This window comes from Curtobacterium herbarum (assembly GCF_016907335.1).
GTDB lineage: Bacteria > Actinomycetota > Actinomycetes > Actinomycetales > Microbacteriaceae > Curtobacterium > Curtobacterium herbarum.
In genome coordinates this window covers 3462369-3515806 of record NZ_JAFBBT010000001.1, presented here as the reverse complement: position 1 = coordinate 3515806, position 53438 = coordinate 3462369, and the positions used below count along the sequence as shown (strand labels likewise).

Here is a 53438-nt window from a genome sequence, read left to right as displayed (position 1 = left end):
TGTCCTTCCCCTGGACCGTGGACACCGTCGCCTGGCCCGTCGAGGGCACCGTCGCCACCGACGACCTCCCCGCCCTGCAGAAGGCCGGGTACACCTCGACGATCGTGTCCAGCGGCAACACCTCCGCCGGCCGGGACACCACGGTCGCCGCCGCCGAGCAGGTCGCCGGCACCAAGGCGCTCGTCTCCGACCAGGGGATGTCCGAGCTGCTGCGCCAGGCCGCCGAGGCGAAGTCCGCTCGCGCCACCGACCGCGCGGTGACGACCCTCCGCGCCACCCTCGCGACCGTCGCCGTCCAGGGCAGCGCCACCGGCCCGGTCCTGCTGACCCTCGACCGCGCCTGGCCGACCGACTCCGCACGTCTCGAGCAGACCCTGGACGCGCTCGACGACACCGCCTGGATCTCGCCGACCGACTTCTCCACCGTGGTCGACGCGAAGCCGGGCTCGCTCACCCTGCAGAGCAGCGACGACGGCGGCGACCGGCTCACGGTCCTCCGCCGCCTGGTGCGGTCCGAGCAGGCGCTCGTCGACTTCGCCAGCGCCGTCGCCGACCCGGCCGAGGTCACCGCCCCGGCCCGGCTCCGGATCCTCGCCGCCGCCTCGAACGCATGGCGCGCGGACCCCGACGGGCTGACGAAGGTCGTCGACGACATCACCACCGCCGACCAGAGGACGATCGCCAGCGTCGGCATCGTCAACTCGAGCGACATCACCCTGCTCGGCGACCGGTCCTCGCTGCCGATCTCGGTCCGCAACCGCTCCGACTGGCCGGTCACGGTGTTCCTGACCGTCACACCGTCGAACTCGTTCCTGCGCATCGAACGGAACGCGGTCGAGGTGACGATCCAACCCCGCTCCTCGACCCGCACCACCTTCCCGGTGCAGTCGGTCGCGAACGGCAAGGTCGCGTTGTCGATGGCGTTGACGAGCGCGAGCGGTGCCCGCATCGCCACGCCGGCCACGGTCGAGATCAACGTGCAGGCACAGTGGGAGACCGTCATCACGGCCCTCGCCGCGATCGCCGTCGTGGCCGTCTTCGGTCTCGGCATCCTCCGCAACGTCCGCCGCCGCCTCCGTCGCCGCAACGGCGAGCCGGAGCCGGAGGAGGACGACCCCAACCGTCCCCTCGAGGTCCAGCCCCCCGGGCCCGGTGAGCCCCCGATGGACGCCGACGCCGCACCGTCGGCCGACGCCTCCCGGTCTGCCGACCTCTCCCGGTCTGCCGACCTCTCCCGGTCTGGAGGCCCGACCACCGTCCCCGGGACCGCCACCGCGATCGCCGCGGCCAGCTCCGGCACCGACACCGTCGGCGGGGACGGCGACCGTCTCGAGGACGCGATCGCGCGTGCCGGGGTCGAGTCGAGCCTCCCGTCCGACCACCGCCCCGAGGAGCCGACCATCAGCACCACCCAGCCCGGCGCCGACGTCGACGCCGAGCAGGGCGAGGGACGTGGCCTCGGCCGGGCCAGCGCGATGCTCGCGGCGGGGACGATGATCTCGCGCCTGCTCGGGTTCGCGAAGACGTTCGTGCTCGCCTACGCGATCGGCAACTCGGGGTCCCGCGCGGCGAACGCCTTCTCGGTCTCCAACCAGCTGCCGAACAACATCTACGCCCTGATCGCCGGTGGCCTGCTGTCCGCCGTGCTGATCCCACAGATCGTGCGCGCGATGAAGCAGCACAACGACGGCGGCACGGCGTACGTGAACAAGATCGTGACGCTCGCGGGCTCCGTGTTCATCGTGATCACGATCGCGGCGACACTCCTCGCACCGTTCCTGGTGAACGCCTACAGCCAGGGCGCCGGGGACAGTGGCAAGGGCTTCACACCGGCGCAGACGGACCTGGCCATCGCGTTCGCGTTCTGGTGCCTCCCCCAGATCCTCTTCTACGCGATGTACTCACTGCTCGGTGAGGTCCTCAACGCGAAGCAGGTGTTCGGGCCGTTCACCTGGGCACCGCTGATCAACAACGTGATCGCGATCGCCGGGCTCGTCGTGTTCATCGCCATGTTCCACGGACGAGACGTCAACTCCAGCGTCGATGCGTGGACTCCGCTCAAGGTCGCCATCCTCGCCGGCAGTGCGTCGTTCGGCGTCTTCGCCCAGGCCGCGTTCCTCCCGCTGTTCTGGCGCCGAGCAGGACTGTCCTTCCGACTCGACTTCCGCTGGCGCGGCGTCGGACTGAAGTCCACCGGGACGGCGGCCGGCTGGCTGTTCGGCATGATCCTGATCACGCAGCTCGCAGGCCTCGTCCAGTCGCGGGTCGCGTCCCTGGCAGAGGGTGCCGGTAACGCCACACTCGCGACGAGCTGGCTGCTCTTCATGCTGCCGCACTCGATCATCACCGTGTCGATCGCGACCGCGTACTTCACCCGCATGAGCCACGACGCCGAGCGGGGAGACCTCGACGCAGTCCGGCGGAACCTGTCACTGTCCCTCCGGATCGTCGGGCTCTTCACCGTGTTCGCGACGGTGGCGCTGATCGTGACGTCGACCTCGTTCGCGCGCATCTGGGAGAACACGTTCGGGCTGACCCAGGCCATGGCGTGGGTGCTCGTGGGGTTCATGCCCGGGCTGGTCCTCTTCAGCATGCTCTTCATCATCCAGCGCGTCTTCTGGGCCCTGCACGACCACCGCACTCCGTTCCTCATGCAGATCGTGCAGTCCGGCCTCTTCGTCATCGGGGCCCTCGCGGTCGCCACGTTCCCCGCGCAACACATCGGTGTCGGCATCGCGGTGTGCACCACACTCGCCGGTACCGCGCAGACGATCGTGGCCCTCGTCCTCGTCCGCAAGCGTCTCGGCGGGATCGACGGCCCGAACGTCACCCGGTCGCACGTGCAGTTCCTGATCGGCGCGTTGGTCGCCGGGGTCGCGGGGGTCCTCGTCGCGAACTTCTTCGGTGCGTTCTCCGAGGGCGGCTTCGCGATGGCCGACGTGACGAGCGCCCTCATCACGCTCGTACTGACGGGAGCGGTCATGGCGGCCGTGTACTTCGGTGTGCTCGTCGTCGCGAAGAACGGCGAGATCGCGAACGCCGTGACGCTGGTCCGCAGCCGCCTCGGACGCTGACCGCACAGCCAGGCCGCGGGAATGGCGCGCCGGTACCATTGGTTGACCCGGTCAGCAAGCAACGGAAGGGCAATCACGCATGCGCGAGCTCATCATCATCGGTTCCGGTCCTGCCGGGTTCACGGCCGGCATCTACGCCGCGCGCGCTGAGCTGAAGCCGCTCATCGTCGCCTCGAGTGTCGAGACCGGCGGTGAACTCACCAAGACCACCGAGGTCGAGAACTTCCCGGGCTTCCCCGAGGGTGTCCAGGGCCCCGACCTCATGATCAAGATGCAGGAACAGGCCGAGAAGTTCGGCGCCGAGGTCCTGTACGACGACGCCGTCTCGGTCGACCTCACCGGTCAGGTCAAGAAGGTCACGGTCGGTTCCGGCGAGACGTACGAGGCCCTCACGGTCATCTACGCCACCGGCTCCGCCTACCGCCACCTCGGCCTCGCCGACGAAGAGCGTCTCTCCGGCCACGGGGTCTCCTGGTGCGCCACGTGCGACGGGTTCTTCTTCCGTCAGAAGAACATCGCCGTCGTCGGCGGTGGCGACTCCGCGATGGAGGAGGCCACGTTCCTCACCCGCTTCGCCGACAAGGTGACGGTCATCCACCGCAAGGACTCCCTGCGTGCGTCGAAGATCATGCAGGACCGGGCGATGAACGACCCGAAGATCGAGTTCGCCTGGAACAAGGAGGTCACCGGCATCACGGGTGATTCCGCGGTCGAGGGCGTCACGCTCAAGGACACCGTCACCGGGGAAGAGTCCTCGCTCGCCCTCGACGGCCTGTTCATCGCGATCGGCAACGACCCGCGCACCCACCTGGTCCACGACCAGCTCGAGATCGCCCCCGACGGCACGCTCGCGGTCGAGGGCCGTTCGTCCCGCGCCGTCGGCGTCCCGGGCGTCTTCATCGCCGGCGACGTGCTCGACCCGACCTACCGCCAGGCGATCACCGCCGCCGGTTCCGGTGCGGTCGCAGCGCTCGACGCCGAGAAGTACCTCGCCGACCTCGACGACGACCTGACCGACGCGGCCGAGGGTGTCACCCCGACCGAGGCGATCATCGACGTCACCGCCCGGGTCTGACCCGCGGCCCTGTACGCCAGGGAATGCGCGCCGACGTGTCCCCGTTCACCACACCGAACCGACTTCCCGTCGAAGGAGCAAACATGTCCAGCGCAAAGGCAGTGACCGACGCCACGTTCGAGGCTGAAGTCCTCAAGTCCGACAAGACGATCCTGGTGGACTTCTGGGCTGAGTGGTGCGGCCCGTGTCGCGCGGTCTCGCCGATCCTCGACCAGATCGCGGCGGAGCACGCCGACAAGATCGAGATCGTCAAGCTCAACGTCGACGACAACCCCCAGTCGGCGATGAACTACCAGATCACGTCGATCCCGGCGATGAAGGTGTTCAAGGGCGGCGAGGTCGTCAAGACCGTCATCGGCGCCAAGCCGAAGCCGGCCCTCGAGGCCGACCTCGCGGACTTCCTCGCGTAGGGATCCGCCGCACAGACCCGGACGCCCCGTCCTCCATTCCATCGGAGGGCGGGGCGTTCGCCTGTCTGGAGGCCCGGCCCACGTCCGCCGACGCGGCGGACGCTGGGTGGGCCTCCAGGCCGGCACCAGGCCACGGATCGCCGATCGGCCTGTGACCCACAGCGACGGATGCCCGGCTGCATGTCGTACTGTGGCGAGAACGACCGAGTGGAGGAAACTCGATGACGAACGGCAACAGTCTCGACCCCTGGTACGACTCCTACGCCCAGCGCACCGCCGGGCTGAGCGCCTCCGAGGTCCGAGCTCTGTTCGCCGTCGCGTCGCGGCCCGAGGTGGTCTCGCTCGCCGGCGGCATGCCCTTCGTCTCAGCGCTGCCCCGTGAGCTCGTCACGGGCTCACTCGACCGTGTGATGGCCGAGGACGCCGCGATGGCGCTGCAGTACGGCGGAGGGCAGGGTCTGCGCTCCCTCCGCGAGCACATCGTGAACGTGATGTCCCTCGAGGGCATCCGTGCCAGCGCGGAGGACGTCGTGGTGACCACGGGGTCCCAGCACGCCCTGGACCTCGTCACGCGGCTGTTCATCGACCCGGGCGACGTCGTCCTGGCCGAGTCCCCGTCGTACGTCGGAGCCATCGGTGTGTTCCGGTCGTACCAGGCCGAGACGGTCCACGTGGCGACCGACGAGCTCGGTCTGGTCCCGGAGGCCCTGCGCGAGACGATCGCCCGTCTGCGGGCCGCTGGCAAGCGGATGAAGTTCCTCTACACGATCCCGAACTTCCACAACCCGGCCGGCGTCACGATGAGCCGGGAGCGCCGCATCGAGGTGCTCGACATCTGCCGCTCCAACAACATCCTGGTGCTCGAGGACAACCCGTACGGGCTGCTCTGGTTCGACGAGCCCGCGCCGCAGGCCATCCGCTCGATCGACGACGAGGGCGTGGTCTACCTCGGCTCGTTCTCGAAGACCCTCGCGCCGGGGTTCCGCGTCGGCTGGGCCCTCGCCCCGCACGCGATCCGCGAGAAGCTCGTGCTCGCCAACGAGTCCGCCGTCCTGGCACCGAACTCGTTCGGCCAGTACGTCGTGAACGCCTACCTCGACGCCGCGGACTGGAAGGGCCAGGTCGACACATTCCGCGGGATCTACGCCGAGCGCCGCGATGCCATGCTCTCGGCGCTGGGGGAGTTCCTGCCCGACCTGAGCTGGACCGTGCCGAACGGCGGGTTCTTCATCTGGTTGACGCTGCCCGACTCCCTCGACTCGAAGGGCATGCTCCCTCGGGCCGTGAAGGAACTCGTCGCCTACACACCGGGGACCGCGTTCTTCGCCGACGGCCGCGGAGCGGGCAACATCCGCCTGTCGTTCTGCTACCCGACGCCGGAGCAGATCCGGGTCGGCGTGAAGCGGTTGGCATCGGTGGTCAACGACGAGCTCGAACTGGTCGAGACCTTCGGCTCCGCCAGTCGGTCGAGCGCATCGGTGAGTACCTCGTCGGTCAGCTCACCGCAGCCGAACATGCCCTGACCAGGCCTTTCCTTCCGTTGTACCCCATCCGCAGAGGATCGCTCCCATGGCTGAGTTCGCCCGCCGTCACGTCGTCGTCGTCGCCGGGGGGATCTCCCACGAACGGGACATCTCGCTGCGGTCGGGTCGGCGCGTGGCCGACTCACTGACCGGGTACGGCTGGCAAGTCGACCTGCGGGACGCCGATGCGTCCCTCCTGCCCGCGCTGGCCGCGGACCGACCGGACGTCGTCTGGCCGGCACTGCACGGTGCGTCCGGCGAGGACGGCGCGCTCCGCGGCATCCTGGAGGCCCTCGACATTCCCTACGTCGGCTCGCGTTCGACCTCCGCTCGCCTTGCGTGGGACAAGCCGACCGCTTCCGCGCTCGTGTCGCGTGCCGGCGTCCGCACGCCACGGTCGATCACCCTGTCGCACGACGTCTTCCGTGAACTCGGCGCCGTCGGTGTCCTGCAGGCCATCGCCTCGGAGCACCCGGTTCCGCTCGCGGTGAAGCCGGCCCGCGGTGGGAGCGCGCAGGGCGTCACCCTCGTCGAGAACGTCGACGACCTGCCGCGCGCCATGGTCGCCGCGTACACGTACTGCGAGGACGCCGTCGTCGAGCAGCTCATCCGCGGGACCGAGATCGCCGTGGGGATCATCGACACCGGAGACGGGCCACTCGCACTGTCGCCCGTCGAGATCGTTCCGCGGAACGGGTTCTACGGGTACGAGGCTCGGTACAACGCGGGGGAGACGACCTTCTTCACGCCGGCTCGTCTCAGCGAGGAGCAGTCGCAGGCCGCCTCCGCTGCTGCAGTCCTGGCACACCGGGCGCTCGGGCTCCGGCACGTGTCCCGTGTCGATCTCATCGTCGACGGAGCCGGTACGCCGTGGTTCCTCGAGGTGAACGTGTTGCCTGGTCTGACGGAGACGTCGCTCGTGCCCCAGGCGCTCTCGGCGTCGGGGTTCGACTTGGGGTGGACGTACGCCGAGCTGGCAGAGCAGGCCATCCGAGACCACTCCGCCTGATCTCTTCAGGCGCGCGGCGGCGCTGGTCGATGTTCCACGTGGAACATGGCTCGTCTGTCGGTACATCTCGCAGGGAAGCCCTGACATCCGGCTCCCGAGGGCATGTGCGACATCCCGTGAGAGCCTTCCGTCGTGACCGGTACCGACTCAGTCTTCGCCCCATTCCTCCGCGGTACCTTCTACCGCGCCGTCGACCCGCTCTACCGCCAGGACGCACTTTCGGGATCACGCTCTGCCGGCCGGTACTCGAGAGCAGACGAGCCGACGTTGTACCTGAGCTCGTCCGTCGATGGAGTCCACGCCGCGATGATCGCGCACAAGGCGGCCCGCTCCGCAGCGCTGGAGATCATCGAGGTCGACGTCAACGCGTTCGGGATCGTCGACCTGCGCGATGCTGCTGCGGTGCATGCTGCCGGCATCGACCTCGCTGATGCAGTCGCCCCGTGGCAGGAGATCGCAGCCCGCGGTGGGACACCGAGCTCGTGGATGGTGCGCGACCGCCTGATCGAACTGGGGGCGAACGGGTTGATCGACCCATCGCGCACGAGCCCGGGGCTCTGGCACCTGGTCCTGTTCCGCTGGAACGAACCCGGTGCACCTTCCGTGCGCCTGCGGGAGGCTCCTCTCCCCGACGACGCTCAGCACTGAACACGAGGACGCCGCTCGGATTCTCGGTCAACCATGCGGCAAGTTCGGGTAATTTCCGTCGCGAGCCGGCATCGATGACGGAACACGACTCGACGCCGGGACGGTACGCCCACTTGCTCGATCGCACCTTCGTCGGCTTCCTCTCAGTGCTGCAGAGGATCGCCGTGCGCGCGTCGACGGACTTCCTCAACGCCATGCGCACACACGGCCTGGCTACCCCCTTCCCTCACGACAGTGCCTGGGGCGGACCACATGCGCCGTCTGGTCACTCGGCTCCCGGAGAACAGTGCCCGGGGCCGACCCCGCGTGCGTCTTCAGTACAGCCCGTCGCCTCTGGACCGGATCGACGCGAGCGGACTCATCAGGGGTCGAGACAGAGCAACGCCATGAGGTTTCACGTGGAACACAGAGGAGTTCGCATCGGAGTTGCCACCGCCCGCCGGCGTCGATGGCCTGTGACCCTGCCCGAGGTCCGAGGAGCGGGGAGTGGCCGCGGGCCAGAACGTGCGCTCCGACGCAGCAGCTTCGTCGTGATCTTGGGTCGCTCAGGGCTGGCGACGCCGGAGGCACTCGAGTTCCGCGTCCGTCTGCGCCGAACAGGGGCCTCATCTTCGAGAGCTGCCAACGATGTTCCACGTGGAACATCGCCGCTGGTGCCGGCATCCGATACCAGGAACCCGTGGCTCTGCGCGGGAGGTCCTCATCTGGTGGTTCCCTGCCCTGACCGACAACCCTCCGGCCGCAACGATCGCGCGCAGCAACCGCGGTTGTTCCGCTCAGCCGTTCGAACACAAGCGGTTGCGGACACCTGGCCGGAAGGTTCCACGTGGAACATCCCGCCGACGGCCACGAACGGTCCGGCTCTACCGATCGAGAACCAGGCCGACGACGGATGCCGCTCTCCGGGCCCGGGGTGCCGCCGAGCAGCCAGTCCGGCCACCAGTGCGCAGCAATCCGACCCGTATCGCCGAGATGCCACAACTATCGAACCGGGAACCCACACAGACGCCCTGCTCGCCGCTGCCGCGCGAATCGCGGCGGACCCTCACCGGTACCCATCCGTATGCTCCAGCGCGCTCAGAAGGGCGCACAGCCCCGCACGTGACGACCTGGCTAGTCGGCCACGTCCTGGATGCCCAATTCGCCGAGGATCCGCGACAGGTCGTCCGGGTTCGCGAAGTCGATGGTCACGGAACCCTTCCGCGCGCCGACGGCGATCTTCACCCGGGTGTTCAAGCGGTCCCCGAGGCGTTCGGCCATGTCGTTGAAGTGCACCTGACGCTTCGACGGCGGTGCCGGAGTCTTCGCCGGCGTCTTCGTGGAGAGCTGCTGCGCGATCGCCTCGGCGGCACGGACCGACAGGTCCTCGTTGACGATCTTCTCCGCCAAGTACTCCATCGCCTCGGCATCGGGTGCGGCGAGGATCGCACGGGCGTGGCCTGCCGACAGAACCCCGGCTGCCACCCGACGCTGTACGGGGGAGGGCAGGCGGAGCAGTCGTATGGTGTTCGTGATCTGCGGGCGGGAGCGACCGATGCGCTGCCCGAGCTGCTCCTGGGTGATCCCGAAGTCGGCCAGGAGTTGCTGGTAGGCGGACGCTTCCTCGAGCGGGTTCAGCTGGGCGCGGTGCAGGTTCTCCAGTAGCGCGTCCCGGAGCATCGCGTCGTCCGGCGTCTCCTTGACGATCGCCGGAATGGTCGCGAGACCGAGTTCCTTCGTGGCGCGGAGACGACGCTCACCCATGATGAGCTCGTACTGCGGCGCAGTGCCGGCAGCCCCGGCGATCGGCCGCACGACGATCGGCTGGAGCAGCCCGATCTCACGGATCGAGTGCACGAGTTCCTGCAGCTCTTCCTCGCGGAACTCCTTCCGCGGCTGCTGGGCGTTCGGGACGATGTCGAGCGGGTTGAGGTTGGCCAGTCGGGCGCCCGGCACAGCGAGCAGTTCCTCGGCCGTCCCCGCGCCGGCGCCACCGTTCGTCGTGTCCGCTGCCGAGGTTCCTCCGGACGGGAAGAACACGTCGACCGGCCGCGCCTGCTGCTCGTCCGTGGTGGGGATGAGCGCGCCGATGCCTCGCCCGAGTCCGGTCCGCTTGGGTGCCATCAGGCCTGTGCTCCTCGTTCTGCGATCTCGGCCGCGGCCTCCAGGTAGGAGAGCGACCCGGTGGAGTTGACGTCGTACGACACCACGCTCTGCCCGTAGCTCGGCGCCTCGCTGACCCGCACCGAACGGGGGATCATCGCCTGCAGCACCTGGTCGCCGAAGTGTGTCCGCACCTCGTTGGCCACCTGGTTCGCCAGGTTCGTGCGCCCGTCGTACATCGTCAGCAGGATCGTCGACACCGCCAGGTGGGGGTTGAGGTGCCGTTCGATGAGTTCGATGTTCCGCAGCAGCTGGCTCAGACCTTCGAGCGCGTAGTACTCGCACTGGATCGGGATGAGCACCTCCTTCGCCGCCACGAAGGCGTTGATGGTCAGCAGACCGAGCGACGGCGGGCAGTCGATGAACACGTAGTGGAACGGCTCCTCGACGGAAGCGAGGTACTCGTCCAGAGCCGTCCGGAGGCGCTGCTCCCGCGCGACGAGGGAGACGAGCTCGATCTCCGCGCCCGCCAGGTGGATCGTCGCGGGGACACACCACAGGGTCTCGGACTCAGGGGAGCGCTGCACCGTGTCAGCCATCGGCGCTTCGTCGACGATGACGTCGTAGATGCTCGCGACCTCGGCCTGGTGGTCGATGCCGAGCGCGGTGGAGGCGTTGCCCTGCGGATCGAGGTCGATCACCAGGACCCGTGCTCCGCCGTGTGCGAGCGCAGCCGCGAGGTTCACCGTGGTGGTCGTCTTGCCGACGCCACCCTTCTGGTTCGACACCGTGAAGACACGGGTCTTCGCCGGCAGCGGGAACTGCTGCGTCGCGATCGCACGCCGACGGCGGTTGAGATCAGCGATCTCCCGCGCGAGGGGTGTCGACGCGTCGTAGTCGGTGGATGAACTCAACGAGTGCCTCTTCCCCGGTCTGTGTTTCACGTGGAACATCGGGGTGATCGGTCATGCCGTCACCCCTCGACGCGCTCTGTGCGCACCCGGCGAACCGTGCTGCAGCGGAGCCCGATCAGACCGGACCGGTGGCGTCAGTCAACTGTAGCCCGGAAGACGCGCGTGGTCTCCTCGACCACACCCTCTCCGAGCTCGAGGACCTCGACGTCTTCGAGACGCTGGCGCAGGATCACCTTGCGGGCCGCAGCGACCTCGTCATCGACGCGGGCGCCCTTCATCAGGATGAGCTGACCACCGGACCGCACCAACGGGACGGTCAGCGGGATGAGCTTCGAGAGCGCACTCACCGCACGGGCGGTCACCTGGTCGAGCACCAGCTCGTCGGCGACGTCCTCGGCCCGCGCACGGAGCACCGTGATGTTCTGGAGCTCGAGCCGATCGGCCTCGGCGCGGAGCCAATCGGTCCGGCGCTCCATCGGCTCGATCAGCGTCATGGAGACGTCCGGTCGTGCGATCGCGAGGACGAGCCCCGGCAGGCCGGCACCCGATCCGACATCACCGACGGTGGCACCTTCGTGGAGCAGCGGTGCGAGCAGTGCCGAGTTGAGGATGTGTCGGGTCCAGAGTCGGGGGAGTTCGAGCGGACCGATCAGGCCCAACTCCTCGCCGCGACGAGCGAGCTCGTTCGCGAACGACCGGGCCCCCGCGATCCGGTCGCCGAACAGTCGCGCGGCAACGGCCGGCTCGGCCTCCAGGACAGGAGGCTCCGAACCGGCCGTGACGTCGGCGTCGGTCATCGCGTGATGACCGTGTGACGGTCGCGACCCTCGCCCTCGGACTCCGAGTGGAAGCCCTTCTCGGCGACCAGGTCGTGGACCAGTTTGCGCTCGTACGACGACATCGGGGGCAGTGCCGCCGTGGTCGAACCAGCCTCGATGCGCTCGACGGCGGTGTCGACCAGGCGCTGCAGCTCCGTGGCACGGGCGTCGCGCGAGCCACCGATGTCCAGGATGAGGCGGCTGAACTCGCCCGTCTCGGCCTGCACGGCGATCCGCGTGAGCTCCTGCAGGGCGGTGACGGTGTCCGGCTTCGCGAGGACCCGGAGCGCGGAGTCGTCGTCCGTGACGGTCAGGTACACACGACCGGCACGCTCCTCGATCTCGATGTCGCCGTCGAGGTCGCAGATGTCGAGCAACTCTTCGATGTAGTCGGCCGCGATGTCCGCTTCGTCGCGGACCTCGTCGTCACCGTCGAGGTCGTCCGCGTCGTCCGTCGCCGCCGGGTTGTCCGTCGCGTCCGTGGGGGCGAGGTGCTGCTCGTCGTCCGTGGTGTCGACGACCGCAGCGGTGTCCTGCTCGCTCACTTGGTCTTCCCGTTCTTCTTGGCGCGCGTCTTGCCGACCGGCTGCTGGCGCTGGTTGTTCACGCGGGCTTCGACCTCCGCCATCGACGCACCCGTTCCGGCCTCGGTGAGGACTCCGGCGGACGCGGGGGTGCCGCGGCGCTGGGCCTTCTTCGCGAGACGGGCCTCACGAGCGAGCGCGGCCTCGGAGCCCGGCGTCGGCATGCTGCGGATGACGAAGTACTGCTGGGCCATGGTCCAGAGGTTGGAGGCCAGCCAGTAGAACATGACACCGAGGGGGAACGAGAGACCCGAGATCACGAAGACCAGCGGGAGCACGTACAGCATCATCTTCTGCTGGCGGTACATCGGGGACGCCTTGGTCTCCGGCGACATGTTCTTGGCGACGAGCTGCAGCTGGGTGATGAACTGCGACGCCGTCATCACGACGATCATGAAGCCCGCGATGACCCGGACTTCCCAGCCCGAGGCGTTCGTGAAGGTCTCGTGCAGCGGTGCTCCGAAGAGCGACGCGTTGCCGAAGGACCGGGCGAGATCGCTCGACAGCAGGCCGATGCCCGTCTTGTTGATCTGCGCTTCGTGCAGCACCGAGTACAGCGAGAAGAAGATCGGCATCTGGATCAGCAGCGGCAGGCAGGAGCTGAGCGGGTTGGTCCCGGTCTCCTTGTACAGCGCCATGGTCTCGCGGGACATGGCCTCACGCGAGAACTGGTCCTTCTTGCCCTTGTACTTGTCCTGGATCTTCTTCAGCTGCGGGGCGACCTCCAGCATCCGTCGCTGCGACTTGATCTGTCGCACGAAGATGGGGATCAGCGCGCCGCGGACCACGAAGGTCAGGAAGATGATCGACAGCACCCACGTGATGCCCGCGGACGGGTCCATCCCGAGGTTCTCGAAGACCCAGTGGAAGCCGACCAGGATCGCGGACACCACCCATTTGAGTGGCCAGAGGATCGTACCGATGAGGTCCATGGGGACGGTCACGCCTTTCGAGTGCGCTGGGGGAGCAGCACCGGACGGACCGAGCCGGCCGAGGTCTGCTGTTGCTGCGGGGTCGGCGCGAGGACGAACCCGAACCGACTGACGGTGAAGGGGCGGCGACGTTCCCTGACGTCGTCGATCCCGCCGGCTGCCCACGGGTTGCACCGGGCGATGCGCCAAGCGCCCATCGCCGATCCGCGGACCACGCCGTACTGCTGGATCGCCTCGAGCGCGTAGCGCGAACACGAGGGGTGGTACCGACAGACGTTGCCGTAGAGCGGCGAGATCACCGCACGGTAGGCCCGGAGCACCACGACGCACGCGTTGCGTGGGAGCAACGCGACGACCCAGAGGAACCGGTTCATGCTGCCTTCTCGACACCGCGCGCGAAGGAGCGCGTGATGTCTTCGAGCAGGGTAGGCCATGCGGCCTGCGCGGCGGCTGGCAGTGCACGCACCACCACGTCGTACCCGAGCGGCGCGCTCGGGAGGACCCCGTGCGCGATCGCCTTCAGACGGCGACGCACGAGGTTGCGCGTCACCGCGTTCCCGACGGTCTTCGCCACGATGAACCCGAACCTGGTGGGACCAGGATCGTCATCGAGGCGACGGACTACCGACACGACGGCGTGTGCCGTGGCGCTCCTGCGGCCACGGCGCACGACCATCCGGTAGTCGTCGCCTCGGACGATGCGGTTGGCTCGGGCCAACACGACGAGGACCCCCGCGGATCAGGCGGAGAGCTCGGTGCGCCCCTTGCCGCGGCGTGCGGCGAGGATGGCGCGGCCGGCGCGGGTGCGCATGCGGGCCCGGAAGCCGTGCTTCTTGGCGCGGCGGCGGTTGTTCGGCTGGAAGGTGCGCTTGCTCATGATGATCTCCACACGGCTGCTCGCGGCGAGCCGTCACGTATGCGTTGGTTGACACGGAAGGCGCGACCGAACGGCCGCAGTCAACTGGACAACGGTACGTGACGAGGGCTGCGAGGTCAAACACCCCTGGGCCCGCGCGGCCTGGGTGACCACCGCCTCCCGATTCTCCACACTGGGGACAACTTCCGTTGGGTGCGACGCGCCCCGGTCCTTTACAGTTGTGTCACCGCACCGCCGGAAGCCCGGTAGTACGGGGGAGTACCCCCTCGACCACGGTCCGCGCGGCCGTGGAGCAGACTGTGGACAACCCTGTGGGAAGCTCGACGGCGAGCAGCGCACGGAACACCGCGCCGATCGCCTCCGGCCATCCCGGAGGCGCGGGTCGGCCCCGGCGTGGCTCGCACGACGTCCGCCGCCCGGCCTGGTGCCGGACGAGCCGTCCCGGAACCAGCAGGACCAGCACCGAACCCGGACCGACTGCGCCCGCAGCCCGACCCACCCGAGCAGTGAGACCAGGAGACGAGCACGCCATGACGATGCCGGCCGACCCCGTCGAGGACCTCTGGTCGTCAGTGCTCAGGATCCTCGCCGACGACGACCGGATCACGCCGCAGCTGCACGGGTTCCTCAACCTCGTCGAGCCCAAGGGCGTCCTCGCCGGCACGCTCTACCTCGAGGTCCCGAACGACCTGACCCGCGGCATGCTCGAACAGCGCATCCGGGTGCCCATCACCGAGGCCGTCTCGCGGATCGGTGACGACTCGGTCGCCAACTTCGCGATCACCGTGAACCCCGACATGGCCTCGGAGCCGCGGGTGGACGCCGTCGCGGTGCCGTCCTACGCCGAACCGGTGCAGGAGCACGTGCCACAGACCGCCGCGCCCCGCCAGTACATCGAGGCGCCGTTCGTGCCGAGCCCGGTCGACTCTCCCGGTACCGGCGGTCGTCCGGAGTCGCGACTGAACCCGAAGTACAACTTCGACAACTTCGTCATCGGTGCCTCGAACCGGTTCGCCCACGCCGCAGCGGTCGCGGTCGCCGAGGCGCCGGCCAAGGCCTACAACCCGCTCTTCATCTACGGCGACTCCGGCCTCGGCAAGACCCACCTGCTGCACGCGATCGGGCACTACGCCGAGAGCCTCTACCCGGGGATCCGCGTCCGCTACGTGTCGAGCGAGGAGTTCACGAACGACTTCATCAACTCGATCGCGAACAACCGCTCGAACCAGTTCCAGCAGCGGTACCGCGACATCGACATCCTGCTGATCGACGACATCCAGTTCCTGCAGGGGAAGGACTCCACGCAAGAGGCGTTCTTCCACACGTTCAACACCCTGCACGACCACAACAAGCAGGTCGTCATCACGTCGGACGTCGCGCCGAAGCACCTCACCGGCTTCGAGGACCGGATGCGCAGCCGCTTCGAGTGGGGGCTGATCACCGACGTCCAGGCGCCCGACCTCGAGACCCGCATCGCGATCCTCCGCAAGAAGGCGCAGTCGGACCACCTGCAGGTGCCGGACGACATCCTCGAGTTCATCGCGTCGAAGGTGTCGAGCAACATCCGCGAGCTCGAGGGCACCCTGATCCGGGTCACCGCGTTCGCGAGCCTGAACCGGACGGCCGTCGACATGGCGCTGGTGCAGACGGTCCTCAAGGACCTGATCACCCTGGACGAGGACAACGTCATCGCGCCGACGGACATCATCAACCACACCGCGGACTACTTCAAGCTCTCGGTCGACGACCTCTACGGCTCGTCCCGGTCGCAGGCGATCGCCACGGCCCGCCAGATCGCCATGTACCTGTGCCGTGAGCTCACGAGCCTGTCGCTGCCGAAGATCGGCCAGCTGTTCGGCAACCGCGACCACACGACGGTGATGTACGCCAACAAGAAGATCGCGGAGCTCATGAAGGAGCGCCGCTCGATCTACAACCAGGTCACCGAACTGACCAGTCGGATCAAGCAGGACCGCCGCTACCGGTAGGGCGCCCGACCCCGCCACCCCCCGTCCTGGGCCCACGCCGCCGGTACCTGACCGACGCGCCAGCGGCGGGCAGGCCGTGCCGGTGGGGAGAGGCCCGTCCCACACCCGGGATCGGCCTCCTTCTGCATGCGTCCACCATCTGAGACGGTTCCATGCGGCGGATTCCCCACAGTGTGGAAAGCCTGTGGATAACTGTGGAGGACACGCCGCTCGCTTGTACACAGCTGGAGGGGCGCCTGTGGAAACTGGGGAGAGAAGTGGATAGATGACTTTTGCTCATCCAGAGGTCGTGCACACGCCACCAACAAGTGACACCGTTGTAGTTCCCAGTCGGGGAGCGGCATCCCCAGAGTTGTCCACAGTGTGCACAGGCGTTAAGACCATTACTCCTCTCTTCTCTCTCCATCTCCCTGGGCCAACCTCTGGGGACGGCGGATGACACGGATCGGTGGTCTGCCGCTGCTGTGCCACAATGGGGCCGCCGGGCAGTCAACCGATCGACAGGGGTCCACGCCGTGAAGTTCGAGGTCAACCGGGACGTCTTCTCCGAAGCCGTCTCCTTCGCGGTGAAGCTCCTCCCACAGCGCACGACCCTCCCGATCCTGTCCGGTGTGCTGATCCACGCCGACGGCGATCGTCTGACGCTGTCGTCGTTCGACTACGAGGTCTCGGCGCAGACCTCGATCGCCGCACAGATCGACGACCCGGGCACGGTGCTCGTCTCCGGCCGGCTGCTGAACGACATCGCGAGCCGACTGCCAAACGCCCCGGTCAGCTTCGCGACCGAGGACTCCCGGATCACGGTCACCTGTGGCTCCGCGCACTTCACGCTGCTGTCGATGCCCGTCGAGGAGTACCCGACGCTCCCCGAGGTCGGTCCGCAGACCGGTGTCATCCCCGGCGACTCGTTCTCCGAAGCGGTCTCGCAGGTGGCCGTCGCCGCCAGCCGTGACGACGTCACCCCCGTCATCACCGGCGTACAGCTCGAGGTCGGTGAGCACGACGTGTCCCTCATCGCCACGGACCGCTACCGCGTCGCGGTCCGGACCATCCAGTGGGACTCGGGTCGCGCCGGCGGCGACGGCGACGCAGCCACGACCCTCCACGCCCTCGTCCCGGCCCGCACCCTGCAGGAGGTCGGTCGCACCTTCGGCTCGGCCACGACGGTCTCGGTCTCGATCAGCGGTGGGTCCGACCGCGAGCTCATCGCGTTCCACGCCGACGACAAGACCGTGACCTCGCTGCTCATCAAGGGCAACTACCCGCCGGTGCGCCGGCTCTTCCCCGAGACGGTCCAGGACCACGCGGTCATCAACACCGCGGAACTGGTCGAAGCCGTCCGACGGGTCTCCCTCGTCCTGGAGCGCGAAGCCGCGCTCCGGTTCTCCTTCACGGTCGACGGGCTCACGCTCGAGGCGATCGGTTCCGAACAAGCGCAGGCGTCAGAGTCGATCGATGCGTTGCTGACCGGTGAGGAAACGGTTGTCTCCCTGAAACCGGCCTTCCTCCTGGACGGGTTGAATGCAGTGCACTCCGAGTTCGTCCGGATCTCCTTCACCAAGACGGAGAACCCGAACAAGCCGGGTCCGGTGTTGATCACCGGGCAGTCCTCGCGAGAGGAACCGGCCACGGACGGGTACCGGTACCTGCTGCAGCCCAACCTGCTGCTGCGCTAGTCGCAACAGACATCCTGCGCTGACGCGCCACCAGCGGCATCAGCGCGACATCGACGAAGAAGAGGAAATCATGCAGATCGGTCTTGTCGGCCTCGGGAAGATGGGCAACAACATGCGTGCGCGTCTGCGCAACGCAGGGATCGACGTCGTCGGGTACGACGCCAACCCCGCCGTTTCGGACGTCCCCGACCTCGGCGCCCTCGCCAAGGCCCTCACCGGCCCGCGTCTGGTCTGGGTCATGGTCCCGCACGGGAAGATCACCGACGACGTCATCACCGACCTCGCCGAGGTCCTCGAGCCGGGCGACCTCGTCATCGACGGCGGCAACTCGAAGTGGCTCGACGACGAGATCCACGCCAAGCAGCTGGACGCCAAGGGCATCCGCTACATGGACGTCGGTGTCTCGGGCGGTGTCTGGGGCAAGGACAACGGCTACGGCATGATGGCCGGCGGCGACGCGGCCGACGTCGAGCGCGCCATGCCCGTCTTCGACGCACTCCGTCCCGAGGGCCCGCGCGAAGAGGGCTTCTCGCACGCCGGCGGCATCGGCGCGGGCCACTACGCGAAGATGGTCCACAACGGCATCGAGTACGCGATCATGCAGGCGTACGGCGAGGGCTACGAGCTCCTCGAGGCGAAGGACATCATCACCGACGTCCCCGCCGTCTTCGCCGGATGGCAGCGCGGCACCGTCGTGCGCTCCTGGCTGCTCGACCTCCTCGTCCTCGCGATCAACGAGGACCCGAAGCTCGACGCGCTCGAGGGCTACGTCGACGACTCCGGCGAGGGTCGGTGGACCCTCGAGGAGGGCATCGAGCTCGCGGTGCCGATGCCGGCGCTCTCCGCGGCCATGTTCGCGCGCTTCGTCTCGCGTCAGGGCAGCGCGTCCCCGACGATGAAGGCCGTCGCCGCACTCCGCAACCAGTTCGGCGGCCACGCCGTCAAGAAGGCGTAGTCGGTCGAGGTAACCCCCTCGACCCGTCTCGGCCCGCGTGCACGTCGACCATCTCCAGCTCTCCGACTTCCGGAACTACCGGGAGGCGGACGTCGACTTCGCACGCGGGCCGAACCTGTTCGTCGGCCGCAACGGCCAGGGCAAGACCAACCTCGTCGAGTCCATCGGCTACCTGTCGACCCTCGGGTCGCACCGGGTCCCGACGGACGCCGCACTCGTCCGGCAGGGCTGTGACTCGGCAATCGTCCGGGCCCGGCTCGCGCACGAGGACCGCAGCATCCTCGCCGAGGTGCAGATCAACCGCAGCGGGTCGAACCGTGCGCAGGTGAACCGGTCGGCGATCAAGCCGCGCGAGCTGCCGCGGTACTGCACCAGCGTGCTCTTCGCGCCGGAGGACCTGGCACTCGTCCGCGGTGAGCCGTCCGGCCGCCGGCGGATGATCGACGAGCTCCTCGTCCAGATCGCCCCGCGGATGCAGGGAGTCCTGGCGGACTACGACCGGACGCTCCGGCAGCGGAACACCCTGCTGAAGTCGGCGCGTGCGACCGGGGCGAAGGCCGGAGCACTCTCGACCCTCGACGTCTGGGACGACCGGCTCGTCGAGTTCGGCGCCGAGATCATCGCGGCGCGCGACCACCTCACCCGGCGCCTCGCCCCGTTCGTGACCGAGTCGTACGCGACCGTCGCGGGCGAGCGGCACCAGGCGACGATCGCCGGCGTGCTCAGTGTCCGCGGCGCCGACCCGGAGGACGCCGCCGCGACCGACCCGGTGCTCGGGACCCCGGAGGAGCCGGTCACGATCGCCTCCGCGGCCGAGGCGTTCCGGGCAGCGCTGGAGCGTCGCCGGCGGGACGAACTCGATCGCGGGCTGACCCTCACCGGACCCCACCGCGACGACGTCCTCTTCGAGCTGAACGGGTTACCGGCCCGCGGCTACGCCAGTCACGGCGAATCCTGGTCCTTCGCACTCGCGGTGCAGCTGGCCTCGGCGACGATCCTCCGCGCGGAGTCCTCGCTCGGGGACCCGATCATCATCCTGGACGACGTGTTCGCCGAGCTCGACGAATCGCGCCGTGAGCGGCTGGCCGGAGCGGTCGCGGACTACGAGCAGGTCCTCATCACCGCGGCGGTGCAGGGTGACGTCCCCGGGCAGCTCGCCGCGCACACCGTGCGGATCGAGGCGGGCGCGATCGTGACCGACGAGGCGGACGCCGACCGGGCCTCCCGTCCGGACACCACCCCGGCGGCGTCCTGATGCCCGCGCCCCGGAAGCCCGCGGAACCGTCCCGGGTGTACCAGCACTTCAAGGCCGTCTTCGGCGACCCGTCGAAGCGCGGCCTCGACGCCCGGCGCCGCCGCGCTGCCGGCCAGGACCCGGACTCGGTGCCGTACGGCAAGGGCCGGGAGCCCACCGGGCTCGGCGACGTGATGGGCGCCCTCACGGCGGAGCTCGGCTGGACCGAGCCGCTGGCCCGCTCCGAGCTGTTCGTGGACTGGCCGAGTGTGGTCGGCGACGAGCTCGCGAAGCACTCCACGCCGGTCACGATCGAGGACGGCGCACTGGTCATCCGGTGCGACTCGACGGCCTGGGCGACGCAGCTCCGACTCATGCGCGGGACGGTCACGACGACCATCGCCCAGCGGTACCCGGCAGCGGGCGTCGAGTCGATCCGGGTTTCCGGGCCCGACGCCCCCACATGGAAACGCGGCCTCAGGTCGGTCCAGGGGCGCGGCCCTCGCGATACCTACGGTTGACCAGACGAAATCATCCATCCGTCTGAGATTCGTCGCTCTGTGGGGCGTACGGCCCCCGGACCCGGGCCTCGCTGCGGTAGACTGGGGAGTGCAGTGTGCGGGCGTTCCGCGCGCAGGCAGGAGCACTCCCGACATGACATCTGAATCTGACGACGACCAGCGAGACCCGCAGAGTGACGAGGCCCAGCCGCAGGAGCAGGCCCCGCAGAGCGAACCATCGTACGGCGCAGACCAGATCCAGGTGCTCGAGGGCCTCGAAGCCGTCCGCAAGCGCCCGGGCATGTACATCGGGTCCACGGGCCCGCGCGGTCTCCACCACCTGGTGCAGGAGATCGTCGACAACTCCGTCGACGAAGCCCTCGCCGGCTACTGCGACACGATCAACGTCACCATCCGTGAAGACGGCGGCGTCCGCGTCATCGACAACGGCCGTGGCATCCCGGTCGACATCCACCCGAACGAGGGCATCTCGACGGTCGAGCTCGTCCTGACCGTCCTGCACGCCGGCGGCAAGTTCGGCGGCGGCGGGTACGCGGTCTCCGGTGGTCTGCACGGTGTCGGCTCCTCCGTCGTGAACGCGCTCTCGAGCGAGCTCGACGTCGAGGTCCGCCGGCAGGGACACGTCTGGCGCCAGAGCTACACCGACGGCGTGCCGGTGTCGCCGCTGTCCCAGGACGAAGCCTCCGACGAGACCGGCACCACGATCACGTTCTGGCCGAACGCCGAGATCTTCGAGTCGGTCGAGTTCGACTACGAGACGCTCCGGACCCGGTTCCAGCAGATGGCGTTCCTCAACAAGGGCCTGCGCATCACGCTCGTCGACGAGCGCACCCCGGCCGAGGGGGAAGAAGCCCGCAAGGACTCCTTCCGCTACGAGCGCGGTCTGGCCGACTACGTCGAGTACCTCAACGCGCAGAAGAAGGCCGACCTGGTCCACCCGGACGTCATCGGCTTCGAGTCCGAGGACCCGGAGCGCAAGATCGCGCTCGAGGTCGCGATGCAGTGGAACACCTCCTACCAGGAGAGCGTCCACACCTTCGCGAACACGATCAACACGCACGAGGGCGGCACCCACGAAGAGGGCTTCCGCTCCGCGCTGACGTACCTGGTGAACAAGTACGCCCGCGAAGCGAAGATCATCAAGGAGAAGGACGACAACCTCACGGGCGACGACATCCGTGAAGGGCTCACCGCCGTCATCTCCATCAAGCTCGGCGAACCGCAGTTCGAGGGCCAGACGAAGACCAAGCTCGGCAACACCGAGGCCAAGGGCTTCGTGCAGCGCGTCGTCGGTGCCGAGTTGACGCACTGGTTCGAGAGCAACCCGACGCAGGCGCGCGACGTCGTGCGCAAGGCGATCCAGGCCTCCCAGGCCCGCCTCGCCGCCCGCAAGGCGCGCGAGACCACGCGACGCAAGGGGCTGCTCGAGTCGGGCGGCATGCCCGGCAAGCTCAAGGACTGCCAGTCGAAGGACCCGACCCTGTCGGAGATCTTCATGGTCGAGGGCGACTCCGCCGGCGGTTCCGCCGTGCAGGGCCGCAACCCGATGACGCAGGCGATCCTGCCGTTGCGCGGCAAGATCCTGAACGTCGAGAAGGCCCGGCTCGACCGTGCCCTCGCCAACCAGGAGATCCAGTCGATGATCACGGCGTTCGGCGCCGGCATCGGTGAGGACTTCGACCCGGACAAGGCCCGGTACCACAAGATCGTGCTGATGGCCGATGCCGACGTCGACGGCCAGCACATCACCACACTGCTGCTCACGCTGCTGTTCCGCTACATGCGTCCGCTGATCGAGCGCGGCTACGTGTACCTCGCGCAGCCGCCGCTGTACCGCCTGAAGTGGTCGAACGCGGCGGACCAGTACGTGTTCAGCGACCGAGAGCGCGACGCGATGCTGCAGTCGGGCATCGCCGCCGGCAAGCGCATCCCGAAGGACAACGGGATCCAGCGCTACAAGGGCCTCGGCGAGATGGACTACAAGGAGCTGTGGGACACCACGATGAACCCGGACACCCGGACGCTCCTGCAGGTCACGCTCGAGGACGCCGCCGCGGTGGACAGCGTGTTCGCCACGCTCATGGGTGAGGACGTCGACGCCCGTCGCCAGTTCATCCAGCAGAACGCGAAGGACGTCCGCTTCTTGGACATCTAGGCCGGGAGGCGCGGCGTGAGCCGCGTCGACCCGACCCGACCCCTCGTGGTCGCGCCCGGCGCGACCAACGGACGACGAGCCTCCAGGCTGTCAAGGAAGGCAACGCAAGCACATGGCTGACGACAACGAGAACGGCGCCGACGAGCCCGAGATCGTGCACGGCGACAGTGGGGACATCGTCGTCTCCGGTGACCGCATCTCGCAGGTCGACCTGCAGCTCGAGATGCAGCGCTCGTACCTCGACTACGCGATGTCCGTCATCGTCGGTCGTGCCCTGCCGGAGGTCCGCGACGGCCTCAAGCCGGTGCACCGCCGCGTGATCTACGCGATGTACGACGGTGGCTACCGTCCGGACCGGGCATTCTCGAAGTGCTCGCGCGTGGTCGGCGACGTGATGGGACAGTTCCACCCCCACGGTGACAGCGCGATCTACGACGCACTCGTCCGGCTCGTGCAGCCGTGGTCGCTCCGGTACCCGCTCGCCCTCGGGCAGGGCAACTTCGGCTCCCCGGGCAACGACGGCGCCGCGGCCCCGCGGTACACCGAGACCAAGATGGCCCCGCTCGCCCTCGAGATGGTGCGGGACATCGAGGAAGAGACCGTCGACTTCCAGGACAACTACGACGGTCGCACCCAGGAGCCGTCGATCCTGCCGGCCCGCTTCCCGAACCTGCTCGTCAACGGCTCCGTCGGCATCGCGGTCGGCATGGCGACGAACATCCCGCCGCACAACCTCCGCGAGGTCGCTTCCGGTGCGGTCTGGGCGCTCGAGCACCCCGACGCGACGCGTGAAGAGCTCCTCGAAGCGCTCATGCAGCGCATCAAGGGCCCGGACTTCCCGACCGGCGCGCAGATCCTCGGCACCCGCGGGATCGTCGACGCCTACCGGACCGGCCGCGGCTCGATCACGATGCGTGCCGTCGTCAGCGTCGAGGAGATCCAGGGCCGGACCTGCCTGGTCGTCACCGAACTGCCGTACCAGGTCAACCCGGACAACCTGGCGATCAAGATCGCCGAGCTCGTCAAGGACGGCCGTCTCGCCGGCGTCGCCGACATCCGTGACGAGACCTCGGGCCGGACCGGGCAGCGCTTGGTCATCGTGCTGAAGCGCGACGCGGTCGCCAAGGTCGTGCTCAACAACCTGTACAAGCACACGCAGCTGCAGGAGAACTTCGGCGCGAACATGCTCGCGATCGTCGACGGGGTGCCCCGCACCCTGGCGCTCGACGGGTTCATCAGCGCGTGGGTCGACCACCAGGTCGAGGTCATCGTCCGCCGGACCCAGTTCCGACTGCGTGAAGCCGAGAAGCGTGCGCACATCCTGCGCGGTTACCTGGCCGCCCTCGACGCCCTCGACGAGGTCATCGCGCTCATCCGCCGCTCGCCCGACGTCGAAGAAGCCCGCAACGGCCTGATGGAGCTGCTCTCGGTCGACGAGATCCAGGCGCGTGCGATCCTCGAACTCCAGCTGCGTCGTCTGGCCGCCCTCGAGCGCCAGAAGATCCACGAGGAGGCCGAGGCCCTCGAGCTGAAGATCGCCGACTTCGAGGACATCCTCGCCCGCCCGGAGCGCCAGCGCACCATCATCATCGACGAGCTCACCGAGATCGTCGACCGCTTCGGGGACGACCGCCGCACCGAGATCATGCTCGGCTTCGACGGCGACATGAGCATGGAAGACCTCATCCCCGAGGAAGAGGTCGTCGTCACCATCACCCGCGGTGGCTACGTCAAGCGCACCCGCAGCGACCAGTACCGCTCGCAGCACCGGGGCGGCCGAGGTGTCCGCGGGGCACAGCTCCGCGCGGACGACGTCGTGGACCACTTCTTCGTCACCACGACGCACCACTGGCTGCTGTTCCTCACCGACCAGGGCCGCGTCTACCGGGCCAAGGCGTACGAGCTGCAGGAAGCCGGACGTGACGCCAAGGGCCAGCACTCGGCGAACCTCCTGGCCATGCAGCCGGATGAGAAGATCCAGCAGGTCCTCGACATCCGCGACTACGAGGCGGCGCAGTACCTGGTGCTCGCCACCGAGCAGGGCCTGGTGAAGAAGACCGCGCTCACCGAGTACGACACGAACCGCACCGGTGGCATCATCGCGATCAACCTGCGCGAGGGCGACAAGCTCCGGTCGGCGCTGCTCGTCGACGAGCACGACGACCTGCTCCTGGTCTCGCGCCACGGCATGTCGCTGCGCTTCACCGCCACGAACGACACGCTCCGTCCGATGGGTCGCTCGACCTCCGGAGTGAAGGGCATGTCGTTCCGCGGGGACGACACCCTGCTGTCGGCGTCGGTCGTCGCGGACGACGGGTTCGTCTGGGTCATGACCGAGGGCGGCTACGCCAAGCGCACCTCGGTCGACCAGTACCGCATCCAGGGTCGCGGTGGTCTCGGCATCAAGGTGGCCCGTCTGGCCGCCGACCGGGGCGACCTCGTGGGTGCCCTCATCGTCGGCGAGGACGACGAGGTGCTCGTCGTGCTGCAATCGGGCAAGGTGGTAAGGTCTGCCGTGGCCGAGGTCCCAGCCAAGGGCCGGGACACGATGGGGGTCGTCTTCGCGAGGTTCGCGGAGAACGACCGGATCATCGCTGTGGCCCGGAACAGTGAGCGGAACCTGGACGACCAGGAGGACGCCGAGATCGAGCCCGCGGGCCCGGTCGAGACCGTCAGCCCGGACGAAGCGGTCGCCGACGCCGCCGACGCAGAGCTCGTGGAGGAAGTCTCCACCGACGCACTGCCCACCGACGCCGCGCCTGTCGAGGCCGGAGAGGACGAGTCAAGCAATGAGTAGTGTCGCCGAGAAGCTCCAGCGGAAGGCGAAGCGGCCCGTCGGGACTCGTCAGGTCCGACTCCGCCTGGTCTACGTCGACTTCTGGTCGATGGTGAAGCTGTCCTTCCTCATCGCCCTGGCCGGCTCGATCGTGATCGTCGTCGCCACGGCGCTGGTGTGGGTCATCCTCAACCAGACCGGCGTCTTCGACCAGATCGACAGCCTGTTGAAGGACGTCACCGGTCAGAACAGTTACTCGATCATGGACCAGTTCTCGCTGGGCCAGGTCCTCGGGTTCTCGATCGTCGTCGGCATCCTCAACGTGGTCGTCGGGACCGTGCTGGGCGCCATCGTCAGCGTCCTGTACAACCTCAGCGTGCGGATCACGGGCGGCGTGCTCGTGGGCTTCACCAACAACTGACTTGGTCCGGGTGGGCCGACCCGCTCGATTTCGCTCCGGCGCGATCGTGGGGTAGGCTTTCATCCGGTCTGAGGGGCTATAGCTCAGGCGGTTAGAGCGCTTCGCTGATAACGAAGAGGTCCAAGGTTCAAGTCCTTGTAGCCCCACCACAACTCAACTCCCGCGTCGGAAGTCTCGGCGTCGCGGCCGATCCGGTCGCTCCGGGGCCTTAGCTCAGTTGGTAGAGCGCTGCCTTTGCAAGGCAGATGTCAGGAGTTCGAATCTCCTAGGCTCCACTCCCTCCGCGTGAGCTCTGCTCCGCTCGTTCCTCGCTTCGCCGTTCTCGGTCGTCGTGCCTACTCGCGCCGCCGCCCCTGCGGCGCGGGCGTCGTGCGTGCAGGCGTCCGGTGCGTCGGCGTTCGCCGTCGATCCCGGTGCTCGGGTTCGGGGTTCCGTGTTCCGGTCTGGGTTGGCCAAGTCGCGGGATCGCCCTGCCGGGGGCATGCCCGGGGTCTGCGGGCGAGTGGTCATGAAGCGTCGGTTGGCGGGCCTCCAGGCGACGGTTCGTGACCGGTGGGCGGGAGTCCTGCGGGGTGTTCTGACCGGTCGGGTTGCTGACCGGTCGGGCTGCCGGCATGCCCGGGGTTTGCGGGCGAGTGGTCACGAAGCGTCGGTTGGTGGGCCTCCAGGCGACGGTTCGTGACCGGTGGGCGGGAGTCCTGCGGGGTGTCCTGACCGGTCGGGCTGCTGAGCGGTCGGGCTGCCGGCATGCCCGGGGTTTGCGGGCGAGTGGTCACGAAGCGTCGGTTGGTGGGCCTCCAGGCGACGGTTCGTGACCGGTGGGCGGGAGTGCTGCGGGGTGTTCTGACCGGTCGGGTTGCTGACCGGTCGGGCTGCCGGCGTGCCCGGGGTTTGCGGGCGAGTGGTCATGAAGCGTCGGTTGGTGGGCCTCCAGGCGACGGTTGGTGACCGGTGGGCGGGAGTGCTGCGGGGTGTCCTGACCGGTCGGGCTGCTGAGCGGTCGGGCTGCCGGCATGCCCGGGGTTTGCGGGCGAGTGGTCACGAAGCGTCGGTTGGTGGGCCTCCAGGCGACGGTTGGTGACCGGTGGGCGGGAGTGCTGCGGGGTGTCCTGACCGGTCGGGCTGCTGAGCGGTCGGGCTGCCGGCATGCCCGGGGTTTGCGGGCGAGTGGTCACGAAGCGTCGCTTGGCGGGCCTCCAGGCGACAGTTCGTGACCGGTGGGCGGGAGTGCTGCGGGGTGTCCTGACCGGTCGGCCTGCTGGCTGCGGCCGAGCTACTCGGCGGAAGGGTGGCGGCGTGTCGTGCGACGTCGAGGGCGGACGCGAAGGCCACACCGCCGGGGAACGACGAAGGGCCCCGGCAGCGTGCCGGGGCCCTTCGAGCGAACCAGGAGATCAGGCGGCGGGCTTGCCCGCGTTGTCCGCGTCATCGGCGACCCAGAGGTCGTCGTCGGCGCGGAGCGTCTGGTACGCGGCGTAGGCAGCACCGGCGACCGCGACGACACCGACGATGATGAGGGCGACCCCACCGAAACCGATGCCCTTCTTCGGTGCGACGGCCGGCACGTACTTGCCGGCAGCCTTGCGCGCGGTCTTGCTGCGCTTCTGTGCTTCCTTCACGATCTTCTGCACGCGGGGGTCCTTCGCCAGGTCCCCGACGCTGAGCACGGAGCCAGCGGTGGAGATGAGGCCGGGGACGACCTCGGACTGGAACCGGTGCGAGGCGTTCTGTGCTGCCGAGGTCGCAGCGTGCACCCCGGTCGCGACCGCGGGACGGAGCCCGTTGTCGATCGCGTTCTGCACGCGGGGAGCGAAGTCCTTGCGCGCAGCATCAGCCGCGTGCTCCCGGGCCTCGGTCAGGATGGCGTTCGCGTGCTCAAGGACCTTCCGCTGCTCACCGAGGAGTGAGGCGGTCTTGCCCTTGAGCTTCTTGATCTGCTTCCGGCGCTTGCGCGGGATCTCGATCGACATTCGGTACCTCCATGGCTCGACGTGACCCCATCCTGCCACCCGAGCGCCTGACAGGTCACAGAACCCCGGCTGTGCGTCCCGTGCACATCCAGCGGCACATGCGAGAATCGGGTCATGTCTCTGCACACCGCTGTCGCAACGATCCACACCAACAAGGGCGACATCCGCGTCAACCTGTTCGGCAACCACGCACCGAAGACCGTCCAGAACTTCGTCGGTCTCGCGACCGGCACCCAGGAGTGGACGCACCCCGGCACCGGCAAGGTGTCGACCGACAAGCTCTACGACGGTGTCGTCTTCCACCGCATCATCAAGGACTTCATGATCCAGGGCGGCGACCCGCTCGGCCAGGGCATCGGCGGCCCGGGCTACCGCTTCGACGACGAGATCTCCCCGGAGCTCACGTTCCAGAACCCCTACATCTTCGCCATGGCGAACGCCGGCCTGCAGGGTGGCCGTGGCACCAACGGCTCGCAGTTCTTCATCACCACGGTGGCGACCCCCTGGCTGCAGGGCAAGCACACCATCTTCGGTGAGGTCGCCGACGACGAGTCGCGTGCCGTCGTCGACGCGATCGAGGCCGTCCCGACCGACGGTCGCGACAAGCCGGTCGACGACGTCGTGATCCAGAGCATCGACGTCGAGGACGTCTGAACCGAGTGACCGACTCCACCTCGGCTTCGTCCAACACCTGCTACCGGCACCCTGACCGGCAGAGCTTCGTGCTGTGCCAGCGCTGTGGGCGGACCATCTGCCCGGAGTGCCAGACGCCGGCAGCGGTCGGGGTGCACTGCCCCGAGTGTGTGCGCGAGCAGCGGGCGAAGTTCACCGAGAACCGTCGCGCCTCCGGCCCGAGCAGCCTGACGGTCGCCCGGCGCCGGTTCGCGATGCTCGACCAGAAGGGGACCGTCGTCCTCATCGCGGTGTCGGTGGCCATCTGGCTGCTCGACCAGGTGTCGGGTGGCTTCCTCAGCCAGTGGCTCGCGTACAACTCGGCGCTGCTGCCGACACAGCCGTGGCGCATCGCCACGGTGCTGTTCGTCCACTCGGGCGTCTTCCACATCCTGTTCAACATGTGGGCGCTGTTCATCTTCGGACGGATGCTCGAGAACATGCTCGGGACGTGGCGGTTCCTCGCGCTGTACTTCATCGCGGGGATCTCGGGGTCGATGCTCGTCACGTTCCTGGCACCGGGGACCTGGGTCGTCGGCGCCTCGGGAGCGATCTTCGGGTTGTTCGCGGCGTTCTTCGTCCTGCAGCGCAGTCTCGGCAACAACGCCGTGCAGCTGCTCGTCATCATCGGGCTCAACCTGGTGATCGGGTTCCTGCCCGGTACGAACATCTCGTGGCAGGCCCACGTGGGCGGCATCCTCGCCGGCTTCGTCACCGGGTTCGTGTTCGCCCGGACGCGCAACGTCCGGCAGCGTGGCCTGCAGGTCACCCTGCTCGCTCTGGAGGCTGTGGTCGCCATCGCGCTCTGCTTCGTCGGGTACGCGGTCACCACCGGCTGACGCCGCCGCAGGTCCACCAGAACGCCCCGTCGCTCCCGCGACGGGGCGTTCTGTCGTCGGAGCCAGCGCCTGCCGTCGCAGAGCACAGACCTGATCTCGCGGCCGAACGACCGTTGTCCACACCTCCCCGCGGAGTTCTCCACAGTTGGGGACAGATCGGTGAGTTACACGGGTGTGATTATCCCCACTGTGGAGGAGCCTGTGGAGAACTCCGGACACGGGGTGGGGACAGTCATGTGGAGAACGCGCGGATCTGTGGAGAACCGTGCTCGCGCCTCCCGATCGGCCGATTCTCGGCCCTGTGGCTTGTGGACAGACACAGAGCCTGGCCCCGCCTGCGCGAACGACGACGCCCGCCGCACCGGGAGCGGTGCGACGGGCGTCGAGGGGGCGTTGGAGCGAGTGGTCAGCGCCACCGGGTGGTCATGAGGAAGCCGACGAACATGATGCCGAAGCCGATCAGGATGTTCCACGAGTTCAGCGACGGAACCGGGAGCGTGCCGCCGGAGACGTAGAAGACGATGACCCATGCGAGTCCGATCAGCATGAAGCCGAACATGACGGGCTTGAACCACACGGGGTTCGGCTGGTCCCCCGCAGTGTCGACCGAGTCGGCTCGGGTCGTCCGGGCGGGCTTGGTGCGGTCCTTGTCCATGGCCATGGCCGGTATCCTACCGTCACCATGCGTGAGTTCCGGCCCCGTCCGACCGGACTCACATCCCCCCACGAGTACCGTGAACGGCCCATGACCAAGATCCTCGTCGTCGACAACTACGACAGCTTCGTGTACACCCTCAACGGCTACGTCCAGCAGCTCGGCGCGGACACCGACGTCGTCCGCAACGACGCCTTCCCGGAGACCGAGATCGCCGACCGGATCGCCGAGTACGACGGCGTGCTGCTGTCGCCCGGTCCGGGCACCCCGGCCGACGCCGGCGTCTCGATCGCGACCGTGCGTGCGGCCATCGCCGCGGACAAGCCCCTGCTGGGCGTCTGCCTGGGACACCAGGCGATCGCCGAAGCGCTCGGCGCCACGGTGACGCACGCCGACGAACTCATGCACGGCAAGACGTCACAGGTCGACCACGACGACAGCGTGCTCTTCGCCGGTGTCCCGCACCCCTTCACCGCGACGCGGTACCACTCGCTCGCGATCGTCGACGGCACGGTGCCCGACGAGCTGACGACCACGGCCCGGACCGCGGGCGGCGTCATCATGGGCGTCGAGCACCGCGGTGCACCGGTCTACGGCGTGCAGTTCCACCCGGAGTCCGTCCTGACCGAGGGTGGCTACCGGATGGTCGGCAACTGGCTCGAGACGGCAGGCCTCAGTGGCGCTGCCGAGCGGGCCGACGGACTCGGGCCGCTCATCACCGGTCACTGACCGTCGGTCGCGGCCCGCACGGCGAGCGATCGACGTGCAGGGTGATCGATCGTGGTGCGCGGCGATCGATCGTGGTGCACGGTGATCGCGATCGGCGTGCGCGGCTGTCGGTCGCTGCCGCAGGACGTCCGACGGCCAGTGAGCGTCTGATCCGCTCCCCTAGCCGAGGTTCGCGTCGCCGCCGCCCGAGTCGTTCGACGTCCCGCCGTTCGACGCTCCGCCGTTCGACGCCCCACCGTCGTCGGGGGCTGCCGGCTTGCGGGTCGGCTGGCGCTGGGCGGACGCGGCGCAGTAGGTCAGCGTGATCGAGCTGCCCTGCGCGACGTCGCCCGCGGGCACGCTCTGCTGGGTCACCGTGGTGCCCGTGCAGGCGTAGGACGGGGCCGGCTGCACCGTGAGACCGAGGCCGGTCAGCGTCGAGCTGGCGGTCTCGAACGGCTGCTGCGTGACGTCGGGCAGCTGGACCTTGCCGTTGGACACGACGAGGTTGACGACCGAGCCCTTCGCCTGGGTGCCGCCAGAGGCCGGGTCGGTGCTCAGGACCGTTCCCTCGGGCACCGTCGGCGAGTAGTCCGAGCTGACCGCGCCGACCGAGAAACCGGCGGCATCGAGTGCCTTCGTCGCGGCGTCCTGCGTCTGTGACCGCACGTCCGGCACGGCGATCTGCTCCGGCCCGGTCGAGACCACGACGCGGATGTCCTGGTCGCGGGCGACCGAGGTGCCGGAGCCGGGGACGGTCCGGATGACGTCGTCCTTGTCGACGCTGTCCGACGGTTCGTCGTCGCGGACCGCCTTCAGGCCACGCTTCTCGAGCGTGGCCTGGGCCTGGTCGAAGGTCTGACCGGAGACGCTCGGCACCTTGATCGACGAGCTCACCGGTGGCTTGCCCGGCTCGAGGTTGGCGACGAAGTACGCCACCCCGGCGATGACGGCGATGGTCAGGACGATGCCGAGCCAGATCCAGGCCACCGGGGGCCGGCTCTGGGTCCGCTGGGGACGGCGCTCCTGCGTGTCGTCGAGCTCACGGAACGCGACGTCGGCGTTGGCCGCGGCACGCGGGTTGACCCCGAACAGCAGTGCGGCGTCGTCCGCGGCTGCTGCGGCGAGCTTCTTCTTCGAGATCGGGACGTGTCCGGCGGCGGCCTGCTGCAGGTCGCGTCGGAACTCCGCAGCGTTCTGGAACCGCCGGGTGCGGTCCTTCACGAGGGCGTGCAGCGTGACGGCGTCGAGCGCCGGTGACACCGTCGGCGTCATGGTGGACGGGGCGACGGGCTGCTCGCTGACGTGCTGGTAGGCCACCGCGACCGGCGAGGCGCCACGGAAGGGCGGGTGCCCGGTGAGCAGCTCGAACAGCACGATGCCGGTGGAGTACAGGTCGGTGCGGGCGTCGACGACCTCGCCGCGGGCCTGCTCCGGGGAGAAGTACGACGCGGTACCGAGGATCGACGTGGTCTGCGCCACCGTGGCCGAGGTGTCCGTGATGGCGCGAGCGATGCCGAAGTCCATCACCTTGACCTGGCCCGAGTGGGTGATCATGACGTTGGCCGGCTTGATGTCGCGGTGCACGACACCGGCGCGGTGGGAGAACTCGAGCGCGGTCAGGATGCCCTCGACGATGCGAGCGGCTTCTTCCTGCACGACCGGACCCTCGGCGACGATCTCGCTCAGCGGGCGACCCTCGACGTACTCCATGACGATGAAGGGGACCTGCACCTCGGCGCCGGAGTTCTCGCGCACGGTCTCTTCGCCGGCGTCGTAGACCCGGACGATCGTCGGGTGGGCCATGCGGGCGGCCGCCTGGGCTTCCTGGCGGAAGCGCGTGCGGAACGCGGGGTCGTTCGCGAGGCTCGGCTTGAGCAGCTTCACGGCGACTCGCCGACCCAGCCGTGTGTCGGTGCCGACGTGCACGGTGGCCATGCCGCCGCGTCCGATGACGTCACCGATCTCGTACCGGTTGGCGAGGAGCGTGATCCCCGCGGTCACACCTTCAGGCACGTACTCCTCCGAATGTCCGTCCGGGCAAGTGTACGGCAGGGCTCTCTGGGGGGACGCTGGCTGGCCGCCCTCCGGCAGCAACCGTTACCGGAACGTGGCGAGGCCCCGACGTCGAACACGTCGGGGCCTCGCGGGGGTGGTGCGGTGGTGCGTCAGTCCTGCGGCGTCGCCGTCGAGCTCGGCGCGTCGGTGGGGTCCGTCGGTGCGACCCACGTCGCCGTCGCGGGGTCGGAGGCGCTCGACGCGGCCAGGTTCCCGCACGTCACCGTGTACGACAGGGTGACGTCGTCGCCGGCCTGGTCGGCCTGGATGTCGACCGAGGTCTCGGAGGTGTCGCCGCTCGTCGCGCCGCTGGAGTCCTTGCCGCCGGAGACCGTCCACGAGTACTTCGAGACGGTGTACCCGGTGGGGCAGGTCGCGGTCGACCAGCTGAACTTCACGGCTCCGGAGGCGGAGACCGCACCGGCGCTCGGGGTGTTCGGCTTGTTGACCGACGGCGGTGCTGTGAACTCGCGCAGGGTGATGAGCGCACCGTCCGACAGGCTGCCGGTGGGGCTGATCGACTGCACCGTGTTCGCCTGCTCGGCGGTCTCGGCCGGGTCGCCGTCCTGCACCTGGACCGCGAAGCCCATGGCCTGCAGTTCGGTCTGGACCTGGTCGGTCGCCCGTCCGACGTAGTCGGCCGGGTTGATCGTCGTGCGGGTGTCGGACGGGGTGGCCGACGGTTCCTGGCTCGGGGTCTGCGTCTGCGACGGAGCGCTGCTCCGGGACGGTGACGGCTTCGGGTCCGAGTCGGCGTTCGCGAAGACGAACACGCCGACCACGATCGCCGCGACGAGCACGACGGCGCCGACGAGCCACCAGATCCAGGCGCGGCTCTTCTTCTGCTCGACGTCGTCCTCGGGGCCGGCGGGGCTGCGCGGCGCACCACCGCCGACGACCGGGGCGTTCGCCTGGGTGCCGATGAGCGCGGTGGCCGCGTCGTTGCCGGGGGGCGGGTTGAACGCCACCGTCCCGGCACCGCCGATGGCCGGCACCGCCACGGTCGCCGCGGCGACGTCACCACGACGGAGGGCCTGGGCTGCGCGGGCGAGGTTCGCCGCGGTCGCCGGGCGGTCCGCGGGCTTCTTCGCGATGCACGACATCACGAGGGCCGCGACCGGCTCCGGGACCGTCCCCGGCAGCGCCGGCGGCTGGTCGTTGATGTGCGCCATCGCGATGGCGACCTGCGACTCGCCCGTGAAGGGTCGGCGGCCCGCCAGGCACTCGTACGCGACGATGCCGAGCGAGTACACGTCCGTCGACGGCGACGCCGGGTGGCCGCTCGCCTGCTCCGGCGAGAGGTACTGGACGGTGCCCATGACCTGGCCGGTCGCGGTGAGCGGGACCTGGTCGGCGATGCGGGCGATGCCGAAGTCGGTGATCTTGACGCGGCCGTCCGGGGTGATGAGCAGGTTGCCCGGCTTGATGTCGCGGTGCACCAGGCCGACGGCGTGCGCTGCCTGCAGGGCGTTCGCGGTCTGGGCGACGATGTCGAGGACCTTGTCGACCGGCAGGGTGTGCTCGCGCTCGATCATCGTCGACAGGGCTTCGCCGGGGACGAGCTCCATCACGAGGTAGGCGCTGCCGTCCTCTTCGCCGTAGTCGAACACGTTGGCGATGCCCTCGTGGTTGACGAGTGCGGCGTGCCGGGCCTCGGCGCGGAAGCGCTCGAGGAACCCGGGGTCGCCGAGGTACTCGTCCTTGAGGATCTTCAGGGCGACGGTGCGCCCGATGACGAGGTCAGTCGCCTGCCACACCTCTCCCATGCCGCCGATGGCGACTCGGGAGGAGAGCTGGTACCGCCCACCGAAGGTGAGTCCGCTGGTGGGTCTCATTTGTTCAGCACCGCCTCCATGACCTTCTTCGCGACGGGAGCCGCGACCGTGTTGCCGACTCCGGACTGCCCGAGCCCGCCGCCGTTCCCGACGACCACGGCGACCGCGACCTCGGGGTCCTTGGCCGGGGCGAAGCCCGTGAACCAGAGAGTGTAGGGATCGCCCGTGCCGCCCTCGGCCGTACCGGTCTTGCCGGCGACGTCGACACCGTCGATCTTCGCATTCGTTCCGGTCCCCGCGTTCACGACGCTCTGCATCGCCTCGGTCAGGTCGGAAGCCGCACTGGACGACAGCGGGGCGCTGTACTGCTTCGGCGAGAACGAGTCGACGGTCTTCAGGTCGCTCGTCTCGATCGACTCGACGAGCGACGGCTGCATGACACGCCCGCCGTTCGCGATGCCGGCGGAGACCATCGCCATCTGCAGCGGGGTGACGCGGTCGTTGGCCTGGCCGAACGAGCTGAGCATGAGCTGCGCCGTCGACTCGGGCTCGGGGTACTGGCTCGGGGTGGCCGAGGTCGGCACGTCGATGACGTTGCCGAAGCCGTACTCGTCCGCGGTCTTCTTGATCGTGTCGTACCCGAGCTTCTGGCCGAGTTCGGCGAACGGGATGTTGCACGAGTACTGGATCGCCACGCGCAGCTTCACCTGGTCGCCGCCGCCGCAGCTGCCGCCCTCGGCGTTGTTGATCCGCGAGCTGGTGCCGGGCAGGGTCAGGGTCGACGGGTTCGGCAGCGTCGAGTCGAGCGTGTAGTCCCCGCTCGCCAGGGCCGCAGAGGCGACCACGAGCTTGAAGACCGAGCCGGGCGTGTACAGGTCGCCGGCGATGGCGCGGTTCGCGAGCGGTTTCGACGCATCGGCCTCGAGCGCCTGGTAGCGCGCGATGACGTCCTTCGTGTCGTGCGAGGTGAGCGTGTTCGGGTCGTAGCTCGGCTTCGACACCATCGCCAGGATCTTGCCGGTCTTCGGCTGGATCGCGACGACCGCACCGGTGTTCGCGCCGAGGGCGTCGTACGCGGCCTGCTGCACGTCGGGGTCGATCGTCAGGTTGACGTTGTCGCCCTGGACGTCCTGGCCGGTGAGGATGGAGTTGAGGTTCTGGAAGAACGAGTCGTCGCTGTTGCCGGACAGCTCGGCGTTCTCGGCGCTCTCGATGCCCGAGTTGCCCTGGCCGATCGTGAAGTAGCCGGTGACCGCCGAGTAGAGCTCGCCGTTGTTGTACTTGCGCTGGTACTGGTACTGGTCATCGACCGCGGTGGACTCGGCGATCGGCTTCCCGTCGACCAGGATCGCACCGCGTTTGGTCGAGTAACTGTCGAGGATGGTTCGCGAGTTCCGGCTGTCGGCACGGAGCGAGTCCGCCGCGAAGAACTGGATGGACGTCGTCGACACGAAGAGCGCCACGAACATGAGCACGACGACGGTCGAGACGCCGCGGAGTTGGCGGTTCACCGGCGCTCCTTCCTGGACCGGCCGCGGCCGGTGTTGCCCCGCTCGGTCAACGCACCCTGCTGGATGCGCTGCTCGGCGGGGATCGAGTCGGTCAGCCGCAGCAGCATCGCCGCGATGATCCAGTTCGCCACGAGGGACGAACCACCTGCCGCCATGAACGGCGTGGTGAGTCCGGTGACCGGGATGATCCGGGTGATGCCGCCGATGACGACGAAGACCTGCAGGGCGATCGTGAACCCGAACCCGATGCCGAGCAGCTTGCCGAAGTCGTCCTGGGCCATGAAGCCGACGCGGATGCCCCGGGAGACCAGGATCACGAACAGGCCGAGGATCGCGAAGACCCCGATCAGCCCGAGCTCTTCACCGAGCGAGGCGATGATGTAGTCCGCGTTGGCGACCGGCGTGATGTACGGACGGCCCTGGCCGAGCCCGGTGCCGGTGATCCCGCCGTTCGCGAATCCGAACAGGCCCTGCACGAGCTGGTAGCTGCCCTGCGTCTGCCGCAGGAAGATCTGCTGGTCGAACGGGTCCAGCCACTGCTCGAACCGGCCCTGCACGTAGACCAGGACACTCGCCGCGACGAGGGCTCCGCCGATGAACAGCACCAGGCCGATGACGACCCAGCTGAGCCGGGCGGTCGCGACGTAGATCATCACGAGGAACAGGCCGAAGTACAGCAACGCCGTGCCGAGGTCGCGCTGGAACACCAGCACGCTCATCGCCACGCCCCAGATGATGAGGATCGGGCCGAGGTCGCGGGCGCGGGGGAACGTCATGCCGAGGAACTTCCGGCCGACGATCGACAGGCTGTCGCGTGCGGTGACCAGGTACCCGGCGAAGAACAGCGCCATCGTGATCTTCGCGAGCTCACCCGGCTGGAACGAGAACGGTCCGATCCGGATCCAGACCCGGGCGCCGCCGATGTTCGTGCCGATGCCGGGCAGCATCGGAAGCAGGAGCAGCACGATGGTGAGCAGCATGAAGATGTACCGGTACCGCTGCAGGAACCGGTGGTTGCGCACGAGCAGGATCGTGATGATCGCGAACACCATCGCCAGCAGGGTCCACGCGATCTGCTTGACGCCGATCGCCGCCCACCCGGAGACGCCGTTGTGGATGTCGATGCGGTAGATCTCGGCGATCCCGATGCCGTTGAGCACCAGCGCGACCGGCAGGATGAACGGGTCGGCGTTCTTCGCGACGATCCGCAGGATGACGTGAATCACCAGCGCGAGGCCGAGGATCGACGCGGCGGTCCAGAGCACCGACGTGTCGAAGACCCGCCCCTTCGTGCCGAGCTGCACGAGCACCATCGCGCCGCCGCAGATGCCGCAGGCGATGACGAGCAGCACGAGCTCGAGGTTCCGGGCGCGCGCGGGCTCCCGGAGCTTGATCGTGATCGCCTGGGTCAGCGAGGGCGCGGTCGTGGCGCTCATCGTGCGCTCCTCGACGGGGAGGGTGACGGGGAACGGGGGGTCGCGGACCCGGAGGGGGAGGCGGACGGTGACGACGTCGGGGAGTCTCCCGAGCCTCCCGTCCCGCTCTGGTCCTGACCGGTCTCGGCGGCCGTGCGCAGACGGTCGACGATCGCGCGGGCGTCCTGGAGGGACGTCGCGTTGATCGTCGAGCGGACGTTCTCCCGCGTGTAGTCGGGGAGTTCGGTCAGGGAGATGTCGGTGTCCTCGTAGACGTCGGACAGCGCGATCGGACCGATCGACTGCTGGACGCCCTTGTAGATCGCGACCGAACCGCGGTCCGTGCCGACGTAGTAGTGGTCCTGCACGATCCGGTAGCCGAGGAAGAGGGCACCGACGAGCGCCAGGATCGCGATGACGAGCGCGATCGACCAGGAGACGCGGCGACGGACCCGGCGGCGACGGTCCTCGGCGATGAGCTCGGCGAAGTACTGGTCGGACTCGGGCTCGAAGTGCGAGTCCTCCGGAGCGCTCGAGACCTTGAGCGGGTGCAGCAGGATCGTGGGGAGGCGGATCGGCTTGCGACCGGTCGACGCCTCGAAGGTGAGGGGGGCCGCGGCGGAGCCGACCGTGGTGGCCGCGTCGTCGTCGTCGCCCGGCTCGGAGTCGGTGACGTCGAGCACGACGACCGTGACGTTGTCGGGGGCGCCGTGGTCGAGCGTCTCCTTGACGAGCCGCTGGGTGACCTGGTTGGCGTCCATGGTGGAGGCGAGCGCGTGGCGGATGCGCTCCTCTGCCAGGTACGAGGACAGTCCGTCGGAGCAGAGCAGCCACCGGTCGCCCGGGCGGATGTCCATGATCGCGGTGTCGACCTCTGGTGCCGCGTCGACGTCGCCGAGCACGCGCATCAGGACCGAGCGGCGGGGGTGCACCGCGGCTTCCTCCGGCGTGATGCGGCCGCTGTCGACCAGACGCTGCACGAACGTGTGGTCGGAGGTGATCTGCTGCAGCTCGCCGTCACGCCAGCGGTAGATGCGGGAGTCGCCGATGTGGGCGATCGCGAGCTGGTCGCCGACCCGGATCATGGCGCTCACCGTGGTGCCCATGCCGGTGAGCTCCTGGTGCTCGAACACGGTCTCGGTGATGAGCTGGTTCGCGGCGATCAGGGCGGACTGCAGCGCGAACTCGGCGTCGTGCGCCGACGGGAACTCGCGGTCGACCTCGCGGATGCGTCGGATCGCGATCGCCGAGGCGACGTCACCGCCGGCGTGCCCGCCCATGCCGTCGGCCACCGCGAACAGGTGCTGCCCGGCGTAGCCGGAGTCCTGGTTGTTCGCGCGGATGCGTCCGACGTGGGACACAGCGGCGCTCAGCGTGCGAGCCGTCATCCGGGACTACCGCCGCAGCTCGAACGTCGTCGTCCCGATGGTGATCGGGGTGCGTTCCGCCACGGTGGTGGGGACGGTGACCTTCTGGCCGCCCACGAAGGTGCCGTTGGTCGATCCGAGGTCGGTCAGGACCCAGGCACCGCCCTGCAGGTCGAGGCGGGCGTGGTTCGTGGAGGTGTAGTCGTCGCGGATCACGACGTTGCTCTCGCTGGAGCGGCCGATCGTGATGGGGCCGCCGCCGAGGGGCATCTCCATGCCCTCACGCGCGCCCTCGGTGATGACCAGGCGGGTGGCGACCGGTCCGGCGGGGGCTGCGGTGGGCGCGTTGGCCTGACCGATCAGCTCGGTGAAGGCACCGGGGGACGACCCGGAGGCTGCGGCTGCGGTGCCGGCACCGGCCGGCATCGGCGGGGTGGTCGGCGTCGACGGGCCGGACTTGGGATCGGTGGGGATCGCGCGGACACGTTGGCCGAAGAGGTCACTGCGCAACGCGAAGACGATCACGAAGACGAAGAGCCACAGCACCGCGAGGAACGCGAAGCGCAGGACGAGCAGGGTCAGGCCTGTGGTCATCGCGCACCTCCGTCGTTCTCCGGGATCACCCGGAACACCATACGGGTCCGACCGATCTCAATGGTTGAGTCCGGCTCGAGGATCGCCTGGCTGATGCGCTCACCGTTGAGTTTCGACCCGTTCGTGGACCCGAGGTCGTTCACCTGTGCGTGTTTGCCGTCCCAGAGGACCTCGACGTGCTTCCGGCTCGTCCCGGTGTCGGCGACGGTGATGTCCGCGTCCGTCCCCCGACCGATGATCGTGCGTCCACGCTTCAGGTGGTGCCGCTGCGACCCGATGTCGAGCACCGCGACCCAGGCGAGGTCCCGCTGCACCGTGGTCGAGTCGATCTCGAGGATGCCGGTGGAGAGGGTGCCGTCCTGCTGCAGCCGGATGGTGACGGGGCCGGAGAACGAGTAGTTCTGCGCGACCGCGTGCTGCTGCACCCGCTGCGTGAGCTCGTTGATGAGCGGCTGCCCGACGTCGTGCATCCGAGTGTGGTCCGGCGGAGCGAGCCGCACCGTGAACTCGTTCGGCACGAGGATGCGCTCGCGGGAGACCACTGCCGCCTTGGTGTCGAGTTCACGCCGCAGTGCCGCGGTGATCTCGACCGGCTGCACACCGGAGCGGAAGGTCTTGGCGAACGCACCGTTGACGGCGCGCTCCAACCCTCGCTCGAAGTTGTCCAGTAAGCCCATGGTCCCCACGTTCTCGGTCGCTGACCTCTGCATGGTAGTGGTTGGCTCCTGGCACCGTCTGTGCATGGTAGTGTTCTCGTCGCTGGCGCGAGTGGCGGAATTGGTAGACGCGCACGGTTCAGGTCCGTGTGCTGGAAACGGCGTGGGGGTTCAAGTCCCCCCTCGCGCACCAGTGCTCTCCGAGCGAGAGCAAGCAGACGAAGGCCCCGATCGAGAGATCGGGGCCTTCGTCGTTCTCCCGCCCCGCCCGTCCGTCTCACCCGAGCGTTGCTGCGACCTCCCGCGCCGTGCCCGCCGGGTGCAGGCCGTGGTCCTGCGACTCCGGGACGACCACGAGCCTGCCGGTCGGCAGCACCTCGGCGAGCCGGTCGGTCGCGACGACCAGGAACGGCCAGGTTCGTCCGCCCCGCAGCACGGTCACCGGCATCGTCACCGCGGTCATCGCGGGGGAGGGCACCGGCGTCTCCCCGGTGATCGTCGCGTCGTACACGGTCGACTGGGCGACGGCGACCAGGTCCGGCCACATCGGTGCCTGCCGGATCTGCTCGATGACCTCGTCGGGCAGGCCCACGGCCTCGCGTTGGAACAGGACGACGGCGTCCTCGGGCCGACCGGCATCGACGTGCGCCTGCAGCCGGTCCACCAGGTCCGGCGCCTGCGGCGGACGGGAGTCGTCGAACGCGAAGGGCGGTTCGGAGAGGAAGAGGTGCTCGACGTCGAGCCCCTCGGCTGCCGCGCGGAGGGCCAGGACCGCGCCGGAGGAGTGCCCGAACACGGCACGGACGTCGCCGGCCGCAGCGACGACCGCGACGAGGTCCTCGACCTCCCGTTCCGGCGCGTACGGACGCGTGTCGCCGGACGCACCGCGGGCGCGCCGGTCGAGGACCACACCCCGCAGCCCCAGGTCGGCGAGGGCGTGCGCGAGCGGTCGGGCGGCGTCGGCGGTGCTGAACGCGCCACCCACGACGACGACACCGGGAGCATCGGCGGGACCGATCGCCTCCCAGGCGATGGGCGTTCCGTCGGCGGAGTGGGCCTGCTGCATGGCGGCAGTCAACACCCGCCCGGAGCCCAGTGGAAGGAGCGCAGTGGAAGGGGGACGGACGCGGTGTCGTCCGCGCCGGCGGGTCAGACGGTGACGCTCCCGAGGACGCGGTGCGCGATCGAGATCGACTCGCCCGACACCACCGACAGCGGGGACGACAGGAACGCCACCAGGTCCGCGATCTGCTGCGGGCTGGACTCGCCACCGGCCCCCGGTCGGACCTCGGCGCTCGGTTCGTCCCGCACGGTGCCCGGGTTCACGACGTTCACGGTCACGCCGGTGCCCGCGGTCTCGTCGGCCAGGTTCTTCGCGATCACGTTCGTGGCCGCGTTCCGCAGCGAGGTCGTGATGTTCCCCGACAGGTAGGCGTTCTGCCCGCTGACGACGACGACGCGGCCGAAGCCGGCCTGACGCTGCGCGGGCAGGACGGCGTTCGCGACCCGGAGGAACCCGAGCGCCTTGCCGTCGACGGCTGCGGCGACCTGGTCCGGGTCGGAGCGGCGCTCGGGGTCGAGGGTGTTCGCCGCGGGGGCGGCGGTGACGACCAGGACGTCGATGCGTCCGTGCTGTTCGAGCACCCGGGCCACCGCGGCGTCGACGGAGGTCTGGTCGGCCGTGTCCATCGCCACACTGCCCGACGCAGCACCGTCGGCCGCGTCCGCGGTGCGGGAGGCGACGACGACGGTCGCGCCCTCCTGGCGGAGGCGGTCCACGACGGCGGTGCCGATGTACCCCTTCCCACCGACGACGAGTGCGACACGGTCCTGCAGCTGGAGATCCACGTCGCCGACGGTACGCCGGTGCCCGGCCGGGTGCCGGACGGGAGGCCCGTGGCGGGGCCGCCCCGCGCCTCCCGTCCGGCGGCAGCCGCGTGATCTGAACACTCCGGACAGCCGTCCAGCGGCTCGCGCCGACGCTCGGAACGGATCCCGGAACCGACACGGAAACAGGAGAACGATTTGTACTTCCACAAGCAAGAGCTCCAGTTCACGGCGACCCCCGACAAGCCCGACGCGGTCTACGCGCGGAAGCTCCAGGAGGTGCTCGGCGGCCAGTACGGCGAGATCTCCGTCGCCCTGCAGTACCAGTTCCAGGCGTGGAACATGCACATCCCGGGCAAGTACCGCGACATGGTGTTCGGCATCGGCGCGGAGGAGATGGGCCACGTCGAGATGCTCGCGACGATGATCGCCCAGCTGCTCGAGAAGTCCCCGCTCGGCATCACCGAGGACGCCCTGCAGGACGACCCGACGGTCGCCGCGATCGTCGGCGGCACGGACGTCCAGCACGCCATCGTCGCCGGCGCCGGCGCGCGTCCGGTGGACAGCAACGGGAACCCCTGGCAGGGCTCGTACATCACCGCCAGCGGCAACCTGCTCGCCGACTTCACGGCGAACGAGAACGCCGAGATGCAGGGCCGTGTGCAGGCCGCCCGGCTGTTCCACATGACCGACGACCACGGTGTGCGGGACCTGCTGAGCTTCCTCATCGCCCGCGACACCATGCACCAGAACATGTGGGCGACCGCAGCGGCCGAGCTCCGCGAGCAGGGGCTCGAGACCATGCCGGTGCCGAGCAACTTCCCGCAGCACAAGGAGAACCAGGAGGTCAACTACCAGTACCTCAACTTCTCCGACGGTGCCGAGGCGAAGAACGGCCCCTGGGCGAGCGGTCCGTCGTTCGACGGCAAGGGTGAGTACTCGTACCACGACGGCCCCACGACCACGGTGCCGATGCCGCCGCCCACGCACGCGGACTCGCGCCTGTACGGCACGACCGAGCTGCCGAACACGGTCGAGAAGATCGCCGGCACGGTGCAGGACAAGCTCAACAAGGAGTAGTCCGGACCGGCCCACGCACGAGCCCTTCCTCCGTCGGAGGAGGGGCTCGCGTGCGTCCGGAGCGGGCCCACGGGTCGTTCGGTGCGCGAACTGTACAACTCGACGAACTGTTCGTTGCCCTCATTGTTCACGATGTGAAAGAGTCCTCACGTCCGGATGGACGGACGGCAGGCAGACCCTCGACGAGGAAGGCGCACCCATGCAGAGCACGTACCACGGCACCTCGCACGACACCCGGTTCGGCGGCTCCCACCCGCGCGTCGGGCTCACCGACCCGGCCGTCATCGACGCCTGGGTCGCCCAGCGGATCGAGGACCCGTCGCTGCTGTCCCGCCGCACCGAACTGTCCTACGCCGACTTCTTCGTCGCGCCGGCCGCCTGACCCGATCTGCCTGCCCGCAGGTGCCGGCGCCACGCGCCTGCCCGCACGACCGCCCGCCCGCACGGGTGAGGGAGACACCCACCCATGCCGTTGACCGTCGTCCGCCGCGAGCACGTCCACCTCTACGCCCGCGAGCCCCGCACCCGGTCCGCCAAGACCGCGGTCGACGCCCTGCTCCGGCTGCAGCACGCCGAAGAGGACCAGCTCGAACGTGCCCGTGGCGAGAGCGGCCTGACGAAGAACGAGTTCCTCACCGTCCGCTACATGCTGCAGGCGCACCGCGACGGCCGGAGCATGGGGCCGAAGGACCTCGCCGTCATGCTGTCGGTCTCGAACGCCTCGGTCACCAAGATCGTCGACGGCCTGGTCGAGAAGGGCGACCTGCTCCGGGCCCCGCACCCCACCGACCGCCGAGCGCAGGTGCTCGAGCCGACCGTGCAGGCCGCCCGCAAGATCGACCGGTCGTACGAGGTCTTCCACGAGGCCGTCGTCGAGGTCATCGACCACCTCTCCGCCGAGGACAACGCGGTGCTGGCGCGCTGCCTCGCGCAGATCACGGCCGCGCTCGACGCCGGCCTGCCGACACCGGTGGACGAGTACACGGTGCCGGAGGCGGGTGCCGACCCCGACGGGTCGGCGGCCGGTTCCTGACACCCACCGGACGGGAGGCGCGTCACGGGTGGTGATCCGGGCCTCCCGTCCGCCACTGGCCGCTGGGTCCTGACCCAGCGTCACGACGCGCTCGCGGTGATCCGCTTGCGACTTCTCACTCGTTCGACGGATCCTCCGTCGGTCTCGGTTGCTGCAGGGTGGAAGGGTGAGGGAGACCCGACTGACGCAGGTGATGGCCTGGGTCGTGCCGTCCATCGCGCTCGCGCTCATGGCAGGGCAGGCGTGGGCGTGCGTCCTGACGGACATGCACACCGCTCCGATCGATGCTGCGTACCGAGCAACCGACGAGAGCGGCCGCGGGGTCCTCCGCGCGCCTCCCGCCGACGTCAGGGCCGCTGATCTGGTCCAGGGCATCACCTGGTTCGCCTCGTTGCCGGTGGTCATCGCGGCGACGCTCGTGGCTGCGTCGGCGCTGAAGCGAGTCCGAGCGGCGCGTGCCGCGCTGGTGTTCGCGTACGTCGTGACGTGCGTCGGCATCTGCGGAGCCGTCGTGGGCCTCGGTGTCACGGTGTTCGGAGCACTCGAGATCCTGTGACGCTGATCAAAACCTTCCAGCGGTAAGTTGGCACGGTGACCGACCCCGTGGACGACGACGCCGTGACGCCGCCGCGCCGCGGCGGCTACCGCAAGGGCACCGAACGACGGGCCCAGATCCTCGACGAGATGATCCGGATGGTCGCCGAGCAGGGGGTCGACGCGTCCTCGCTGCGGTCCGTGGCGGACGCCCTCGGGATCACGCACGCGGCGCTGCGGCACTACTTCCCGAGCCGCGACGAACTGCTGCTCGCCGTCTACCGCGAGCACGAGGTGCGCGAACAGGGTGCACCGGAGCGGATGAAGTCCGCGATCGGCGACATGCGCGAGAGTGCTGCCCGTAACCGGGCCGTGCCGGGGCTCGTGCAGTTGTACACGACCCTCTCGGCCGACGCCGTGCAGGAAGGGCATCCGGCGACGCGGGAGTTCATGCGCGACCGGTTCACCCGGCTGCGGGCCGACCTGGCCGAGCTGATCCGGCGGGACCAGTCGTCGGGCCGGATCCGGGACGACCTGGACGCGGAGGACCTGGCGAGCCTGAGCATCGCGGTGTCGGACGGGCTGCAGGTGCAGTGGCTGCTCGACCCGGATGCGGTTGATGGGGAGCGGGTGTTGCGGTTGTTGGAGTCGATCATCCCCGCAGCGGACCCGCGGAGTGGCGGGACCTCGGACTCGTCTCTGACGTGAACGGGTCCGCGGTGATCCGGTGGGCTGCTCTCGTGGTGGCCGTGATCGACTAGCCCCGCATCGCGGGTCACAATCCGCCGGCTCGGCCGGAACCTGCAGCAGCGCGCCACCGACGTGTTGGTGATCTTCAACCGGCTCGGCACTTCCAACGGTCCGACAGAGGCCATCAACAGGCGCCGCGAACACCTCCGCGGCTCTGCGCTCGGCTTCCGGAACCTCAACATCTTCATCGTCCGCAGCTTGCTCGAGTCCGGTGGCTTCAGACCCCACCCACCCCTTCAACTGTGATGAGCCGTCAAAGGCATCAGCATCGGGCTCTGAGGCCGTCAAGAGCGAAACCGTCGCATGCGGCGGTCCGCAGTAGTGAGGACATGACGATCTCCGAGAGCAGGACCATGCTGTGCTCACGATCTAGTGCGCCGATGGAAGGAAATCATGATGAGGGTGCCGTCGAGGTTGCTCTTCGCTGTCGGGATGGTTGTGCTCTCGGTTGGGGCGGTAGCGGCGCCGGCCAACGCCGTCGCAAGAGCGGTGTCGCCTCCGGCCCCGTCCGCAGCTGGAGGCGTGGTCACCGTCTGCCCCGGAGTCCGCCTGAACCTGGACGACCCGAGCGGCAAGCCGCTCCCGATCGCGGAGCAGCAGAGTTCGATCAACGCACTGTCATATCGATGCGATCACCCAGGGCAGTCTTCATCCGTGATCTCAGCACCGGCGGGAGCGGGGTCGCGTGGGGCCACGCCCGACGCGAGTATCGGGAAGAACGGCGGTGAAGTGCTCATGCACATCCAGGTTGCTCCTGGCGATCTTCGCCTCTCGGCCTCGGCGAACAGCATGTCGTACGGCACCCATCGAACGCTGAGCTGCGACTACTCCATCGGAGGCGGAACGTACCAGTCCTGCGGGCGAGCGTCAGGACCGGGGACTTACCTGCTGACGCGCACTGACGAGTTCTGCCCCGTTCCCGGTGAGCGTGTGGATGGGATCGCGGAGATCGCGTGGGGGTCGGTCGCCTACTACGACGACGCTTCCGCGATCACTCAGTAGCGTGTCGGACATGGCTGTCTTCATTGCGCGCCCGGACGTTGCGATTGACTCTGTCGTGACTCCTCTGTTCCTGGAGGTCTCGCGCGGCTATCTGAACCTCCGCGTCTGGTCCGGGCTGCACGACGTTTCTCGGGGAGACGGCCGAGTCACGAGCCAGGAGCCGGACCACTTCTCGGATCGGTTCGTTCTCCGTGGGCCGGGAGGAGTGGAGGCATCGTCGATTCAGACCTCTGGGTCCGGAGGTCCGTTCCAAGACCATTTCGACATCGTCTTCGAGTGGCCCGGGTCGACCTCCGGCGACGGGCCCTGGGTCCTCGAATATGGTGGGCTCCGGAGCAGGTTCTCCGCTCACGGCCTGTCCGACGGATGACGTGAGCCCGGTCCGCTGTCAGCGGAGGCGGGCTTCACTCTCGTTCTCGCCGAGCCGGAGCAGGTGGTGACCGCGTATGCACCGCCCGCCCGCATTCTCCACCGACGACATCCTCGGCTACAGGCTGGACTTCGAGATCGCCCGCGACGGATTCGTCGGAGTTGGCATGCTGCGAGACGATGCTGCGTTGCACAACGCCGACATGTGGCTTCGGTGCGAGAGCTACCGCGTGATGAAGCTGAACGCCCGGGCCCGGAAAGAAGACAAGCAGATGCAAATCGCCTTCGCGACGGGCCTCCGGTTCACCCGGTACTTCGGGAAGAGCCTGGACGCGCTCAACGACTGAATGTGAGACGTAGCCAAGGTGGCTGAGGGTGGGACGCGTCCGAGGCTGGCCAATCAGCGACGTGTTGGAGATGCGGATTGAGCGACTGTCTTGAGTGGTGTGACTACTCGAGAGCGCGGCGTACCGCTCCAATGATGTCGTCTAGCAGGTAGTCGGGGTGGACCTCGAGGAGGGTCATCCCGTGCGCAGCGCACAGCCAACGCTTCGTAGCGTCACGCTGCTGCTGCCGTTCGAAAGCCTTCGTTCCACCGAAGAACTCCACCGGGCGCGAGTGTTGGGCGCCCTGGTACTCGATTGCGACGTTTCGCCCGCGGAGCACCATGTCGAGGGACTGTGGTGCAAGCCACGATGGCCGTGCCTGGTGGTCAATTCGCTCGTCGGGGAACGCAGCACGTAGTTGATGCAGCAGACGTATCTCGGACACCAGGCCCTCGCCGACGCGCGGGAGTCCAGCGGCCTCACGCGCGCGGTTCTCCGATTCGCGGAACAGGGGCCGGCAGAGCGCTCGGATCAAGCCCTCGAAAGCGTACGGGTTACTGCGGTTCCAAGTTGCTGGGATGGGACGCTCGTAGCCTGCAAAGCCCTCGAACGCGATCAGAGGGTACGAACCGACGGTCCGGCCGTGCTCGATGAGGTGAACGATCTGGTCGACGGAGTAGTCGGAACCGATCAGGTCGTAAAGGCTCTGCGCTATCGCTTCTGTGGTTTCGTTCGCATGCAGTCGCCTCCAAAAATGCCCGATGATGCTGATGCCGTGCTCGTCGTGGAAACTGTCGAGCGTTCTTTGAAGGTCATCAAGCGCCGCGTCGAGGTTTTGCCAGCCCGCCTTGGTGATGTTCGAGGATCCCCACCGCATGACCTCCCAGGCGTCCGCACGTGGCGGCAGCACGTCGCTGAGGCCGACGAAGGCAACGAGCCGTCGGAAACCGTACGTCAGCGTCAACGCATCGGCCCACTCCTCCCGGAGGTAGTGCATGTCGGCGAGGCACTGTCGTGCTTTGCTTTTGGCCACGGACTTCGGGTATGCGTCGATGATGCGAGCCGCTCCCTCCATCGCCGTCTTGGGGTCAACGTCCCATTCAGCCAGGAGCTCGTGCAGCATGACGACGGGGTAGCCGAACTGCCCGTCAACGTCGATCGCATCGCCCGCAAGGAATTGAGGCCGGTAGTGCTTCGAAAAGAACGATCTCTGCAAACGGTTCATCTCAGGTAACTCGTTCGCCGCTACCACGTCGAAACGGTGGACCCGTTGAGAGGGTGAGTTGGTCGTCACACGACGAGCATGTCAGCGAAGTTGCAACCGCCGGCGTGCAGGATGCACGGTCCCTCGGCGGACGTCAGCTCTAGCTCGGCTTCCGCGACGCGTGGTCCTTCCGTACCGCCACGGGCGTGCGGGCTTGGGCGAACAGCAACCAGGTCAAGGCGAACCCCTCGCCGACCGGTGGCGACGTCTTCGGCCTCCACGTCGACGGGAGCCGGGTGGTTGTGGACCACGGCGCCGATCTCCCGCTCGAGGCGCCGCTGCCCCGCTGACGAGCGACCCGGCGCCCTGGTCGCAGAGCCGCCAGACGTGCGACCCGACGAGCCCTCCGGCCTCCGGCCTTCAACCCTCCTGCCAGGCTGCGGCGAGGGCGACGTGCCCGAGGTCGTCGCGCCCGGGTTCCGCGGCAGGCCGGCGGGCCGCGCGCTGCCGGGCTGCGCCGGTGCCCCTGGTGAAGAGGTCGTCGATCCCGCGTTCGACCAGCTGGTCGTCGCCGTTGCACGTGAGGGCCGGCAGGACATGCGCGAGGAACCGCATCACGACCTCCCGCGCCGGCGCCGGACGCTCCGTCGTCGGGTCGACCAGGCACCCATCGAGCCCCTCGAGGGAAGCCTGCCAGTTCGCTAGCCGGAGCGCTGCGGCGGGGGTGCTCTGAGCCTCCCGGCCGTCTGCGGCGTCGTTCGCCGCCGTGTCCACCAGGGCGCGCACCAGGCCGGCGACCGTGACGGTCGTGCCGGGGTCGAGCGGGACGTCGGCGACGCGGACCTCGACCGTCGGGTGGTTCGCGCACAGCCGCGCGTCGAGGTAGAGCATGCCGGGATCGAGTAGCGCGCCGGTGCCGAGCATCGCCTCGGTCACCGCACGGTAGCGGGACAGCGAGCCGAAGCGCTCCTGCGGGCCCGACGACGGCCACTGGTTCCAGAGCACCGACCGCCAGCTGGCGTGACCCGTGTCGACGCCGTCGTGGAACGGGGAGTTCGCGCTAAGGGCGATGAGGACCGGCGTCCACGTCCGGATCCGGTCCAGGACGGCGACACCTTCGTCCGGGGAGTCGATCGACACGTGCACGTGCAGGCCCGAGGTGAGCACCCGTCGCGGCAGGGCGCCGTACCGCTGCATGATCGCCAGGTACCGCGGAGACTCGGTCGGGTGCGGTGTCACCGGGCACGGCGAGGTGCCCAGCGGTGCGGCGTGCGCTCCGATCTCGGACGCGAGCTGTTCGGTGAACGCACGGTTCGTCCGGACCTGGTCGCCGAGCGTCGCGAGGGACGAGTGCGGGCGGGTGATGAGCTCGATCGCCTCGCGGTGCATCTCGGCCACGACCTCGCCGCCGTCGCCCGGGCCGCCGGCCGCGATTGCACGGGCGAGCACCTGGTCGGCGACCGGGACCGGGTGACCAGTCCTCCGATCGATGAGCAGCAGCTCTTCCTCGACTCCCATGGTGCGCATGCACCGAGTGAATCCCCGCTCGGCTGCACACGGGCACCGGGTGGTCGGGGCACGCGGCGGGAGGGTCCGCGGAGCGCGGGTGGCAGGCGTTGGGGAGGGTGGTGGCCGAGCCGCGGGGGTGGACGTTCCGCTGTGGAGCGCGGCTACGACCGGGGTCGGTGCGAGCGGGAGGGATCGGCGGCGTGCGACGGCAAACCGATGTCTTCGGTCGACCGGTCACATCGCGCGTCACGATCTTCGGGCGGCGCGCTGAGCCGCCACGTCTCCGCGACACGAGGGGGCGCCAATCGGGCCAGGGCCTGACCGACGCCTTCCAGTCGAAGGCCCGATCCGTGCCGCCGACGGCCTCGGGCGGGCGGGCGGGCGAGGGTTTGATCGGTCGAGTTGATGCGGGCCCGGGTGCCGATCGGCCTCTGGTGTTGCATGACCTCTAGACCATCGCTCAGGTCTTTGGCCGGAGGAGCCGAACGGACCGCCGTGACGAAATCGACTGGTTGCGTCACTGGGTCCTCACGACCAGAGACAGGCGCCACTTCTGCTCGTGAGCTACGCCTTCGCTCCGATCCCAACTGTGCTCGTTGCTCGCCCTCATGGCGGAGAAGGGGTTGCGCACAAGTACGGCTTTGCCCTCAGACGACAGCTCAGTAGCGACAGATCGTGAACTCGGTCGTACGGCCAGCATTCAGGAGGAGGGGCGTCAGTCGCCTGCTCGATTACAAATGCCTGGGAAGCAGGTCGCGGCACCTCATAGGCGTTGGACCCCGTGGCGGTACGGTTTCCTGCACTGAGCGTCCGATCTACGATAGTACTCATCGTCGCAGCGACAGTCGCGGCATTCGTATCTGCTCCTAATGCATCACGACTCAACCAAAAGCGGACCCGAATTGGCTGAGCAATGCCGACACGATGACGCGGTCGCCTGCGTAGGCTCGGCGCCCATGAAGCGTGCGACAGTTATCGATGAGGACCACATCGCCCGCATCGAGCCGCAGCTTCACGCTGTAGACACCCATGATCTGTCGTGCCCGTTCGATGGTTTCTTCCGAGATAGGGAAGCCCGAGGAGGCGTCGTGCGCACCGCCGTAGGGTCCCACAACTGAGGTTGCGACCGAGAGAACGGCCGGTGAAATGGCTGATCGTACGACCGTTGGGATCTCGTATTCGAATTCAAGCACATCGCCGTCTCGTGGCGTCACCGAGGCGACTTTCCCGTAAGCGGTCGCCTGAGACGTGGCGGAGTCAAAGCCGTCGGGAAGCGCCGCCTGCGAGATAAGCCCGCGGAAGCGCAGCGTTTCCGGCAACAGCTCCGCAAGCTGGTCGCCGCACGGGCTGCCGAGACTCGTGTCGACGAGGATCGTTTCCCCCCCGCTCTGTGAAGGCTGGACACCCAAAAAGCCGACAATGGCGCATCGATACGGAGTGCGACCTAACTCGGAGTGCGGGTCCATCGCCACCCGAGTTTGTGGCGCGAGAGACGTCTCTTGGTTAGGCCGACGCGGGTGCGGAATAGCCTTGAGGTTCGTCGTCGCCGCTACTTCGTGCATCGTTTCGTAGAAGTCTTCCGCTGATTCTACCGAACAGGTAGCATACCCCGTCCTTTGCATACCGATGAGAAGCTCAGAGTTGTCCAATGGATCGGCCCCTTCTAGGTTGTCAACGAGTCTTTGAGATCGTTGTTGCTTTGTGCGACAGCACGCAGCGTGTCAATCCTCTGGTGGGTTGAAGTCGCAATCGGAAGAACGATGAGTTCATCCATGCCAAATTGCGCTTGAAGCCGTAGAATCCGCTGAGCAACATGCTCCCGACGGCAAATCATCTGCCGATCCGCAAACTCTGCGAGGTCTGATACGTCTGTTGAGGAAAACTGGAATTCAGCAGCCGCTGAGTCGTCTGGCGTGATTCCAGGCCGACCACGTGACGCGTACACCCGGGTTACGAAGTGGGGCCGAGCAATGCGTAAAGCCTCTCGGTCAGTGTCGCCAACGGCGGCGACCGCCGACACGGCGCAATAGGGCTTCGCCAGCGCAGCACTGGGACGGAAGCTGACGCGGTAGGCATCAAGTGCCTCGCCACTCGACGCACCATCGAAGTGATGGGCGTGAGCGTATCGCAGACCCCTACTCCCGGCATTTTCTGCGGCAGAAACGCTCGATCCAAGTAGCCATATCTCAGGCTGGTCGTTCACGCCGGGCAAAGCAGGAACCAAATGCCCATCGCGACGGAAGGTTCCGTCGAAGTGCCCAATCAGGTCGTCCAGACGACGATCGAAGTCGCCAAATTGCACCGGCTGAGTACTGTCGCGCACTACCAACGAAGCAACTGGGCCGGCACCGACGGATCGACCGAGGCCGAGGTCTATCCGTGCGCTGTATAACGCGGAAAGGGTACCAAACTGTTCCGCCACAACATAAGGCGAATGATTCAATAGAAGCAGTGCTCCACTGCCAACGCGAATCCGCGAAGTAGCAGATGCGACGGCAGACATAGCGATCGGAACCGCACTCGAGCAGGTATTCGTCGCGTGATGCTCAGCTACCCAGTAGCGCTCGTAGCCCAAGACCTCGGCGCTTTGCGCGGCACGAATCATTTCTCGGAGACCGACTTTCGGCGTGGACCCGTGCGGAATAGTCCCTAGGTCCAGAACGCTCAGGCGAATGCTGTTACTCATACCCGCGCCCGATTGTGCGACGCGCGTTGCGTCGGGTGCCATGATCCCCTTGGCGACATGAGATTACTCAACCGCAAGCACACGCCATTCGTCAAGCGTGGCCCTCAAACAGTCACATGTGAAGCCGCTCAGAAATGTTCTGAGTTTCGTACGGTGAGATTGTGACGTGGTTGAAGCTGTATGCCTCTGGACCGGTCGTTGCGAGGGCAGATGTCGGCAGTAGGCGCCCTGGTTACAGGACATGGCGAGGATCCCGTCGTCCCGAGACTGTTCTGCCGCCACCTTCGAAACAGTCCAGCCTTTGTCTCGCCACCGTCAGATACGGTTAACTCGTTTGTTTTGCCATCTGGAGGGAATTGGGCTGTGCGCAGCGATGCTTTTGGAGGGATCTCGTGCAACGCTTTCTACACGGTGCAAGACGTGTTGAACCTGCAGTCCGTGAGATCTGGAAGGCTGAGTTCCACTCATTGCCGATTGAGTGAAGAATCCGTGCAGATCAGGCAGCTCTATGGGCTCTTCGGCTGAACCAGAACTTCATTCAGCCACGGCGGGACGATTGCTGACAGTTCCCGCTGCAGTGATGAACATGCTCGCGGTGAATCCATCAGGTGGCCCATTCCAGGAACGGGCGTCACGCTCATATTTCTCGCGGGGCGAAACCCTTGCGGCGGAGACTCATCGTCGAGTTCGCCTTGAAATACGAGGCGTGGTGTAGTGGCACCGTACAACTCCTGCGCGCTGCGTGCCGAGACTAACGGGTACGACATCAAGATTGCTCCGATAGCCCCAACGGAGGAGGCATTGCGGATCGCCACACGTGACCCGGCGCTGCGCCCGCCGACGATCACACGGTCGTGATCCCGTCGGGCATAGTTGACGACTTGGTGCCACGCCCGATCGCTTTCCCGATTACGGGCAGCTACATCGGAACGAAAACGGGCAGGCTGTGTGATCAGTGCTACCGAAACTTGATTGCGCAATAGCAGGTGGCACAGGAGTTGCAGGTCTGGTGAACGAATCGTTGTCGCAGCGCCATGAGTGGCTACCAAGATCGCCCTAGGGCGCTCGGCCCGGTAGTTCGACACGTATGCTATTCCTGCGTCGGTCTCGTAGCCTTCGTCGAAGGGCGTAGGTGGCGGACCGCTTGCATGCTCATCTTCGGCTGCCAAGGGTGCATCTTGAGTGTGCGGGCCGCGATGTTGACAAGCACGAGTCGTCGGATACTG

47 protein-coding genes, 3 tRNA genes and 1 pseudogene are annotated in these 53438 nt (G+C 68.2%); 27 read left to right on the top strand and 24 right to left on the bottom strand.

Annotation, left to right across the window (positions count from 1 at the left end; translation table 11 throughout):
• The 6 genes from JOD51_RS16770 to JOD51_RS16745 all read left to right on the top strand — a co-directional run.
• On the top strand, positions 1–3074 hold a 3074-nt coding region (locus tag JOD51_RS16770; RefSeq protein ID WP_204610625.1), incomplete at its 5' end, for a DUF6049 family protein.
• Between the two features lie 79 nt (positions 3075–3153).
• Positions 3154–4149 carry a thioredoxin-disulfide reductase gene (trxB, locus tag JOD51_RS16765; RefSeq protein WP_204610623.1) on the top strand — a complete coding sequence of 332 codons (996 nt, stop codon included), beginning with the start codon at positions 3154–3156 and terminating at the stop codon, positions 4147–4149.
• An 83-nt stretch (positions 4150–4232) separates the two neighbouring features.
• Complete coding sequence (gene trxA, locus JOD51_RS16760; protein WP_110902894.1) at positions 4233–4559, top strand: thioredoxin; 327 nt, start codon at positions 4233–4235, stop codon at positions 4557–4559.
• 221 nt (positions 4560–4780) lie between these two features.
• Positions 4781–6082 carry an aminotransferase-like domain-containing protein gene (locus JOD51_RS16755; protein ID WP_204610621.1) on the top strand — a complete coding sequence of 434 codons (1302 nt, stop codon included), beginning with the start codon at positions 4781–4783 and terminating at the stop codon, positions 6080–6082.
• 46 nt (positions 6083–6128) lie between these two features.
• Positions 6129–7091 carry a D-alanine--D-alanine ligase family protein gene (locus JOD51_RS16750; protein WP_204610619.1) on the top strand — a complete coding sequence of 321 codons (963 nt, stop codon included), beginning with the start codon at positions 6129–6131 and terminating at the stop codon, positions 7089–7091.
• A gap of 132 nt (positions 7092–7223) precedes the next feature.
• Positions 7224–7739 carry an RES domain-containing protein gene (locus JOD51_RS16745; protein ID WP_204610617.1) on the top strand — a complete coding sequence of 172 codons (516 nt, stop codon included), beginning with the start codon at positions 7224–7226 and terminating at the stop codon, positions 7737–7739.
• A 1113-nt stretch (positions 7740–8852) separates the two neighbouring features.
• Here the strand turns inward: JOD51_RS16745 and JOD51_RS16740 are convergent.
• From JOD51_RS16740 to rpmH, 8 genes are all read right to left on the bottom strand, one after another.
• Entirely contained in the window at positions 8853–9842 is a 990-nt protein-coding gene (locus tag JOD51_RS16740; protein ID WP_204610615.1) for a ParB/RepB/Spo0J family partition protein, read from the bottom strand.
• Positions 9842–10774, bottom strand: a complete 933-nt coding sequence (locus JOD51_RS16735) for a ParA family protein (protein ID WP_204610613.1) — start codon at positions 10772–10774, stop codon at positions 9842–9844. Before JOD51_RS16735 ends, JOD51_RS16740 begins: the two co-directional genes overlap by 1 nt.
• A gap of 95 nt (positions 10775–10869) precedes the next feature.
• Positions 10870–11532: a 16S rRNA (guanine(527)-N(7))-methyltransferase RsmG gene (rsmG, locus tag JOD51_RS16730; protein ID WP_204610611.1), complete on the bottom strand. Its 663-nt coding sequence runs from the start codon at positions 11530–11532 to the stop codon at positions 10870–10872.
• Positions 11529–12098 (bottom strand): Jag family protein, encoded by a 570-nt coding sequence (locus JOD51_RS16725; RefSeq protein WP_204610609.1) that lies wholly within the window; start codon positions 12096–12098, stop codon positions 11529–11531. Before JOD51_RS16725 ends, rsmG begins: the two co-directional genes overlap by 4 nt.
• On the bottom strand, positions 12095–13069 hold the full coding sequence (gene yidC, locus JOD51_RS16720) for a membrane protein insertase YidC (protein ID WP_204610607.1): 975 nt from the start codon (positions 13067–13069) through the stop codon (positions 12095–12097). Before yidC ends, JOD51_RS16725 begins: the two co-directional genes overlap by 4 nt.
• Before the next feature lie 8 nt (positions 13070–13077).
• Positions 13078–13443: a membrane protein insertion efficiency factor YidD gene (gene yidD / locus JOD51_RS16715; protein ID WP_204610606.1), complete on the bottom strand. Its 366-nt coding sequence runs from the start codon at positions 13441–13443 to the stop codon at positions 13078–13080.
• The gene (gene rnpA, locus JOD51_RS16710; RefSeq protein WP_111075313.1) at positions 13440–13790 is read right to left on the bottom strand and encodes a ribonuclease P protein component; all 351 of its coding nucleotides are present in this window, start codon (positions 13788–13790) and stop codon (positions 13440–13442) included. The genes yidD and rnpA overlap by 4 nt, the downstream gene beginning before the upstream one ends.
• Positions 13791–13808: 18 nt before the next feature.
• The gene (gene rpmH, locus JOD51_RS16705) at positions 13809–13946 is read right to left on the bottom strand and encodes a 50S ribosomal protein L34 (RefSeq protein WP_043595303.1); all 138 of its coding nucleotides are present in this window, start codon (positions 13944–13946) and stop codon (positions 13809–13811) included.
• A 530-nt stretch (positions 13947–14476) separates the two neighbouring features.
• Between rpmH and dnaA the strand changes: the two genes are divergently transcribed.
• From dnaA to JOD51_RS16655, 10 genes are all read left to right on the top strand, one after another.
• Positions 14477–15934: a chromosomal replication initiator protein DnaA gene (gene dnaA, locus JOD51_RS16700; RefSeq protein WP_204610604.1), complete on the top strand. Its 1458-nt coding sequence runs from the start codon at positions 14477–14479 to the stop codon at positions 15932–15934.
• A gap of 515 nt (positions 15935–16449) precedes the next feature.
• Positions 16450–17610 carry a DNA polymerase III subunit beta gene (gene dnaN, locus JOD51_RS16695; protein WP_204610602.1) on the top strand — a complete coding sequence of 387 codons (1161 nt, stop codon included), beginning with the start codon at positions 16450–16452 and terminating at the stop codon, positions 17608–17610.
• A 70-nt stretch (positions 17611–17680) separates the two neighbouring features.
• A complete protein-coding gene (gene gnd, locus JOD51_RS16690) occupies positions 17681–18565 on the top strand; it encodes a phosphogluconate dehydrogenase (NAD(+)-dependent, decarboxylating) (RefSeq protein WP_204610594.1) in 885 nt (294 codons plus the stop codon).
• A gap of 37 nt (positions 18566–18602) precedes the next feature.
• On the top strand, positions 18603–19820 hold the full coding sequence (gene recF, locus JOD51_RS16685) for a DNA replication/repair protein RecF (RefSeq protein ID WP_204610592.1): 1218 nt from the start codon (positions 18603–18605) through the stop codon (positions 19818–19820).
• Entirely contained in the window at positions 19820–20320 is a 501-nt protein-coding gene (locus JOD51_RS16680) for a DciA family protein (protein ID WP_204610591.1), read from the top strand. Before recF ends, JOD51_RS16680 begins: the two co-directional genes overlap by 1 nt.
• Before the next feature lie 133 nt (positions 20321–20453).
• Positions 20454–22475, top strand: coding sequence for a DNA topoisomerase (ATP-hydrolyzing) subunit B (gene gyrB, locus JOD51_RS16675; RefSeq protein WP_204610589.1), 2022 nt, complete (start codon positions 20454–20456; stop codon positions 22473–22475).
• 112 nt (positions 22476–22587) lie between these two features.
• Complete coding sequence (gene gyrA, locus JOD51_RS16670; RefSeq protein ID WP_239539906.1) at positions 22588–25272, top strand: DNA gyrase subunit A; 2685 nt, start codon at positions 22588–22590, stop codon at positions 25270–25272.
• Complete coding sequence (locus JOD51_RS16665; protein ID WP_110902908.1) at positions 25265–25672, top strand: DUF3566 domain-containing protein; 408 nt, start codon at positions 25265–25267, stop codon at positions 25670–25672. The genes gyrA and JOD51_RS16665 overlap by 8 nt, the downstream gene beginning before the upstream one ends.
• A gap of 72 nt (positions 25673–25744) precedes the next feature.
• Positions 25745–25821 (top strand) — tRNA-Ile (locus JOD51_RS16660).
• 53 nt (positions 25822–25874) lie between these two features.
• Positions 25875–25947 (top strand) — tRNA-Ala (locus tag JOD51_RS16655).
• A gap of 1119 nt (positions 25948–27066) precedes the next feature.
• Here the strand turns inward: JOD51_RS16655 and JOD51_RS16650 are convergent.
• Positions 27067–27642 carry a hypothetical protein gene (locus tag JOD51_RS16650; protein WP_111075320.1) on the bottom strand — a complete coding sequence of 192 codons (576 nt, stop codon included), beginning with the start codon at positions 27640–27642 and terminating at the stop codon, positions 27067–27069.
• 114 nt (positions 27643–27756) lie between these two features.
• Here JOD51_RS16650 and JOD51_RS16645 point away from each other — a divergent pair, with 114 nt between their 5' ends.
• Both JOD51_RS16645 and JOD51_RS16640 read left to right on the top strand, forming a co-directional pair.
• Complete coding sequence (locus tag JOD51_RS16645; protein WP_166780592.1) at positions 27757–28296, top strand: peptidylprolyl isomerase; 540 nt, start codon at positions 27757–27759, stop codon at positions 28294–28296.
• A 5-nt stretch (positions 28297–28301) separates the two neighbouring features.
• A complete protein-coding gene (locus tag JOD51_RS16640; protein ID WP_204610587.1) occupies positions 28302–29153 on the top strand; it encodes a rhomboid family intramembrane serine protease in 852 nt (283 codons plus the stop codon).
• A 406-nt stretch (positions 29154–29559) separates the two neighbouring features.
• Here JOD51_RS16640 and JOD51_RS16635 read toward each other — a convergent pair whose 3' ends face one another.
• On the bottom strand, positions 29560–29814 hold the full coding sequence (locus tag JOD51_RS16635; protein WP_110902913.1) for a cell division protein CrgA: 255 nt from the start codon (positions 29812–29814) through the stop codon (positions 29560–29562).
• A gap of 84 nt (positions 29815–29898) precedes the next feature.
• On the opposite strand from JOD51_RS16635, the gene JOD51_RS16630 reads away from it, so the two are divergent.
• Positions 29899–30537 (top strand): anthranilate synthase component II, encoded by a 639-nt coding sequence (locus JOD51_RS16630; protein ID WP_204610579.1) that lies wholly within the window; start codon positions 29899–29901, stop codon positions 30535–30537.
• Positions 30538–30696: 159 nt separating this feature from the next.
• Here JOD51_RS16630 and pknB read toward each other — a convergent pair whose 3' ends face one another.
• The 7 genes from pknB to JOD51_RS16595 form a co-directional block, all read right to left on the bottom strand.
• Positions 30697–32532: a Stk1 family PASTA domain-containing Ser/Thr kinase gene (gene pknB / locus JOD51_RS16625; RefSeq protein WP_259558295.1), complete on the bottom strand. Its 1836-nt coding sequence runs from the start codon at positions 32530–32532 to the stop codon at positions 30697–30699.
• A 152-nt stretch (positions 32533–32684) separates the two neighbouring features.
• Positions 32685–34409, bottom strand: coding sequence for a serine/threonine-protein kinase (locus JOD51_RS16620; RefSeq protein WP_204610577.1), 1725 nt, complete (start codon positions 34407–34409; stop codon positions 32685–32687).
• A complete protein-coding gene (locus tag JOD51_RS16615; protein ID WP_204610569.1) occupies positions 34406–35860 on the bottom strand; it encodes a peptidoglycan D,D-transpeptidase FtsI family protein in 1455 nt (484 codons plus the stop codon). Before JOD51_RS16615 ends, JOD51_RS16620 begins: the two co-directional genes overlap by 4 nt.
• Positions 35857–37296, bottom strand: a complete 1440-nt coding sequence (locus JOD51_RS16610) for an FtsW/RodA/SpoVE family cell cycle protein (protein WP_204610567.1) — start codon at positions 37294–37296, stop codon at positions 35857–35859. The genes JOD51_RS16615 and JOD51_RS16610 overlap by 4 nt, the downstream gene beginning before the upstream one ends.
• Positions 37293–38663 carry a Stp1/IreP family PP2C-type Ser/Thr phosphatase gene (locus JOD51_RS16605; RefSeq protein ID WP_204610565.1) on the bottom strand — a complete coding sequence of 457 codons (1371 nt, stop codon included), beginning with the start codon at positions 38661–38663 and terminating at the stop codon, positions 37293–37295. The genes JOD51_RS16610 and JOD51_RS16605 overlap by 4 nt, the downstream gene beginning before the upstream one ends.
• A gap of 6 nt (positions 38664–38669) precedes the next feature.
• Positions 38670–39236, bottom strand: coding sequence for an FHA domain-containing protein FhaB/FipA (locus tag JOD51_RS16600; RefSeq protein ID WP_204610563.1), 567 nt, complete (start codon positions 39234–39236; stop codon positions 38670–38672).
• Positions 39233–39913: an FHA domain-containing protein gene (locus tag JOD51_RS16595; protein ID WP_204610561.1), complete on the bottom strand. Its 681-nt coding sequence runs from the start codon at positions 39911–39913 to the stop codon at positions 39233–39235. The genes JOD51_RS16600 and JOD51_RS16595 overlap by 4 nt, the downstream gene beginning before the upstream one ends.
• 85 nt (positions 39914–39998) lie before the next feature.
• Between JOD51_RS16595 and JOD51_RS16590 the strand changes: the two genes are divergently transcribed.
• A tRNA-Leu gene (locus JOD51_RS16590) sits at positions 39999–40085 on the top strand.
• 84 nt (positions 40086–40169) lie between these two features.
• Here JOD51_RS16590 and JOD51_RS16585 read toward each other — a convergent pair.
• Positions 40170–40958 (bottom strand): alpha/beta fold hydrolase, encoded by a 789-nt coding sequence (locus JOD51_RS16585; RefSeq protein ID WP_204610559.1) that lies wholly within the window; start codon positions 40956–40958, stop codon positions 40170–40172.
• Positions 40959–41041: 83 nt separating this feature from the next.
• Entirely contained in the window at positions 41042–41740 is a 699-nt protein-coding gene (locus tag JOD51_RS16580) for an SDR family NAD(P)-dependent oxidoreductase (protein WP_204610557.1), read from the bottom strand.
• Between the two features lie 177 nt (positions 41741–41917).
• Here JOD51_RS16580 and JOD51_RS16575 point away from each other — a divergent pair, with 177 nt between their 5' ends.
• The 7 genes and pseudogenes from JOD51_RS16575 to JOD51_RS16545 all read left to right on the top strand — a co-directional run bounded on the left by JOD51_RS16575 (position 41918) and on the right by JOD51_RS16545 (position 46834).
• Positions 41918–42799 carry a manganese catalase gene (locus JOD51_RS16575; protein ID WP_204610555.1) on the top strand — a complete coding sequence of 294 codons (882 nt, stop codon included), beginning with the start codon at positions 41918–41920 and terminating at the stop codon, positions 42797–42799.
• A 199-nt stretch (positions 42800–42998) separates the two neighbouring features.
• Positions 42999–43181: a hypothetical protein gene (locus JOD51_RS16570; RefSeq protein ID WP_204610553.1), complete on the top strand. Its 183-nt coding sequence runs from the start codon at positions 42999–43001 to the stop codon at positions 43179–43181.
• An 84-nt stretch (positions 43182–43265) separates the two neighbouring features.
• Positions 43266–43832 (top strand): MarR family winged helix-turn-helix transcriptional regulator, encoded by a 567-nt coding sequence (locus JOD51_RS16565; protein ID WP_204610551.1) that lies wholly within the window; start codon positions 43266–43268, stop codon positions 43830–43832.
• A gap of 166 nt (positions 43833–43998) precedes the next feature.
• Positions 43999–44388 carry a hypothetical protein gene (locus JOD51_RS16560; RefSeq protein ID WP_204610543.1) on the top strand — a complete coding sequence of 130 codons (390 nt, stop codon included), beginning with the start codon at positions 43999–44001 and terminating at the stop codon, positions 44386–44388.
• Between the two features lie 35 nt (positions 44389–44423).
• Positions 44424–45074: a TetR/AcrR family transcriptional regulator gene (locus JOD51_RS16555; protein ID WP_259558311.1), complete on the top strand. Its 651-nt coding sequence runs from the start codon at positions 44424–44426 to the stop codon at positions 45072–45074.
• Positions 45075–45128: 54 nt separating this feature from the next.
• A pseudogene (locus JOD51_RS16550) lies at positions 45129–45362 on the top strand (transposase); the annotation flags it as partial.
• Between the two features lie 1202 nt (positions 45363–46564).
• Positions 46565–46834, top strand: a complete 270-nt coding sequence (locus JOD51_RS16545) for a hypothetical protein (RefSeq protein ID WP_204610541.1) — start codon at positions 46565–46567, stop codon at positions 46832–46834.
• A 103-nt stretch (positions 46835–46937) separates the two neighbouring features.
• Here JOD51_RS16545 and JOD51_RS16540 read toward each other — a convergent pair whose 3' ends face one another.
• The 5 genes from JOD51_RS16540 to JOD51_RS17680 form a co-directional block, all read right to left on the bottom strand.
• Entirely contained in the window at positions 46938–48107 is a 1170-nt protein-coding gene (locus JOD51_RS16540; protein WP_204610539.1) for a PDDEXK family nuclease, read from the bottom strand.
• A gap of 330 nt (positions 48108–48437) precedes the next feature.
• Positions 48438–49544 carry a carboxylate-amine ligase gene (locus JOD51_RS16535; RefSeq protein ID WP_204610537.1) on the bottom strand — a complete coding sequence of 369 codons (1107 nt, stop codon included), beginning with the start codon at positions 49542–49544 and terminating at the stop codon, positions 48438–48440.
• A gap of 863 nt (positions 49545–50407) precedes the next feature.
• A complete protein-coding gene (locus JOD51_RS16530) occupies positions 50408–51175 on the bottom strand; it encodes a TauD/TfdA family dioxygenase (RefSeq protein ID WP_204610535.1) in 768 nt (255 codons plus the stop codon).
• A 14-nt stretch (positions 51176–51189) separates the two neighbouring features.
• A complete protein-coding gene (locus JOD51_RS16525) occupies positions 51190–52254 on the bottom strand; it encodes an MsnO8 family LLM class oxidoreductase (protein WP_204610527.1) in 1065 nt (354 codons plus the stop codon).
• A 464-nt stretch (positions 52255–52718) separates the two neighbouring features.
• A complete protein-coding gene (locus tag JOD51_RS17680; protein WP_372378331.1) occupies positions 52719–53297 on the bottom strand; it encodes an alpha/beta family hydrolase in 579 nt (192 codons plus the stop codon).
• Positions 53298–53438: the final 141 nt, after the last annotated feature.

What these genes read in the sequence shown, in the direction of transcription:
- JOD51_RS16635 (WP_110902913.1), bottom strand. Translation starts at nt 29,814, where the DNA reads ATGGCCATGGACAAGGACCGCACCAAGCCCGCCCGGACGACCCGAGCC.
- JOD51_RS16610 (WP_204610567.1), bottom strand. Translation starts at nt 37,296, where the DNA reads ATGAGCGCCACGACCGCGCCCTCGCTGACCCAGGCGATCACGATCAAG.
- JOD51_RS16620 (WP_204610577.1), bottom strand. Translation starts at nt 34,409, where the DNA reads ATGAGACCCACCAGCGGACTCACCTTCGGTGGGCGGTACCAGCTCTCC.
- JOD51_RS16680 (WP_204610591.1), top strand. Translation starts at nt 19,820, where the DNA reads ATGCCCGCGCCCCGGAAGCCCGCGGAACCGTCCCGGGTGTACCAGCAC.
- JOD51_RS16570 (WP_204610553.1), top strand. Translation starts at nt 42,999, where the DNA reads ATGCAGAGCACGTACCACGGCACCTCGCACGACACCCGGTTCGGCGGC.
- JOD51_RS16595 (WP_204610561.1), bottom strand. Translation starts at nt 39,913, where the DNA reads ATGGGCTTACTGGACAACTTCGAGCGAGGGTTGGAGCGCGCCGTCAAC.
- JOD51_RS16525 (WP_204610527.1), bottom strand. Translation starts at nt 52,254, where the DNA reads ATGGCACCCGACGCAACGCGCGTCGCACAATCGGGCGCGGGTATGAGT.
- JOD51_RS16665 (WP_110902908.1), top strand. Translation starts at nt 25,265, where the DNA reads ATGAGTAGTGTCGCCGAGAAGCTCCAGCGGAAGGCGAAGCGGCCCGTC.
- trxA (WP_110902894.1), top strand. Translation starts at nt 4,233, where the DNA reads ATGTCCAGCGCAAAGGCAGTGACCGACGCCACGTTCGAGGCTGAAGTC.
- trxB (WP_204610623.1), top strand. Translation starts at nt 3,154, where the DNA reads ATGCGCGAGCTCATCATCATCGGTTCCGGTCCTGCCGGGTTCACGGCC.
- JOD51_RS16740 (WP_204610615.1), bottom strand. Translation starts at nt 9,842, where the DNA reads ATGGCACCCAAGCGGACCGGACTCGGGCGAGGCATCGGCGCGCTCATC.
- JOD51_RS16750 (WP_204610619.1), top strand. Translation starts at nt 6,129, where the DNA reads ATGGCTGAGTTCGCCCGCCGTCACGTCGTCGTCGTCGCCGGGGGGATC.
- JOD51_RS16585 (WP_204610559.1), bottom strand. Translation starts at nt 40,958, where the DNA reads ATGCAGCAGGCCCACTCCGCCGACGGAACGCCCATCGCCTGGGAGGCG.
- dnaA (WP_204610604.1), top strand. Translation starts at nt 14,477, where the DNA reads ATGACGATGCCGGCCGACCCCGTCGAGGACCTCTGGTCGTCAGTGCTC.
- gyrA (WP_239539906.1), top strand. Translation starts at nt 22,588, where the DNA reads ATGGCTGACGACAACGAGAACGGCGCCGACGAGCCCGAGATCGTGCAC.
- yidD (WP_204610606.1), bottom strand. Translation starts at nt 13,443, where the DNA reads ATGAACCGGTTCCTCTGGGTCGTCGCGTTGCTCCCACGCAACGCGTGC.
- JOD51_RS16600 (WP_204610563.1), bottom strand. Translation starts at nt 39,236, where the DNA reads ATGACCACAGGCCTGACCCTGCTCGTCCTGCGCTTCGCGTTCCTCGCG.
- JOD51_RS16535 (WP_204610537.1), bottom strand. Translation starts at nt 49,544, where the DNA reads ATGCGCACCATGGGAGTCGAGGAAGAGCTGCTGCTCATCGATCGGAGG.
- JOD51_RS16755 (WP_204610621.1), top strand. Translation starts at nt 4,781, where the DNA reads ATGACGAACGGCAACAGTCTCGACCCCTGGTACGACTCCTACGCCCAG.
- JOD51_RS16735 (WP_204610613.1), bottom strand. Translation starts at nt 10,774, where the DNA reads ATGTTCCACGTGAAACACAGACCGGGGAAGAGGCACTCGTTGAGTTCA.
- JOD51_RS16650 (WP_111075320.1), bottom strand. Translation starts at nt 27,642, where the DNA reads ATGTCGATCGAGATCCCGCGCAAGCGCCGGAAGCAGATCAAGAAGCTC.
- JOD51_RS16545 (WP_204610541.1), top strand. Translation starts at nt 46,565, where the DNA reads ATGCACCGCCCGCCCGCATTCTCCACCGACGACATCCTCGGCTACAGG.
- yidC (WP_204610607.1), bottom strand. Translation starts at nt 13,069, where the DNA reads ATGGACCTCATCGGTACGATCCTCTGGCCACTCAAATGGGTGGTGTCC.
- JOD51_RS16565 (WP_204610551.1), top strand. Translation starts at nt 43,266, where the DNA reads ATGCCGTTGACCGTCGTCCGCCGCGAGCACGTCCACCTCTACGCCCGC.
- JOD51_RS16645 (WP_166780592.1), top strand. Translation starts at nt 27,757, where the DNA reads ATGTCTCTGCACACCGCTGTCGCAACGATCCACACCAACAAGGGCGAC.
- JOD51_RS16605 (WP_204610565.1), bottom strand. Translation starts at nt 38,663, where the DNA reads ATGACGGCTCGCACGCTGAGCGCCGCTGTGTCCCACGTCGGACGCATC.
- gyrB (WP_204610589.1), top strand. Translation starts at nt 20,454, where the DNA reads ATGACATCTGAATCTGACGACGACCAGCGAGACCCGCAGAGTGACGAG.
- JOD51_RS16630 (WP_204610579.1), top strand. Translation starts at nt 29,899, where the DNA reads ATGACCAAGATCCTCGTCGTCGACAACTACGACAGCTTCGTGTACACC.
- rsmG (WP_204610611.1), bottom strand. Translation starts at nt 11,532, where the DNA reads ATGACCGACGCCGACGTCACGGCCGGTTCGGAGCCTCCTGTCCTGGAG.
- gnd (WP_204610594.1), top strand. Translation starts at nt 17,681, where the DNA reads ATGCAGATCGGTCTTGTCGGCCTCGGGAAGATGGGCAACAACATGCGT.
- rpmH (WP_043595303.1), bottom strand. Translation starts at nt 13,946, where the DNA reads ATGAGCAAGCGCACCTTCCAGCCGAACAACCGCCGCCGCGCCAAGAAG.